Below are 55,350 nucleotides of genomic sequence, written 5' to 3' on the forward strand. Positions count from 1 at the left end.
CCGAAGGAGTTGGTGAACAACGTTCCCTGCGAGGCCAGGGAGTTGAGGTAGGGGGCTGAGGAGCCGCCCTTGATGGTCGAGTAGTTCTTGTTCTCGAACATGACGATGACCACATGGTCGAACTGCGGGACGGCCGCTGCTGTGGCCGCGGTGGCGGGCAGGGTGGCGGGCACGGTGGCGGGCAGGGTGGTGGGCACGGCGGCGTCCGCCGCCGACGGTGCGGTGAGCGCGAGCGCGGCCAGCAGCGCCAGGGCGGGCACGCGGGCTGGGACGGCGATGCGGGAGTGCATGACACCTCCGGGAGGGGAGCGGGGTGCGTGTCGTGTCCGGTGTACTCCCGTCCGGCGCCGGGTGGTGGCGACCCCTCGCCAGTGGCCGGAATGGGCACGGCCGTCCCTCGGGGGACCGGCCGCCCGCGCGCGCGGAGGTGGGTCCTGCGTGATCGAACCCCCGCATGACAGGATTTGCCCGGCCACGTCAAACCGGACGTGAAGGGATCCTCATGAGCGACGACGACCTGCTCGCGCACCTGCGCCGTCTCGGGATGGCATCGCGGGAGGCCGAGGTCTACCTGGCCATGCTGCACACCGGCCGGACCAGCGCCGCGGACCTGGCCGAGCACCTGGGCTGGAAGCCCGGCGCGGCCGAGTGCGCCCTCGGCCGCCTGGTGGACCTGGGCCTGGCCGCCGCCGACGGCCCCGGACGGTCGGAGGCCACGCCGGTGGAGCCCACCGTCGCGCTGGACCACTTGTCCCACGCCAGGTCGGCGGAACTCCAGCAGGCCCACACCGCGGCGGTCAACGCCTACCGGCACTACCGGCGTTCGGTGCGCCCGCAGGCCACCGACGACCTGGTCGAGGTGGTGACCGGGCCGCGCATCGTCGAGCGGATCCACCACATCGAGGGCACGGTGGAGTCGCAGGTGCTGCGGTTCGACTCGCCGCCGTACCACGTGCGCGTGGGGGCCAACCCCACCGAGGTGCGCAACCTGGAGCGCGGCGTGGAGTACCGGGTCGTCTACTCCAAGTCCGCGGTGGAGAACGGCCTCTACTACGCCGTCAACATCCGGCCGTGCATCGCGGCGGGCGAGCATGCCCGGGTGCTGCCGACCGTCCCGGTCAAGCTCACCGTCTTCGACCGGCGGCTGGCGATCGTCTCGATGTCATTCGTCGAGGCGGAGGTCAACGACTCGTTGCTGGTGGTGCGTCCCTCCAGTCTGCTGTCCGCGCTGGCCGGGCTCTTCGAGACCTCGTGGCGCGCGGCGTTCCCGATGCATCTGAGCGACCGGGTCCCGGCCGCGTTACGGCCGATGCACGTACGGATCCTGGAGCTGCTCGGGACCGGGATCACCGACGACACCATCGCGCAGCTGCTGGGCATCAGCCGCCGCACCCTGTCCCGCAACCTGGAGCAGCTCAACCAGCGCGCCGGCACCGTCACCCGCTTCCAGCTCGCCCTCTACGCGGCCCGCAAGGGCTGGATCTGACCCGCAGGACGGTGGGCGCGGTCTGGACGAGCTGGAAGCGGGTGATCGAAGAGCAGCCCCGGGCGGTACGTCGTTCTGCTCAGCCCTCTCCAAGGCCGGCGAGCAGGTGACCGGCCTCGGTGCGTCGATAGACCACACGCCGACCGGCCCGCGTGCCGACGACGAGGTCCGCGTCGCGCATGACGGCCAGGTGGCCGCCCACGGTGCCAAGTGACAGGCCGAGGTGCGCGGCGAGTTCGCTGCTCGTCGCGGGGTGTTCGAGTTCGTGGAGGATGGCCGCCCGACCGGCGCCGATGAGCCGCTCCAGCGACCGGGCGCGCGGGGAACGCGCCGCACCGTCGGCGGATCCGCGGGCCGGATAGACCAGCGCGTACGACGTCGGCGGCGCCTCGCACAGCCACGTGCCGCTGCTCAGCACACTGACCGGGACGAACAGCATGCCCTCGTCGCCGACGACCCGGTCAGGGGAGTCCTGGTCGCTGAAGCGGATGGCGTCATCGCCGACCCAGGCGCTGCGGCGGCTCATGTGCCGCAACGCGCGCGGCCACCCGTAGGCGGCCAGCAGCCCTGCCCGGTAGGTGACGTCGCGTTCCAGCAGCGCCCGCCGGCGCGGCCAGTCGGGGGCGACATGAGCCTCCCACACGTACGTGAGCAGGTCGGCGGTACGGGCCGCCCAGCCGCGTCCGGTCAGCCAGGTCAGATCGTGCCGCTTCCAGCTGTGCGCCACCGACTCCTCCAGCTCGGCTCGCACCTCTTCGTCGGACATCCGCGCGACCGACGCGAGCTCGCTCTCCAGAGTGGTGCGCATGCCGCCTGCGGGCGGGATCACCACGTGGCTCGGCAGCCACTTGGTCGAGCTCAGCAATCCGACCAGGCCCTTGGCGAAGGGATCCGCCTCCAGGTGGGCGCGGAACGCGCCGCGGTGGAGGCCGTACCAGGAGGCCAGCCACGGATCGGTGCAGGGCTTGTCGAGCACCATCAGCGATCCCAGCGTCTCGGCGAGCGGGGACAGCGCGAACCGAGACCGCGACAGAGCCAGGGTGCTCAACCGCAGCAGTGTCATCTTTCGCCTCCTGCCGAAACGATAGTGTCCGGTCCGGTACGTCTGCAGACTCCTGCCCATGCTCTCAGCCCTTCTGCGACAGACCGATTTCCGCTGGTTCCTCTCCGCGCAGGCGGTGTCGCTGCTGGGCAGTTCGATGGCGCCGGTCGCGCTGGCGTTCGGGGTTCTGGACGCCTCGGGCAACACCGGCGACCTCGGTGTCGTCCTGACCGCCTACATGGTGCCGCTGCTCGCCTTTCTCCTGGTGGGCGGGGCCGTGGCCGATCGCCTCCCGCGCCGGACGGTTCTGGTGGCCGCCCACCTGGGCTCCGCTCTCACCCAGGGCGGCGTCGCCGCTCTGCTGCTCACCGGGAGGTACACGCTGCTGCCGCTGGCCGCGCTGGGGTTCCTCAACGGCGCCCTCGCCGCGTTCACCACGCCGGCCCTGCGCGGCATCGTGCCCCAGCTTGTCTCCAGGGACCGGATACGGCAGGCGAACGCCCTGCTGGGATCGGTGCGAAACGCCACGAAGATCCTCGGGCCGAGCCTGTCCGGGATCGCGGTCGCCGTCGTCGGCGGCGGCCACGCCATCGCCTTCGACGCAGTGACCTACCTCCTCGCCGCGGGATGCCTTGCCCGCCTGTCCCTCACCGCGGCGCCGGCCTCGCCCGCCTCCGGGATCCTGGCCGACATCCGCGACGGCTGGACCGAGTTCCGCCGCATCCGCTGGGTGTGGACGGTGTCCGTGTGCTTCTGCGTGGTCAACCTGGTTCAGGTCGGCACCTGGCAGATCCTGGGGCCTGTCCTGACCAGGCGGCTCAGCGGCGAGGAGACGTGGGGGTTCGTGCTCAGCGCCCGCGGCGTCGGCATGCTGGTCATGAGCGCGCTGGTCTACCGGCTGGTGGTCAGGCACCTGCTGCGGCTGGGCCAGCTGATGAGCGCGCTCGGCGCAGTCCCCCTGCTCGCACTCGGCGCGCACCTGGACGCCCTCTGGCTGATCGCGATCGCCTTCGTCGCCGGACTGGGCTCCTCGGTCGCGGCCGTCAGCTGGGAGACCTCATTGCAGGAGCACGTTCCCGCACACATGCTCTCGCGCGTCTCGTCCTACGACGACCTGCTGTCCTACATCGCGATCCCCATCGGCCAGCTGGGCGTGGGACTGCTCGCCGACAGGTTCGACGGCTATCAGGTGGCCGCGACCGCCGGCATCGTCTACGCCGCGGCGGCCGTGCTCCCGCTGGCCTCCGCCGCCGTACGCCGGCTCCCGCACGCCGAGGACGACCATGCCCTCAGCAGCCGCTAGAACACGGCTCGGTGTGCCGGCAGAACAAACCGACTCGGCCCGGGTTCGGTGGAGACCACACGCGAGCCCCGGCTCTCGCGGTGGTCCAGCGCATCGACGATGAGCGCCCGGGTCTGGGCGGGGCTCGGCGCGGAGGTGAGCCCGATGACGTCGATGGAGCGTGCCCGGAGCTCGTCTTCGTCGAGTACGGTGTCGGCGCCGCTGGCCATTCCGTAGATGCTCACACGCCCGCCATCACGCAGGGCCCCGACCGCCTCGGTGCCGATCCGGCCGCCAAACGGGTGTTCCTCCGGATGACCCTCCGCAGGGCAGGGCGGTCGACTGCTGGTCGGTCGAGCTCCGCTTGTAGACCAGGTTCGCCACCTGTGGGCACCTTCCGTACGGAGGCTTGGAGCCGGAGTCGCGGAATGTCCGGGTTCATTGGACGCGTGGGACAGGCCCGTCATCGTGGAGCGTGACCCGCCGGCGCTTTGCGGGCCGTCGGGACGGATCGGGGCACCGCGGGGTCACGCCAGACCGTCGGATCAGCCGGGGACGAGGCCCGCGTAGCGAGGGTCTCGGGCGCCCGCATAGACAACGACCATCGTCAAGTGGGCCGGTTCCGGGCCTTGGCTGCTGTAGGCGTGCGGGCGGTCGCCCCGCATCCGGAGCGCGTCTCCCGCGGCGAGTTGAAAGAGTGCCCCGCCGACGGTGACCGCGACGCTGCCCGAGTGGAGCTGCAACAGTTCCCGGGTGCCGGGCGGATGCGCGGGCGTGGAGATCTTGTCGCCGGCAGGCAGCCGGAACTCCCAGAGCTCGGTGAAAGGCGGCTGGCTGTCGTTGATCAAAAGCCTGGTGCGGCCTTCGGAGCGAACCACGGCGTCGGCGGCACGGGAGACGCGGCCGAGCTCCTCCGGGGGCTCCACCAACTCGCCGATCGAAACACCGAGCGTGGCGCTGATCCGAGCGAGCGTCGCGATGCTGGGGTTGGTGCGCATGGTCTCGATCTGCTGGAGCATGCCGCGGCTGACGCCGGACCGTGTGGCCAGCTCTTCCAGCCGCCAGCCTCGGTCTTGACGTGCGGCGCGCAGGTTTGCGGCGAGGGTGTGGCCTACGGCCTCGGCGGGATCGGTCATGGCGCAATGCTCCCCTAGAGTGCAAAATAGTGCGACTATGACACAAGATACTGGTCGCACCGAGCGTCGAGCGGTGCGGCGGCTGCTCGGCGCCAGCTTCGTGGACTTCCTTGGCTCAGGGCTCTTCCTGGCCTTCTCGGCCGTCTACTTCACCGGCGTGGTCGGGCTCGCCGCGGGCCAGGTCGGGCTGGGCATGAGCATCGCGGGGGCCGCGGCCATAGCCGCCGCGATACCGCTGGGCCGGGCGGCCGACCGCTACGGTGTCCGGCGGGCACTGGTGCTGGTGCATGCCCTGCGCGCTGCCGGAACCGCCGCTTACGCCTTCGTCGGAGACTGGTGGGGGTACCTCGTGGTCGTCACGATCATCACGGTCGCCGACCAGATCGCGACTGCGCTGACCCAGGCGTACGTGGCGGAGATCGTCGAAGGAGACAGCCGGGTAAAGGTGCTGGCCTCGTATCGGACGGTGATCAATCTGGCGATCAGTGTCGGCGGTCCACTCGGGGGGCTGCTGGCCGGCACCGGTCTCTTCCGGACCATCATCCTGGCCAACGCGGCAGCCTATCTGCTGGTCACCGCGGCCTTCGCCACCCTGCCCCAACCGGTTCGAACCGAAGAGCCCGCCCCGGTCCGGCGAGGCTTGGGCGTGCTACGTGACCTGCGGCTACTCTCGCTGGCTGGTGTGGATGGCGTACTGCAGCTCTGGCAACCGATCCTCAACCTCGCCTTTCCGCTGTGGCTCGCCCAAGCGACCACATTGCCGGACGGTTTACTCGGGGTGCTGTACGCCATCAACACAGTCCTCGCGCTCGCCTTTCAAGCTCTCATTGCACGCCACATCACGAGCCTCAGAGCTGCGCGGCGATGTCAGCCCGTCGCTGCGGCATTCGCCGCGGCTGCCTGTCTGTTGTTCTGGTACGCGGCCCAGTCGATACCTCTTGCACTCTTCTGTGCTGCGCTGGTGATGCTCACCGCGGCGGAATTGATCGCTGTCCCCGCGTCCTGGACATTGTCGTACGCCTTCGCTCCGGATGATCAGAGAGGCGAGTACCTGGCGGCGTTCGGCATGGGTCGCTCGGTCAGCCGCTACGTTCTCGGCCCCGTCCTGATCACCGGCATGCTCCAACTGGTGGGCGGTTGGACCTGGGGCGTCCTGGCGCTGCTCTTCGTCGCCGCAGGCATCATCGCACCCCTGGCCATCAGGTACGCAGATGCAATGCGGCCGGCCGCAAGCTGACCGATCTCTGCCCGGCCGCACGGCCGGCAGGCCGGCCATGCCTTTCACGGAGACGTCGACATGTGATCCGTTCTGCCCCCTGAACGGTTGCGACGATCGCTCGCCCATAGACAGATGACCGGCATATATTGATCACATGAGGCAGATGCAGGAGCCGACCTTCCTGATCCTGACCGCGCTGGCCGCCGGTCCACAACACGGGTACGGCGTCATCACCGACGTGGAGCGCATCTCCGAGGGCCAGGTTCGCCTGCGCGCCGGCACCTTGTACGCCGCTTTCGACCGGCTCCAGGAAGAGGGCCTGATCACCGAGGACCGAGAGGAGATCGTCGACGGCCGGGTACGCCGCTACTACCGGCTGACCGGCGACGGCGCGGCGAGACTGGCGGCGGAGGCCGAGCGGATGCGCAGGCACGCCAAGGCTGCCACCGCACGCCTGCGCGCGATCGGCTCGGGAGGCGCGGCATGAGCCCGCTCGAATCCCGCTACCGGCGGCTGCTGGCCTGTTATCCCCGCGACCACCGGGCGCGGCACGAAGCGGAGATGTTGGGCGTGCTGCAGGCAGGGGCACGGCCCGGACAGACCCGCCCGGACCTGGCTGACGTGGCCGACCTGCTGCGGGGCGCGGCGCTGGTGCACGCCCGGCGGGCCTTCGGGCCGGTCTCGGCGGGCGCCTGGCGCGACGGGCTGGCCGTCGCCGTGGCGCTGTGGCCGTTCCTGATGCTGGTCTCCGAGGTGGCGACCGTGTCGCTGCGGGCGGCCGAGTCCCTGCGTCATGGCGCGGCCTTTCTGGAGCAACCAAGCTCGATCCGTTTCCTGACCGAGCCGGCCCTGGTCGCGGCCCTGCCCGCGCTGGCCGTGCTGTTCGGCCGCCGGTGGATCGCCGTGCTCGCCGTGCTCGCCGTGGTCGCGTTCGCGCTGCGTCAGGCCGGCCATCCGGGCCCTGAACTGAATCTGGACCTGCTGTTCCTCCCGAACCACGGTCCCCTTCTGATGGCCGAGGTGATGGCGCTGGTCATCGCCTTCATGCCGGTGGCCTACCGTGCGGTCGGGCTGATCCCCCGGGGCGCCTTCCTGTTGTGGGGGCCGCTCGCCCTGGTGGGGCTCATCGCCAGCAAGGCCGTCGTGCGCGCGCGCTGGGTGGACGCGATCGCCGGCCACCTCAGCACGAGCTGGAAGCCGGTGCCGTGGCTGATCGTGGTCGCGCTGGCGGCCGGGTACGCGTGCCGGTCGACCGTGGGTCGGCGGGCGGCGCTGCTGCTGTTCCTGCCCGCAGCGGCCCTGGGCGACCTCGGGGACCTGCCGTCGGTGCCCACCTCCACGGCCCTTGCCCAGCTCGGGTGTGCGGTCCTGGCCTTCGCCGCCGCGGCTGCCCTGACCCGGCGGCGGAGCGGTCAGAGACGAGCCCCGGCCACTTGAGGAAGAACGTCCAGCGCATCAACGACCAGGCAGCCTGGAACGGCCCTCACCTTGTACGGCCCGCCGGCCACCCCGCTGCCCTCGGTCGTCACGATCAGCCCTTCAACGCGCAGGGCCTGCCGTACGGCCATCGGCCCGCCTGGTCTGCTCCCATTCCGGGGCAAGAATCGAATGCACGACGGAGTCCCGCCAACCGGATGCGAGTTTCAGGTGCCCGCGGATGACGCCCTCCTCGACCATCCCCAGCTTGCTCATGACCCGCCCGGACGCCTCGTTGACCGGGCTTCGCGCGCCCCAGATGCGGTGGACGTCGAGCTGCTCGAACCCGAGCCGCAGGAGCAGGCGTACGACTTCGGCGCCCAGCCCCTGCCGCCACCGGTCCGAGCGCAGCGCGAACCCGATCTGGGCGCTGTTCTGGAGCGGATGGCCGAGGTCGATCGAGAGGCGCGCGTACGCGACCAGCTCGCCGCCGTCCGGCAGCACCGCGGCGAGGGAGTAGTCCGTCCGCGGTTCGTTCCGGGCCGACTCGACCACGCCGGCGATGGCGCCTTCGACCTGCTCACGGTTCCGGGGCTCGAAGCTCATGTGCTCGGTGACCCGCGGGTCGCCGTAGATGGCCAGAAGCCCGTCAACGTCTGTCGGGACGAATTCCCGGAGGGTGAGCCTCAGGGAGGAGAACGTTACCGGGTACATGGACGCCGACCCTACTGGCCGGCCTGCGCCGCGCAGGACCGCGCCGGGCAGGGCCAGGGGGATGCCCGCGGGCGCTCGAACGTAGCAAGGCAGGCTGCCGAGCAGGAAGGCGGTTGGGAGCGCACCGCCCGCGAGGATCCGGCCGCCCAGCTTCGTGCCGCCCAATCCAAGCCGCAGGAGGAGACCGAAGGGGAATCCAACATCCCGCCGCTGCAGGCTCGCCTGGTCGCGGTCACCTTGGCCGATCAAGCCGGTTCAGCGCTGGACGCGTTTCCCCGAAACGTTCCGTCTTGGACGTACCAGCTGGCTGCTGCGGGGCGCCGGCACGCGAGGGCAGCAGCACGGCGATGAGTACGGCGCCGAGCGCCACGCAGACCGCGCCCGCCATGAGCCCGCCTGAGTAGCCCATGACGGCCAACGCGGCCACCCCGATGGCACCGCCGATCTGCTGGACGGAGGTGAACAGGGCCGAGCCGAGACCGGCGTCCTCCTCGGTGGTGCCGTCGACCGCGGCCACCGCCATGACGGGCAGGCTCAGCCCGTTGCCCACGCTCAGTATGAGCATGCCGGGCAGGACGTGGGCGATGTAGGAGTCGCCCGCCGCCACGCCGGACAGCAGCAGCAGGCCGGCGATGTTGACCAGGAACGCCAGCAGGAGCGCCCAGCGTGTCCCGATCCTGAGTGAGACGCGGGAGGACAGCCACATGCCCGCCAGGATGCCGGCGCCGTAGGGCAGGTAGGCGAGGCCGGCCAGGAGCGGGCTGTAGCCCAGAACGGTCTGCACCTGGATCATCAGCAGGAACGACATCGCGTACATCGCCATCGAGAACAGCAGGGTCGCGCCGCCCGCGACCGCCCGCGTCCGCGAGGCCAGGAACGATGCGGGCACCAGCGGTGCCGCCGCCCGCGACTCGGCCACCAGGAACGCCGCCCCCAAGGCAGCGGACAGCACGACGGCGCCGATGGCGATCGGGTCGCTCCATCCGGTCTCTCCGGCCCGCAGCAGCCCGTACACCAGCGACACCGCGGCGCCGGTGACCAGGACCGCGCCGGGAACGTCGAGGCGGCGCCGGCCGGGCGCGCGGGACTCGGGGACCAGCCGGGGGAGCAGCGCCAGGGCCACGGCGACGACGGGCAGGTTGATCAGGAAGATCCCGCGCCAGGACACCAGATCGGTCAGCGCCCCGGACAGCACCAGGCCCGAGGTCCCGCCCAGGGCCGCGATACCGCCCCAGATGCCCAGAGCCTTGGTTCGCTCCGCCGGCCCCGGATACAGCAACGTGATCATCGACATCGCCGCCGGGCCGGCCATCGCAGCACCGCCGCCCTGCACGAACCGTCCGATCACGAGCTGCCCCGGTTCCTGCGCGAGCCCGCAGGCCAGGCTGGCCACCCCGAACAGCGCCACCCCGATGAGGAAGACGCGGCGACGGCCGAGCAGATCAGCCAGCCGGCCGCACAGCAGCAGCAGCCCGCCGAAGGCCAGGAAGTAGGCATTGACGACCCAGGGCAAGCCGGACGCGCTGAAGCCCAGCTCATCGCGGATGCTGGGCAGGGCCACGTTCACGACGGTGTCATCGAGCACGAGCATGAACTGAACAAGACACAACACAATCATCGGCACCCGACGACGCTATGACCCGCCACATTTGGCCACAATCCGCGATGAGGCCAGACTATGTCGCATGGAGGACATGAGCGCGATCATCGTCGGCCACTTCCCGCTCGCCTCGGGGGAATGGATCCCCCCGCACAGCCACACCCACCACCAGCTCGCCTGGACCCGGCGCGGCGTCCTGAGCGTCGGCGTGGGCGAGGTGTACTGGGTCCTGCCTCCCACCAGGGCGCTGTGGCTGCCCGCGGGTGTCACCCATGCCACCGGTGCGACCCGCGACGCGGTGTTGTGCAGCCTGTACCTGGCGCCGGAGCGCTGCCCGCTGGACTGGCCCGAGCCGACGGCGGTCGGCGTCGACGGCTTGCTCGCCGAACTGATCGGGTACCTGGCCCGCACCGATCTCCCCGACGACGCGCGGCTGCGCGCCGAGGCGGTGCTGCCCGACCTGCTGCGCCCGCTGCCCACCCGGCCCATCGACGTGCCGCAGCCCACCGACGAGCGCGTCCAGGTGGTGGCGGCCGCCCTGCTGGCGCACCCGGCCGACCCGCGCAGCCTGGAGGCTCACGCCCGTGCGGCCGGCGTCAGCAGGCGGACGTTGACGCGGCTGTTTGCGCGCGACACGGGCATGAGCTTCGACCAATGGCGCACGCAGGTACGGCTACGCGCCGCCCTGCCGCTGCTGGCCGAGGGGCAGCCGGTGTCCCGGGTGGCGCACGACGTCGGATACGCCACGGCGAGCGCGTTCCTGGCGGCCTTCCGCCGTACGGTCGGCACCACGCCCCGGCGCTACCTGCTCAGTCGTTGACCTTGATCTCCCTCCTCGCCGGCCCGGTCTGGCGAACTTGGGCGGATCGCTGCATGCCTGTCTGCCAAGTGCTGCGGATTCGCGCTGCCCGGGAGGCCTGGACCCGGTGCTCAGCGCAAGTCGGAGAGAATGGCCTTCGTGCTGTCTCCCCGCGCGTCCCTGCTTCGCCGAACGAGGACTCTGGCAGTTCTGGAGTTCGTCAACATTCCGCTGATCGCCGGGGTGCTGACCGGTTTGCTGGGCATGCCCCTGACCGTAGCCAACTCGGCAGGGCTTGTGCTGGTCCTGGTCGTCCTGGCTGAGGGCGGTGTGTACTGGTGGTTGAAGTTCACCCAGCTCTCTTCGCGAGCACCCGTTCCGGCAGGGATGGCGATGTATCGCATGATTTCTCGGATCAATGTCTGCCTGCTGGTGGCGGGGGCCGTCGTGGTGGGTGCCGGCCTGGTCATGGGCGGTTCCGGCGCGCAGGTCTGGCCGGGGGCGGCGCTGGTGGTGTTCGCGCTGCTTGAGCACGTGAACTACTTCCATCTGCAGCTCATGCATGACACTCGCGCTGACCTGGGCCACTTGGTGAGGACCGGCCGCCTGCGCCGCTCGCATCTGGCTCTCGACATGGCCCGCGCTTCCAGGGAGCCAGGGGTTGGGAGCCTCCGACAATGAGGGTCATCCCAGCCGGCCGTTCCCCGGACATCGCCGGGCCGGATCCGGGTCAGACGAAGTGATGGTAGCCGGCGGCTTCGGCCTCCTTCTCCTTGCAGTAGAACCTGTGGTCGAACGGTGTCACCGAGTAGTACTCATCGCCGGGGACGTTGTAGCTCATGCCGAAGCCGTCGCCGATGACAGGCAGGCCGCCGCATCTGACCACGTGGTACGGGTAATGGGTCATCGTGTCGGTCAACGGCGTGACCGAGGCGATCGCATACACGACCACAGCCGCCACCAGCGCGCGCAGCCAGTCCGGCCGGAAGTGCAGCAGGGCGAGCAGGATCAGGCCTATGAGGTAGGCCAGCATGAACAGCCCCAGGTAGGGCACTGCGACATACCACCACGACCGCCCCCGTAACGCGAGGATCAGCGCGACCAAGCCCAGCGCGGGCAGGCCCATGACGTACGCGGCAAGCCACGCGCTCGCGCGTTGAAATGACCTCATGCGTGGTGTGATGATCAGGTTCGTGGGTTGGTTCTCAGGCAGGACCAGAGGATTCCCAGCCTGGACATGGCCGGCGTGCTTCCCAGGAAGGGGCCGACTCCCTCGGAAAGACGTCCTTCAAGAGAGAGCCGGCAAGCCGGTGCTCCGCAAATAGGTATTTTGGGCGGAACTTCGTCCGTGATGAGCGCATCAAACCCAGCGTGTTGATCGAAGGAGACCCTCAGCGGCTCGGTCGTTACTGGCTGGCCGGGCGGCTCGGCGCCGGCGGCCAGGGCGTGGTGTACGAGGCCTACGCCGAGGACGGCCGCCGGGTGGCGATCAAGGTGCTGCACGGTGATCAGGTGGCCCAGCTCGGCCGGGAGGCGGCGGCCGCCCAGCGGGTGGCCTCGTTCTGCACCGCGCCGATCATCGAGGCCAAGCTGGAGGGCCCGCGCCCCTACATCGTCAGCGAGTACGTGGAAGGCCCGAGCCTGCGCACGGCGGGCAGGACCTTCGCGGGCGACGACCTGCACCGCCTGGCCACCGCCATCGCGACGGCGCTGACCGCCATCCACGACGCCGGGGTGATCCACCGCGACCTCAAGCCCGACAACGTGCTGCTGGGCCCGGACGGTCCCCGCGTGATCGACTTCGGTATCGCCAGGACCGCCGAGATGTCGCTCACCGCGACCGGCGTGGTGAGCGGCACGCCCACCTACATGGCCCCCGAGGTGTTCATCGGCCAGCGGGCGGACGCCTCGGCGGACGTGTTCGCCTGGGGAGCCGTCATCGTCTTCGCCGCCACCGGCCGTGATCCGTTCCACGCCGAGAACCTGGGAAGCGTCATGCACCAGGTGTTGTCCGCCACCCCCGACCTGTCCGCGCTGCCCGGGACGCTGCGCCGGCTGGTCTCCTCGGCACTGTCCAAAGAGCCGGCCCAGCGGCCGACCGCCCGCGAGCTGCTGCTGGCGCTGGTCAGCGGCGACGGCGACCTCGACACCGCCCGCCTGCTCGCCCAGGGCGGCCACCGGGCCGCCGGGATCGGCGCGCAGGGGCACGATCCCGCGCTCGGCACGCTGGCCGAGCAGGCGTACACGATGCTCGATCCGGCCGAGCGCGAGCTGGTCCCCGAGGTGTTCCTGCGGCTGGTGACCGTGGACGAGGCGGGCGAGCTGTCGGCCCGGCACGCCGAGCTGGCCGAGCTCGTCGAGGGGCGGGGGCCGCACGAGGTGGCCGCCGTGCGGAGGATCCTCGCCGTGTTCGGCTACCTCCTGGCCAGGCAGGACGGCGGCGTACGGCTGGCCAGGCCGGCGCTGCCCCAGGCTTGGCCGCGTTACCGCCGGTGGATCGAGACCAACCGCGACGGCCTGGCCGTACACCGGCAGATCCTCGCCGCGGCGCGACGCTGGGAGACGGCGGGACGCCGGGACGGCGACCTGTTCCAGGGCAGCAGCCTGGAGAACGCGTTGGAGTGGGCGGCCACCGCCCGCCGCGACATCACCCTGTCGCCCGTCGAACGCGATTTCCTGTCCGCGGCGGCCGTCCTGACCAGGCGCAGGGCCAGGCGGGCCCGGCTGACGTCGCTGAGCCTGGGCGGGCTGCTGGTGATCGCGCTGGTGGCCGGCGGGCTGGCCGTCCAGCAGAGCGCGGTGGCCGACGACCGGGCCGAGCAGATCGCCGGGCAGCTGACCAGGTCGGAGGCGGCCAGGCTGGCGGGGGTGGCGACCGCGACGCGCGGGAGCGACCCGCACCTGGCGATGCTGGCGAGCCTGGTGGCCTGGCGGCTGGACCGGACGCCGGCCACCAGGGCGGCCCTGGTGGCCTCGCTGGCACAGCGCGAGACGGCGATGTTCCGCGACCCGTCGACCGCGGGCGACACGGTACGCACGCTCGGCGCCGACGGCCGCACGCTGATCAGCGCCGATTCCACCGCCACGCGCGTGTGGGACGTGCGCAACGGCCGGCGCCTGCGGACGCTCGGCATCCGGCCGGCCGAGCCGCTGGACAGCGTGACGCTGAGCCCGTCGGGCAAGGTGCTGGTGACCGTGACGGCCAGGCGCGCCACCGCGGTGGACCTCGTCAGCGGCAGGCCGATCAGCGACCACGCCTTCCCCACTGCCAAGGACTTCACGAACGAGTGGGTCGACGTGACGTTCGAGCGGGACGATTCCGTCCTGCTCCAGGAGGCTGACCGGCGTACCCGCTGGGACCTGCGAACCGGCGCGGCCAAGGCGCTCGGGCCCGCCCCCGCGGGCACGTTCAGCCGGGACGGGGTCTGGCGGGCCGCACGGCGCGGTCGGCTGCTGGAGCTGACCAACCTGCGGACCGGGGCGAAGGACTTCATCGGCGACACGGACGGCGCCGGCACCCAGGGCAGGTGGAACGGCGGCGCGGCCGTGTTCGGCCCCGGCCTCGTCGCGACGGTGGCCTCGCGATCCATCCAGTTCTGGCGCAGGTCGGACACGCATCTGCTCACCACGGTCCAGGTACGGGGGGACCAGGAGACAGCGCAGGGCGCCTTCGACGGAAGCACGTTCCGCTACCTGGTGGGCGACCAGGTCTTCTCGGTGGACGTGGCCGACCTGGCCACCAAGGACGACGATCACGTTGTGGGCACGGCGGCGCTGAGCGGCGACGGGCGGCTCGTGGTCCGCGACGGCGAGCTGTCGGCCGTCGGCGGGAGGAGCATCGGCGCGTTGCCGGAGGCGGAGTACGCGGTGTTCAGCCCGGACTCCCGTTTCGTCGCCACGTTCGGGCCCGGGGTGCGGATCGTGGACACCGCCTCGGCCGCCGTCCAGGGCACGTTGCGCACGTCGGCCGTCCAGGCGGCCTTCTCTCCCGACGGCACCAGGCTGGCCGTGGTCACCGAGAAGGGCGGGGTCGAGCTGTGGGACCGGCAGACCAGGCGGCGCGTGTGGTCGGCTGAGGCGGGCGCGGCGAAGTACGCGGCCTTCTCCTCCGACGGGCGGACGCTGGTGGTGGCGGGCGACCGCCTGCACCTGCTGGAGACGGCCGGCGGCAAGGCTACGGGGCCGGCGTTCGGCGGCGGCGGCAGGGACGCCGAGGGGGTGCGCGCATATTTCACCCGCTCCGGCAAGGCGGTCGTGGTGCTCGACGAGCGGCGCCGGATGACGGTCTGGGACGTGGCCACGCGCCGCAGGCTCGCCACCGCGCGCGGGTTCGGCGACCCCGCCGCCTACTCGCCGCGCGAGGACCTGCTCGCCACCCTCCAGGTGGGGGGCAGGGTGCGGCTCGTGGACGTGATGTCGGGCACGGACCTGGGCGCGCTGCTCGACGAGGGCGGCGGGCAGGACCCGGAGATCGGGCAGCCGCTCGACGTGGCGTTCACCGCCGACGGGTCGGCGGTGCTGACCGTGGACGGCAACGGCGTCGTCAGGCGGCACGCCGTGGGCGGGGAGGCGTCGGCGGCTGCGGTGTGCGCGAAGGCGGGCGGGCTGAGCGCGGCCCAGTGGCGGGTGATCGTACCCACGCTGCCGTACAGAAAGGCGTGTCCCTAGCGTCGGGGTCCGGCTGGCAGGCCCGGCACAGCGGACGTGCTGACCTGCCGATGTCACAGCGGTAGACGCTCGGCCCCGAAGACGGGCCTCGCCCGGTCCGCGTGAGGACCAGGTGAGGACTCCGCGTGGTACCCGTCATCCGGCGGCGGCCAGCTCCACCAGCGCCTCCAAGGACGCCAGCTCGAAGGGCATCCCCACCGGGACCCGGCCCGCACGCGCGTCCTCGGCCTCGCCGGCCCAGTGACGCAGCGCCCGCAGCGGGGTCATGCCGTTGGCCTTGGCCCAGCGCAGGCGCTGCGTCCAGGCGACGGCGGCGTCGAAGGCGGCGTCACCGGCCTGCCCGCGCGGCACGTACCGGGCCGCGTCGTCCGTGGTCGCGGCCCACAGGTAGCCGATGACGACCCCGTCCTTGAGGATCGGGACGTAGCGGACCGCGGCGGACGTCGTGCGCGGATAGGAGTCCGGCGCCCGGACGGTCCGGAAGACGGGCTGGTCCTTCAGTGACAAGAGGTCGTCTCCTCCATCAGCGGCCGGTCTCCTCCGGCGTCAGCACCCGGGCGTAGATGTGCCATTCGCCGCGACGCAGCCGTACGTCCTCCCCGAACCACGGCAGGCCGGGGCCCAGCAGCAGTTCCTCCTCGTCCGGGAGCTTGCTGACCAGCTTCAGGAAGAAGGCCGGGGTGCCCTCGGGAACCCGCAGGTGCAGGTGCACGTCCCCCAGGTACCTCGCCTCGTCGCCGAGGCTGGTCGAGAGGAATCCCGGCTCGCGTTGCACGGTTCCGACGAGTTCCTCGATGGGCACGCTGAACAGGTCCGGATGGAAGGTCAGCATCCGGTTCACGTCGATCGTCTCGGGGACCGGCTGACGTTGCACGAGCGAGGTCAGCATCTCGATCTGCTCGATGGTCCGCGCCCGCTCCGCCGGGATCTCGTGTTCGGCGAAGTGCTGGAAGGCGTCGTCGCCCATGCGCAGGAACCGGTTGATCAAGCTGTGCCTGCCCGAGGCGAAGCGCCGGGCCGCGTCCAGCTCGGCCGGCGACATGCCGTCGCGGACTCCCGTCCAGACCACGTCCCCGAACGTGGGGCTGACGAATCGGCTGCCGAAGGGCGCGTCCAGCGGGACGTGCGGGGCGGGCGCGGTGTAGTACAGGTCCGACCCGGATCGGCGGATGGTCTGCCCCAGGCCCGGATGCCCCGACCCCGGCCCGGTGTGCGCGGCGGGGGGCGCGCCCCCGTCGTCGTGGAAGCGGGCCAGCAGGTCGGGGAGGGCTCTGGCCAGGGCCGGGTGCAGGTCGCCCTGGTTCGCCATCGCGGCGAGCTCCTTGAGCGTGAACCACTTGGCGCCACTGGCCTCGAACGAGTCGAGCCTCGGGGTGAACATCGGGCCGTCGGCGGCCAGGTTGGTGTACCTCCAGCCGGTGCCGCCGACCTCCGTCGCGTGCCCGCCCCTGAGCTTCAGCCGGTCGAGGTAGCGCTGGCCGACGCCCAGTTCCTCACTGAGCTCGCGGGCGGCGGCGTGCACGGGACGTTCGAGGCTGTCGAGGGCTCCGCCGGGCAGTTGCCACTTGCCGGGGTTGGAGACGTGCCGGCTCTGCTGCATGAGCAGGTACCGCGGCTGCCCCTGCTCGTCCATGCCCCTGATCAGGACGCCTGCCGCGCCGTACCTGCCCCACAGGTTCCCGTTCACGTAACCGTCGCCGGGCCGGCCGGAGTACTCCAGGAGCTGGAACGGGCTGTGGCCGGACAGCGTGGTGTCGCCCGCGTGGGAGGAACCGGGCCGCTCCATGCTCCGGGAGCCGTTGATCAGGGCGTCGACGCCGGCTTCGCTCCTGAACGACACGTCCTGCCTGGGCCCGGCGTCGGCGAGCGTGGTGCCGTCACCGTCCCCTCTTCCGTGGACCCGCGGGCCGGAGTTCTCCGGGAGCGGATGCCCGACCGGCCCCGGGCCCGGCTTGCCCTGCGCGAACGGGCTCCAGCTCGCCCAGTGGGCGTCCGCGCCGCCCAGCACGCCCGAGGTGAAGCTCTTCAACAGCCTGTCCAGGTCGAGCGGCTGCCCGCTGCTGAGCTGCGTGGTCAGGTCGGCGGCGCTGCTCGCCAGGCCGGACCGGCCCATCAGCCCCCACATGGACCGGGCGGGCACGATCCCGGTGAAGCCCGTCAGAAAGGCGCCCAGGAGTGCGCCCGTGCCGGCCGACGCCATGATCTGTTCCCAGTCGAGATGGTCGCGCCGGGACTGGGACGCCTGCACCGCGAGGTCCATGCCGCCCATCAGGCCGCCGAACAGGGCGATGTTGATCAGCAGCCGCTTGGCGAGCTGGGCGATGGCCAGCCGGGTCAGCTGCACCCGGGCGCCGACCATGGCCGCGGCCGCCGGTCCCCAGGGGCCTGCGGTGGCGGCCAGCAACCACATGATCTGGAAGATCAGGAACCAGACCGAGACCTCGATCATCCGCTTGGTGTACTGGACCTGGACGCCGAGATCGTTGTACCGGAGCGCGGCCGAGACGAGCTGCTCGATCAGCTTGACCAGCGCCGGGTCCGACACCGACCGGACCCGCGTGACGAACTCCTTCAGCGCGTCGCCGTCCCAGTCGTCGCCGAGCCGGGTGAAGTCCGCCAGGCCCCAGCCGTCCAGGACGTCCTGCGCGGTGGCCGCGCACGCGTCGGCGAGCCGGAAACAGCCGTCCTCGTCACCCTCGGGCCAGTCCATGCCGACGGCGTAGCCGACGAACGGTTTGGCCCAGTCGGGCACGAGGAAACCGTCGAATCCCACGGCGGCTCACCCGCCCCGCGGGTAGGCCGGGCCGTCACCGGTGGCGTACCCGGGATCCCCGTAGCCCTCGGCGGCCTGGTAGTTGGTCGCGCTGGCCCGTAATCCGTCGCGCAGGTCCTCCAGTTCGGCGATGTACTCGTCGAAGGCCACGAGGATGCCGTTCTCGATGATCCACTGGTTCTTCTCCAGCTCCGCGCCGTACTGGTCGTCGCCGAGCGGGTTGCCCTCGCGGGCGAAGACGGCGGACAGCCGGTCCTTCAGCTCCCACGCGTGCTCGACGCTGTCGTCCAACTGCGCGGAACGTGACCGCAGGCCGCTGAAGACGGCCAGGTAGCCGCCGGCGCGGGTGTCACCCACGCACGTCCCCGTCCTCGGCCGGCAGCTCCACCGGCCGGGGCAGGAACGCGTCGATGCTCGCCCCCTCGCCCAGGACCTCCTCCAGAGGCAGCCCCTCCGGCATGAACGGCGCCATGAGCTCCTTCGTCCGCTCGGCGACCTGTTCCGTGGCGGCGCCGATCTGCTGCATGATCTCGCGGGAGAGTTGCGACGGCGCGAGCTTGCGGTACACCCGGGGGTCGAGTTCGATCTCCTGCACCTGACCGCGCGGGCCCACCGTCACGCGGACCAGGCGGTCTGCGGACTCGGCGGTCCCCGTCAGCTCGGAGAGCCTGCCGTAGGCCGCGCGCAGCTCTCCGGCCTGCCGGTTGTACTCCTTGGCCAACCCTTCGATGGTCAGCCGGAACTCGTCGTTCAAGCAGCGCGCCTCTCGTCACTGAGCATCATGCGTTGCATTTTTTCACTTCCGTTACGCAGACGACATACCGTACTAAATCTGCGTAACGGGCAGCGGCCGGTGACCGGAAGACGCCACGGCGCCTGCCGACCGGTCAGCCGGCGAACACCGGATACGGCGGCAGGGCGGGGCAGTCCCACTTCTCCGTCGCGGCGAGCAGGCCGCGCATGGCCTCCGCGACGGCGGAGCCGGGCGGGAGGTCGGCCAGGAGGGCCTGCCAGCGGTGGCGCAACAGCTGACGCATGCTCGGAGCCCGCCGCGTGGGATGCAGCGGCCGGTCCCCGGTCAGCACGCGCGGCACCAGCGTCGTCATCTGCACCGTGAGCGCGATCGTGCCCAGCCGCATGCCCGCCCGCCACACCTCGTCGTCGAGCAGGTCGGGGTGGCCCTTCGCCACCTCGGACCGGTACGCGGACTCGATCTCCTCCTGGATCGCCGGGGGCAGCCGGAAGACGCACCAGCAGGTGGAGAACGGCATGCGGGTGTAGACGGCGTCGAGGAACACGGAGTGGAAGCCGGCGCCCTCGAAGTCCAGCAGACGCATGCCGTCCGGGAAGATGAGGTTGTTGTCCGGGCAGATGTCGCCGGGGGAGTAGACCGGGTAGGGGCCCTTGTCCAGATCGGCGATCGGTGCCAACTCCGCGGCCAGACCGGGCGGGGTGGTCACGCCGAGCGCGTCGAGCACGCCGGGCAGCGCCTCGGCCGCCGCGCGGAGCTCGGGGTCCTCGCCCCACTGCTGCTCTCCCCGGTCGTAGCGGGCGCGCAGCGCGGCGAGCTCGTCCTCGCGCCCGGTGGTCTCGGCGGCGAGCCGGCCGTAGGCGATCGCCCAGGCGAGCAGGGCCGCGCGGGCGGTTTCGGGGCTCTCCCCGAGCAGCGCGTCGGCCAGGCTCGGCGCCTCGCCGAGGTCCTCCATGACGAGCAGCGGGTACTCGGTGTCCACCGCGAGCAACCTCGGGCCCGAGCCCGCGCCGAGCGCCAGCCCGGCGGCCTCCGCGGTGAAAGACCGAAAGGCGTCCGGTTTGTACGCCTTGATCACCACGTTCCGCCCGTCACCCGTACGGCACCGGATCACCGTGGACCGCGAAGAACCCCCCAGATCGACCGCCTCCGAGAGCGGCACGCCCAATGACTCCGACGCCTTACGAAGAATCACATCCATGGCTGTCATCTCACCACGAACCAGAAAAACGGCGTGTCCGGCCTACCAGGGCAGCGCGGAGAAGTCGATCGGCCGGGGCGCGAGTGCCGCCGTACGGACGGCCAGGTCACGCATCCGGCGGGCGAACTCCCCGGCGGGCAGCCGCCTGCGGTCGCCGTGGCCGGGCAGCAGCCACTCGAAGCGGATCCGCGGCGCCGTACGGGCCAGCGACGCGGCCAGTTCGGTGATGGAGTACCAGGTGACCGACTCGGCGACGGCGAGGTCGCCGAGGGTCCGGGACCAGTAGAAACTGTCGCCGCTGAAGCAGTACGTCTCGTCGGCGACGTACAGCGCGCTGCCCTCGGTGTGTCCGGGCAGCGGGTGGGCCGTCACGCCGTCGGCGATCTCGACCGGCTCGTCGCCCCGGAGAACGCGGTCGGCGTCCGGGGCGGCGGACAGGTCTCCCTCATGGATCCACAGACGGGCGCCGAAACGGTCGGCGTACTGGCGGCCGTGCGCGGCGTGGTCGCGATGGGTGAGCAGCACGTCGCTGATCGGGCCGAGCGCGGCGTATTTGGCGGCCAGGGTGCTGCTCCAGCGCGGCGTGTCGATCATCATCAGGTTCCCGGCCGGACGGCGCAGCAAATAGGCGTTCGCGCCGGCGGTGTGCGGCGAATTGTGCCCGCACAGGTGCACGTGCTCGGCGAGCGGCAGCGGAAAAGGATCGAGCGCGGGGTCCGGCCCGCGGGTGCCGCGCCGGATCGATCGGGTGTGGCAGGCGAACGCCGCGGCGTACATCGCCTTTTCCTCCGCCTCTGTGCGCGGCTGGCGGACGACCGAGGAACGTCCGCCGACCTCGGCGAGGAGTTCCGGGGCCAGCTGCCGGGCGGTGTCGCAGTTGGTGCAGCGGCGATCGACCTGCCAGGCGGCGTGGGGCGACGGCTCGTTCATGGCGTGGTCCTTCCGGGAATGGCAGGGATTGACGCCAATTTTGATATCACGCATTACGGGGAGAGGCCAAACGAAAAGTGTTGTTGACTTTTATGGGGATCGCTGCTCTGAAATTCAGAGCAAATGTGTGAGTTTTGTAGATGGCCATTTCGGAACATTGTCAAGCCGAACCCGAAAAGTAGCCGTCCGCCCTCAACAGAGGTGGAAGTGCGGAAGGATGGGGGATATGACCACCAACAAGGTGCTGGACGGCGCGGTGCTCGCCGTTCGGCGCGACATGGAGGCGACCGGTGTCCCCGGGCGGCTCGGTTTCGACTCCCCGGAGTGGGACGACCTGGGCCACCTGCGCGTCGAGTACAAGGGGCAGTACTCCAGCGACGGGCTGCGTGAGGACGAAGCGTACGAGCCGGTCGCCACCCTCGTGCTGATCGCCGATCTCGCGCAGGGGGTGATCGCCGAGCAGGAGGGCGAGATCTGGCCGACCTGCCCGGCGCACTCCTTCGGGTTGCATCCGGAGCGGGCGGGTGGGGCGGCGCTGTGGACGTGCAAGGCCGCGGGCGGCCACACCGTGGCCGCGATCGGAGCACTGGCGGACGCCTCCTGATCACGAGAGACGCGCCTCGGGCGTCCTGAGCGAACAGGGCACGCCCCGAGGCCGCCCTTCTTCGGGAACGCCCGAGTCGGACGTCGGACGTGCGCTACGACGACAGCCGGGCAAGCATCGTGGTGACCTCATCGGCGAGTGACTCGTCGACAGGCGCGTGGCGGTTCATCAACCGGTACCACATCGCGCCGAACACCATGTCGACCGCCAGCTCCAGATCCACGTCCGCCGACAGCGTCCTGACGAGCACGGCACGCAGCGCCTGCCGGCGGGAGTCTATGAACCCGCGCATGTGCACGGCGAACGCCTCGTCGCTCTGCGCGTCGGCCATCAGGCCCACGACCACGCCGCCCACCGCGCCACCGCTCAGCCGGAAGGTCTCCAGGAGGAACGTGCGCAGGTCCTCGCTGCCTGTGGGCGCCTCGACGAACGCGGTCAGCGCTTCGAGCATCACCTCCGCCTTGGTCGGCCACCAGCGGTAGACGGTCTGTCTGCCGGTGCCCGCGGCCTGCGCGATGCCCTTCAGCGTGACGTTCTGATAGCCGTCGCGCTCACACAGATCCAGGGCCGCGCGCAGGATCGCGCGCCTGGACGCCTCGCTTCTCGGTCTGCCTGCCATGGCCCCCACTTTACAAGACACAATGTCTCGATTTATGATTTCGAGGCAAGGTGACTCGAAAGAAGGTCTGAACAATGCGTACTGTGATCATTGGCGGAACCACCGGCGTGGGCCTGGCCACCGCGAAGCTGCTGAGCGAGCAGGGCCATGAAGTGATCGTCACCGGGCGCACTCCCGAGCGGGTGGAGCAGGCGGCCAAGGAGACCGATGGCACGGGTTACGTCGTGGATGCCAGGGACGAGCAGGCCACCCGCGACTTCTTCGACCGGATCGGCCCGGTTGACAACGTGGTGATCAATGTCAGCGGGCGCGGCCAGGCCGCCGGGCCGCTCTCCGCGATCACCGCGGACGCGCTGCGCCAGGCCGTTGAAGACAAGCTGATCCCGCACTTCCTGACCGCGAAGGCGGCGGCGACGGCATTGTCGGAGCGCGGCTCGATCACCTTCATCGCCGCCGCCTCGGCGGGCGCGGCCTTCCCCGGGTCCAGCGGGCTGGCCGCGATCAACGGTGCGATCGAGGCCATCGTCCCCGGCCTGGCCGTGGAACTGGCGCCGGTCAGGGTGAACGCGGTCTCGCCGGGGGTGGTGGACACCGAGTGGTGGAGCTGGCTGGACGAGGCGGTCAGGGCCGAGGCCATGAAGGGCTTCGCCGCCGCCTCACCCCTCAACCGCGTGGCCGAGCCGGCCGACATCGCCTCCGCGATCGCGTTCGTGGTCGGCAACGCCTTCACCACGGGGACAGTCCTCACCGTCGACGGCGGAGGGAAGCTGAAGGCATGAGGACGATCCTGGCCACCGGTGCGACGTCCGGTCTCGGGCCGGAGCCGGCCCACCGGCCTCAGCTTGCGCCGTGCAGAGAATCTCGGAGCGCCGGCGCGTCGCCCTGACCGTCCAGTCGCCTGGTCACTGTGTCGAGTGTCGGCCACGGAGGACCCTCGCGCAGCAGGCGCAGCAACTCCTCCCCGAATCGCCTCCCGTTCGGAAACTGGTCGCCGAGTTCCCAACGCCACGCGGCGACCATCGCGATGACCAGCTGCCGGCACTCGTCCAGAAGCCCTTGGTCAAGGCTCGGGTAGTGCTCGCAGACCGCCTCGGGAACATGGGCGAGATCGAACTCGACGGGTCCGCGGCAGCACGTCTCAAGGTCGATGAACAAAGGGCCGTTCTTCGTGCTGAGCACATTGCCCGGATGTGGCTCGCCGTGGAGCAGCTGCTCCACGGCGCCGCGGTCGTCGATCGCCCGGCGCAGGCCTGCCAGCCTGCCGCTGAGGAACCCGCGGTCCGCGTCGGCGAGCTCCGGCGAGCGATCCGGGTCGGCGACGATCTCCTCCGCCTCCGTGATCCGGTCCGTGAACCTCGGGCCCGGCACATCGACCTTGCGCATGCCGGCGTGCAGCTGCTCCAGCGCCGTGGCGTAGTCGACCGGTGAGGTGTGAGGTGTCACGGGCTCGTAGTAGGTCCACAGTGTCACGGCGAAGCCATCGCGCGTGTACACACGCGGGTCCGCCCGAGGCTCCATGGGGCACACCGGGCATCCGGCCTCGGCGAGCCGCTGAGCGAGCTGGACCTCGAACTGTGCGACCTCCTGGCCCACCGGGGCGACCCGGGCGAAGACGTCGCATGGCGTCAGCCGAAGTGCCAGCTTGTTCGAGTTGTGGACAACGATCGCGTCGTCGGCCGGCAGGTCGAGCGAGTCGGCGACCGCGATCGCAGCCGAGATCGCGCGCGTGACATCGGTCATCTCCACTCTCGCAATCCTGGCATGGATGAGGTGCTTGATCCACTTGGGCGGGGATCAGTAGGGTTGGGCGCTTTCCTCCTCACCCCCGTCCCGGAGTGCCTCATGCGCCGCCATCGTTTCGGCCGGCTCGCCGCCGGATTCGCGGCCCTCTACCTGGCCGTCGTGATCGTCCTCGCCGTCGTCGGACTGGTCACCGGCGACCTCGTCCCTCTGTGGAGAGTCGTCGCGGACCCGGGCGGACACTCGGCGGACGAGATCCGGGCGTGGCCGTGGCTGCCCGCCCTGCTGGTGCCGATCGCGGTGGTGCAGGCGTGGGCGTACCGGGAGGTGCTGCGCGGGCGGTTGCGCGGGGAACCGGCGCGGCACGGCCGGGAGGCGCGACTGCTGCGGGTCGCTCTCTACGCCATGGTCGTGTACGTCCTGACCTGGCGGCTGCCGATCCCCTACCTGTGGTGGATGTCGCTGGTCGCCGATGTGATCGAGCTTGTGGTGATATGGCTGTTCTTCCGCGTGCTGCGGGGGAGCGATCGCCGATGGCCGCAGGTGCTCATGCTCGTGACCGGCACGCTCAGCGTGATGCATGACGCCGTCACCACCATCGCGTACCAGACGGGCGACTACCGCTTCTTCATGCAGGACTGGACGTGGGCGCTGGACGTCCTGTGGTCGGTGTGGCTGGCGTCGCTGCTGGTGGCGCAGGCGCGGGATCCGCGCTGGAGCGGCGCGACGGTACGGGTCGGCGTGATCGCGGTCCTCTTCTCCCTCCTCTCGTCCGGCTCGGTCACGATCGTGGCGTTCGGTGGCGCGGACGAGGTGGCGTGGAAGCTGCTGATGCCCTCGCTCCTGGGCGCGGTTTCGGTCTTCTCGCTGGTCTGGTGGGCGAGGTCCGCACACGACCTGGGCACGCTCCAGCCTCCCGCGCCCCAGACGCAGCCCGTGCGGGTGCGCGCCAGGTGGTGGCCGCTGCCGACCCTGGCGATCGTGCTCCCGCTGGTCCCCGCGGCCGTCAACCTCGCGCGGGGGGTGCCGTTCTGGCTCGGACCGAAGAACGTGCTGGGCGACGCGGTACGCGAGTACACCGGCTCGGAGGCCACCGCGTACTGGTTCGCGCTCGACCTCCTCGTCGGCGTCGGCGCGCCGGCGGTGCTGATCCTGGTGGCCGTGCGGCGGCGGACGCTCACGTCATTGCGCGCCACGACGCTGAGCCTGTTCCTGATGGGCGGGATCGGCGCCGTGAGCGCGCTCACTTCGGAGCACTCCACCTTCTTCGGGGAGCTGTGGCTCTACCCGGAAAGCCTCTTCGTCGAGCGGGGCGCCGTCATCCCCTACGACGGCACCAAGCTCCTGTCTCCCGGCATCTCCCCGCTCTGGTACGCCCTCGCGCTCACCGCCTCCGGCCTCATCCTGCTCCTTCTGTACGCCGCCCCGCCCGATCACCGCGTCCGCCACCACGTCCTCCTGGCGGGGCTCGCCTCGGCCGTGGTCCTGTGCCTGCTGCCCGCGGCGGACATGGCCCGCGGCCCCGTCACGGACTGCGAACTGCCCGAGCCGTGGGAGATCGACACGGGCGAGGCCGAGCCGCGCGAGCTGACGGCCGAGCAGAAGTTCGTGTGCTCCCTGCGCGGCGACCGCGGCGCACGGAGCCTGCACGCGTTCCCCGACACCACGCCCGACCAGGTCGTGCTCGCCTATGGGCGCCACCTGTGCGGCGTCCACACCCGCGACGACCCACGGGAGCTGGCCCGGTTGAAGGTCGACCGCGATTCCCTCACCTATCCTCTGGCCGGCATCTGTCCCAGCGCCACCACCATCGTCCAGGCCGCGAAGGCCGAACAGGACCAGGAGATCGCGGCGATGCGGGCCGACTCCCAAGCCATGTGCGACGCCACGCCGCGCCACCGCCCGCGCACCAGGCCGGCCCGGGCCATCCGGATGAAGGAGCCGCAGTGGACCGACTACGGGGTGCTGCAGACGTACGAGGGGGAAGGCGAGGAGGAGACCGAGCCGGACTTGGACCCCGGCAACGGGCTGGTCTCCTCCGCGCGCGGCATCCTGGCCGTCATGACCCACTCCGACTTCGACCTCTGCGTCACCCTGGAGACCTACACCCGCCGGCCGCCCGTCGAGACCAAGGGCTGGGACAAGGTGGTCGAGGTCGGCTACTACAGCCCGGGCGGCCAGATCGTGCTCTACGACAACCTCAGCGGCACCGAGCTGCCCAACCTCGCTCTCGACGGGCGCAAGGGGCACTACCGCATCCGCGTGCACTACGCCTGGTTCCCCTGGAGGGGCGAGGCACAGGGCGGGCAGCGGCTGCTGATCATGGCGTATCCGGGCAAGGGCGACAGGGAGATCGTCCACCGGAACCGGAAGTGACCTGTTTCTCCAGCCGCCGAAAGGTCTCCGCCGCAGTGCTCAGGTTCTGACGCCTGTGGCCAGGACGCGCCCGACGAGGAGGTCGGTGAACCTGTCCGGCTGCTCGAACAGCGACCGGTGCCCGGCGCCGGGCAGGACGGCGCGTTCCTTGTGGGGCGCCAGGAGGGTGGCGTACCAGTCGTCCAGCAGCCGGCTGCGTGCCGGGACCTCGTCGGCGCCGTCGATGAAGTAGGCGGGGACGGCGAGCCGCGGGACACGGGCCCGCAGGTCGAGGTCGCGGGCCCGCGGGTAGTAGCGATCGTAGGCGTCGAGGAAGCCGGTGACGAGGTGCACTTTGTCCAGCAAGGAGTATTCGGGCGCCGCCAGGCTCTCGTCGAGGCCGCCCTGGCCGTTCCCGGTCGCGTAGACCTTGCTCTCGGCGAGCAGCATCGGCTCGTAGCCGTACATGCCGGCATAGGGCGGGGGGCCGACGGCTTCCAGCGCGGCGGCGAGGTCGCGGTCACGGTGGCCGCGCGCCCAGGCGAGGGTGTCGGCGTACTGGACGCGGTCGGCGGCGCCGGTGTTCACTGCTTGACCGACGCCGACGTAGGCGTGGAACAGCTCGGGCCGCCGTTGCACGGCGAGCACCGCGGGCAGGGTGCCCCCGGAGTGTGCCAGGAGGTAGATGCGGTCCTTGCCGAATCGGGTTCTGAGGTAGTTCGCGGCGGCGAGGATGTCGCCGGTCTCGCTCGCCGGGGTCAGCGTGGCGGTGGGTTCGAGCGTCGGGTAGGAGCTGCCGCCGCCGCGTCGGTCGAGGGTGGCGACGACGACGTGGTCCTCCAGCGCGGGCAGGTGCCTGCGCACCGCTCCGCGTTCGGCCGCGCCGGGCGCGCCGGGGACGAACAACAGGACCGGCTTGGCCGTGTCCCGGCCGCGGATCATCAGCCCGAGCCGGTGGGAGCCGCTCGGGATGGCCGTCAGCTCGGCGACGGCCCGCTCACCGGTGATCGGGGCGGTGCTCGCGGGCAGCGCGACGCCGATCGCCAGCAGGGCGACGATCATCGCGAGCACGCCGATCAGCGTCCGGCCGAGCAGGCGCCGGACGCGTCCCGCTACCGAGCCTGATCGGGCAAGGCCGGCTCCCTGTCCTGATCGGGCAAGGCCGGTTTCCTGTCCTGATCGGGCAAGGCCGGCTCCGCAGGCGGCGCCGACGAGCATCGGAAGCAACGCGAGCAGCCCGTGCACGCCCCGCCCGGCGAGGAACGCGAGCACTCCGAACAGCCCGCCCTGCGGCGCGTCGACGCTCGGCCCTTCCGCGCCGGTCCGGACGATCTCGAAGACCATGGCGAACACCGCCGGCGCCGCGATCATCGCCCATCGCGACCTGGCGAGGTATCCGGCGACCCCGCCCACGACCAGGCTGAGCCCGATGCTGGTCAGCGCCGCTGCCGGGGTCAGCGGCCCGCGCGGCGTACTCACCCCCGCGACCGCACCCCACATCAGCGGTGCGAGCACGAGCGCCATCCTGTTCCCCATCATCGCCGCCCCCTTCGCATGTAGCAGTCGCTACATGCTTAGGAATGTAGCATGCGCTACATGTGCGGGGGAGGCTGCTACGGTCGAGCCATGGATCGTCGTGCCGAGCTGGCCGAGCAAGTGCTGGACTACGTGCTCGAACACGGTCTCATCGGGTTGTCGCTGCGTCCGCTGGCCGCCGCCCTGAACACCAGCGACCGCATGCTGATCTACCACTTCGGCAGCAAGGAACGGCTCGTCGGCGCCGCCCTCGCGCTCGCGCAGCAGCGGCTGGCCGCGGCGGCCGAACCTCCTGGCGAGGCGGTGCGCAGCGTCGCCGACCTCGTCAGGCATCTGTGGTCCAGCCTCGCGCACCCGAGCGGCACGCAGACCACCCGGCTCTATCTCGACCTTTCCGTCCTCGCCACCAAGGAACCCGAACGCTGGCGGGCCGCCGTCGAACAACTGCGCGGGCCGTGGCGCGAGCCGTTGCGGGGCGGCCTCCTCGCCCTGGGGGTCGCGGCGGGCGAGGCGGAGCCGCTCGCCGACCTCATCCTCGCCACACTCGACGGCCTGGCGCTCGACCGCATGGTCGCCGCGGACCCGGCGCGCGCCGACAACGCGGCGGCGGCCTTCGCCGACCTGCTCGACCGCCACCCCGGCTGACCGCCGCCCTCGCACTCGCGAGGGCGGGCACAGGCGCCTGACCCGGTCAACAGCTCTGACCAGCACGCGAATCGAGGCTAGCCGTTCATGAGCAGGGTCAGGCGGTCCCAAGCGGGGGATGAGGCTCCAGGCTGGGATCGCGCGGCCAGCCGGGCGATGGCGGGGTTGGCGATGCGGCGGGTCTCGGAGCAGCCGTGGTGGTTGGTGAACCAGTTCCGGGTCCGGTCCGCGAGGGCGGGAAGGCGGGGATCGTCCGCGGTCCAGTCGTAGGCGGCGTCGTGTTCGAGGTAGAGGGCGCGGAACTCGGGATCAGCCATGAGCTCGCGCTTCTCGGCGACCCACAAGGAGGCGTCCTCGGGGGAGGCGGTCTGCATGAGGATCCAGCCGCCGCGCTCCAGGTGTATCTGGCGCTCGCTCACACCGAGTTGACGCAGACCGTCCAGGTAGTCGGCGACTTCCTGGGAGACGAAGAGCCGGTCGCCGCCGCGCAGCTGGGCCAGTTGATCGCGGGTTCGCAGCAGCTGCGCGATGCGGTCTTCGAGGTTGTGGTCGATCTCGGCGATGGCTGCCGCGAGCGCCTCCGGGTCGGCGTCGAGAAGGTCCTTGACGCGGGCCAGCGGCACGCCCGCACGGGCCAGGGTCCTGATCTTGACGAGGTCGACGGCGTCGTCGGCGGTGTAGCGCCGGTAACCGGAGGAGTCGCGGTCGGGCTCGGCGAGCAAACCGCGTTCGTGGTAGTGACGGATGGCTTTTGTGGTCACCCCGGCGTAGTCCGCGAGCTGGCCGATCGTGAGCATGCTGGACATCCTTCCACCCAGGCGGGGAGGGGTCAGGCCCGGCGGGTCAGGCGGCCGCCGCCGTTGCGGAAGCGCGCCTGGCCGTCGCGGACGTCGTGGTAGGAGACGAGCAGCAGTCGCAGGTACCCGTCGAACGTCTCCCACGGGTAGCCGGCGGGCGCGAAGAGGCCCGGCCGGATGGGCACATAGCGCTGCGGCGGGGCGGAGGTCGTGCCGCCGGCGAACTCGGTGAAGATCCGCTCCTGCGTTTCGTCCGCCGGTTCGTAAGTCGTCCGTTCCTCAAGCTGGCCGTCGACGATGCTGACCTCGATGCGGAGCTGGTCGGAGCGGTAGGTGCCCACGTACGGGGTGAGGTCGACGTCCTCCGATCCGGTGACCAGAGCCGGGATCTGGACGCCGAGATGCGCGCTCAGCAGCCACTGCAGGATCCGGTCCTGCAGCATGATCGCCCCCGGGCTGTTGCCGAAGGCCGTGAAGACCAGGTCGTGCTCGGGCAGGACACACAAGATGGACACGCCGCCGGGCGACGCGCCGGACATGGCCAGGACGGTGGTGTCGCCGAACGGGTACAGCACCCAGCCCAGGCCCATCGGCGGAGTGTTCGGGGACGCCATGTCGTACGAGACCTGCCGCATGAGGGCGGTCGACTCGGCCGACAGCACACGTGTGCCGGAAGGCGACACCCCGCCCGCGAGGTGGGTGCGTCCGAAGGCGAGCAGGTCGGCGACGGTGCCGATCGGCGTGCCGCCGGCCGGTCCCCAGGTGTCGGGCAGCGTGAACATGGTCGTGGGCTCGGCCGTCATGGTCTCGGGGTCCAGGAAGTGGCCGACCGCCGTGCTGCGCAGGATGGCCTGCTCGGCGGAGGTGCTGGAGTCCTTCATGCCGACCGGGGCGTAGATCTCGCGTGCGAGCAGGTCGGGGAAGGGCGTGCCGGTCACCACTTCCAGCAGGCGGCCTGCGACGATCATGCCCCCGTTGGAGTAGCTGAGCTGCTCGCCGGGCTCGAACAGAGTGCCGCAGTCGCTCGCGAGGCCGGTGAGGTAGGTCTTCAAGGCGTCGCGGCCCCGGGCGTCGGGGAAGAACAGGTCCGCGTCGATGCCGTTGGTGTGGGAGAGCAGGTGCCGGACCAGGATCCTGTCCGCGGCGCCCGGCGCGGACAGGGCGAATTCGGGAAGGTACTGCACCACCGGGGTGTCAAGGTCCAGCAGTCCGCGGTCGACCTGCCGCATGACCAGCGTGGTGGTCAGGACCTTGGTGACGGAGCCGAAGAGGAAACCGGTGTCTTCGCGCATGGGTGCGCCGGTGGCACGGTTCGCGGTGCCGTGGGCGACGACGATCTGCTCGCCGGCGTGGTGGACGCCGGCGACGAATCCGGGGATGCCGCCGGACTCACAGGAGGTGGCGGCCTGCTCGCGGATCCGGGCTTCGACGGTGCGCAGTGCGTTGTTCATGCGGAACATCGTGGAGCCTTGCCCTAGGGGCAGGGTCAAGCCGGAACGGGAAATCGGTTCGTCACCGGCCGGCGCGGCTCGGAGGAGCGGGAACGCCTACATGATCGCGGTGCGATCGGTGCCACCGCCGGGGACTTGCGCCGATGCTTCCCGTGCGGTGGCCGCGTCCCTCAAAGGCCCAGGCGGGCGGCGATGCCGTCGAGGACGCAGTCGAGGCCGGATTCGAACTGCCATTGGGTGTCGTCCTTGCGGGCGGCCGTGTGCAGGTACCGCTGAAAAGTGGGATAACGGCCGGTTCGCATGTGCCACATCATCAACGGGGCGAGGGTGTCGCGCAGTTCGTCCCCGTCGGACAGGTTCTGTTCGGCGATCAGGGTGCTGACGGCACTCTCGTAGTTCATGGAGCCGTGCACATAGGCGTCCACGGTACGGAAGGCGCTCATCATCGCGTCGGCGTCGAGCCCCAGGCCGTCGAGGGCCGCCAGGGCCTTCTCGGCCACGGCCATCCGGCGAGGGGTGAGGGAGAGCTTGGCCTGCGGGGGCAACTGGGCGAGCCATCGGTGGTCGAGCATCAGCCGGCGCGTGCGCACGGCAAGCGTTCGCAGGTTCTCGCGCCAGCCGAGGCCGTCGGGCAGGCTCAGGTCGGCGTAGACGTGATCGACCATCAGTTCCAGCAAGTCGTCCTTGCCGGACACGTGGCGGTAAGGCGCCATGGGGGCGACGCTCAGCTCGGCCGCGAGACGGCGCATGGTGACCGCCTCCAAGCCCTCGGCGTCGGCGATCGCGACGGCGGCCGTGGCGATGCGCTGCGGCGACAGCACCTGGCGGGGCGTGGGGGCGGGCCGCGCCAGCCGTTCCCACAGCGACACGTTCTCATCCGTGGCCACAGTCAGGGCCTCCCTTCCCGTCGCGACAGATACAACGTATCAGAAGTGGACAGCGTACACAGTGATGCGTACATTGTCTCTCGCGAATACGTTGTACACATTGGGGAACGACATGCTCAACATCGCCGTCCTTCTCGGCAGCACCCGTGACGGCCGCTTCGGCCCCGCCGTAGCCGGCTGGATCATGGACCACCTGGCCCAGCGGGAGGACATGAACGCCGACCTGATCGACCTGGTCGAGACCCCCCTGCCGACCGTCTACCCCGTACTCGGGCAGCCGCCCGCCACGCAGGAGGCCAAGGACCTGCTGGCGGCCGTGTCACCGCGGATGGCGGCGGCCGACGCCTTCGTCATCGTGACGCCCGAGTACAACCACAGCTTCCCGGCGTCGCTGAAGAACGCCATCGACTGGCACAACACCGAGTGGCACGCCAAGCCCGTCGCGTTCGTCTCCTACGGCGCCTTCTCCGCCGGGCTTCGTGCCGTGGAGCAATTGCGGCTCGTCCTGGCCGAACTGCATGCCGTCACCATCCGCGACAGCGTCGGCCTGCAGCACCCCTGGGCGCAGTTCGACGGCGACGGCAAGGCCGTCGACCCGGCCGCCGACGCCGCGGCCAAGGTCATGCTGGACCGTCTTGCCTGGTGGGCGCACTCGCTGCGCGAGGCCAGGACCGCCCGCCCTTACGCCGCCTGAACCGCCATGACCCGTCCCGGTATCTTCGGGCCGATCCCTGCGACATGGGCGCCGCCAACGGCACACTCACCCTGGCGCGCACGGTCGGCGGATCGCTCGGCATCGCCCTGCTGGGCAGCCTGTACGCCGCCCGGATGGGGACGGTCTGGCCGCCCGCCTGGGCCCGGCCGCAGCCGAGACCCCGCTGCGTTCCGGAGTTCCCGACGCTCCACCCCAGCCGGGCGCGGCGGAGCCGTCGGGCCGATCCGCCGGGCAGCGCCCGACGCGCCCGACGCGCCTGGCGCAGGGCGCTCCTCAGCCGACCTGCCGGGCGATCAATCGGCCGGTGGCGTCAGGCAAGGCGTACGGGTCCGGTGGAGTCACGCTCGATCAACGCCGGCTGTGACACCCACTCCCGTGCCTCCGTGCGCACCTTGATCCGCTCCAGTGCCAGGCCGGCCGCGACGCGGCCCATGGCGGTGCCGTACTGGGCGACGGTGGTGAGCGAGAAGCGGGGGTGAGAGGCGAACTGGGTGTCGTCGTAGCCCACGACGGAGACGTCATCGGGCACGCGCAGCCCACGCTCCGACAGCGCCCGCAGGCTCCCGAAGGCCCCCTGGTCGGACCCGACGAACAGCGCGGTCGGCGGATCCCCCCGGTCGAGCAGCGCCGCCGTGGCCCGGTAGGTCTCGGCCTCGCTGCCGCCGCACGTCACCACCGACAGGGACGCGTCGAGCCCCAGCCGTTGCATCGCTTCGCGGTAGCCGGCCTCGCGTACGGCATGCGGGCTCAGCGTGCCGGGCCCGGAGACGTTGTGCGAGAGGTGAGTGATCCGCCGGTGACCCAGCGCCGCCAGGTGCTCGACGGCCAGGGCCGCGCCCGCGCGGTCGTCGTTGACGACGCGGTCGTAATGGTCGCTCGCGTCGTGCCTGGCCACCACCACCGTCGGCAGCCGCTGGGCGAAGGAGTCGAGCCAGGAGGCGCGCACCTTCGGCGAGACGACGATGACCGCTTCCACCTCGCGGTCCCACAGCGACTCCATGCCGGGGTTGCGCTCGCTGGTCTCGTGGTCGAAGGGCGAGACGAGCATCCGGTAGGGGCCGGTGTCCAGCTCGTCGTAGACGCCGTCGAGGATGTCGGCGAAGAACTGGCCACGCAGCAAGGGGACGGCCACCCCGATGGTGCGGGTGGCGGTGCGCATGGCGCGGGCGGCCTCCCGGGGGCGGTAACCGAGCTCGGCGATGGCCCGCTCGACGCGTTCGCGCATGCGCGGGCTCACGCCGTAGGCGTCGCGCAGGACTTTCGACACGGCAGCCCGTGACACTCCTGCCGCGGCGGCGACGTCGGAGATCGTGGGGCGCGAGGAACTCATGGCAGCAACATAGCGGTCCGGAACTTCCCTCTTGAAAAATGTAGATCGATCCACAATAGTCGCTTCACACAACGCGGACCGGCGGCGTGCGGGCCGTGGAACCCCCTACACGAGGTATCGACGCAGATGACACAGACGACGGCCAGGCGTGCCTGGAGGACGGCCGCGCTCGGCGGCATGGCCTCCTACATGGACGCGGCCACCATCGTGGGGACCGGCACCGCGCTGGTTCTGTACAAGCAGCAGCTCGGGCTGAGCCCGTGGATGATCGGCACGGCGTCGTCCGTCCTGACGCTGGGCCTGGCCCTTGGAGCCGTGTTCGGCGGACGGCTCGGGGACCTGCTGGGCAGGCGCAGGGTGTTCACGTACGACCTGGTCGTCTTCGTCGCCGGTCTCCTGCTGCTCGCCTTCGCCGTCCAGCCGTGGATGATCTTCGTCGGTGTGGCCGTCACCGGTCTGGCGATGGGCGCCGACATTCCGACCTCCTTGGCGCTGGTGGCCGAGGAGGCGCCGGAAGGCCGGCGTGCCAGGCTTGTCGCCTTTTCGCAGGTGCTCTGGAGTTGTGGCGGATTCGCTGCCTACCTCATCGCGTTCCTGGTCTCGGGGAGCGGAACGATCGGCGCGCGGATCATCTACCTGCACGTGATCGTCGTGGCCTTGGTGGTGCTCGTGCTGCGCCGGAGGCTGGGGGAGTCGGAGGAGTGGGTACGCGAGCGCGACCGGCAGCAGGCCGGCCCGGCCGAGGGCGTGCGCGGCGACTCCTGGCGCGTGCTGACGTCCAGGCCGCTCCTCGGTGCCGTCATCGGGCTCGGCCTCTTCTACGCCGTCGGTAACCTGGTCGCCAACACGTTCGGCCAGTTCCAGACGTTCCTGTTCACCGAAGTGGCCGGGGCGCAGGTGTCGACGGCCACCCTCGTGGGGATGCTGGCCTATCCGCTCGGATTCCTCACCATCCTGCTCTTCATGAAGTACGTGGACGGGCCCGCCCGGATGCTGCTCTACACGATCGGTGTCGCGATCATGGCGATCGGAGCGGCGATCCCGCTGGTCGTGGGGCTGAACACGGTGACGCTGATCATCCTGAAGTTCGCCATCACGATCGGCGCGAGTTTCGCCGGCGAGGTCATCTTCAAGGTGTGGTCGCAGGAGTTCTTCCCCACCCTGATCAGAGGCACCGCGCAGGGCGTCGCCATAGCCTTCACCCGCTTCGTGGCGGCGGGCTTCGCGCTGGTCACCCCCGCGATCGCCGACGCCAGCCCCCAGGCGCTGATGGTGGTGCTGCTCGCCGCCGTGCTCATCGCCGCTTTGATCGCCTGGACGTGGATCTTCCCGTTGCGTCGCCGCATGCAGGCCACCGCCGACCCCGTGGCGGTCCGGTGAGCGTCGACCTGCGGCTGCACGGCATGCCGGCGCCGCGACCGCGTCTGTCCTGGCGGACCACGGAGCCGTTCGACGCCTATCGCATCGAGCTCACCCTCGCCGGCGGGCAGCCCGTCGTCCACACGGCGGAGGGCGCCGAACAGCTCGGCGTGCGATGGCCGTTCGCCCCACTGGACTCCCGCGCCACCGGAACGCTGCGCGTCAGCGTCGGCAGCCGAGGCCGCTGGGGCGCCTGGAGCCGGCCGCTGGCCTTTGAGACGCCGCTCTTCGGCGCCGGGGACTGGAGCGCGCGCTTCGTCTCGCCGCGGACCCTCGGCGGGGTGCTCACCGCCGCACCGCTGCTGAGCCGTACCGTGCGGCTGCCCGCGGCGGTGACCCGTGCCCGCCTGCACGTCACCGCGCTCGGGCTGCACGTGACGCGGATCAACGGCGAGCGCGTCACCGACGAGGAACTGGCGCCCGGCTGGACCAGTTACGGCCGGCGGCTGCGTTACCGCACCCACGACGTGACCGCCCTGCTCAGGCCGGGCGAGAACGAGGTCACCGCGCTGCTCGGCAACGGCTGGTACCGCGGCAGGCTCTACTCGCGCGGCGAGCGAGCCCTGTACGGCGACCGGCTCGCGCTGCTGGCGCAACTGGAGATCGAGTGCGCCGACGGAAGCACGCACCTGGTGGTGACCGACGAGAGCTGGCAGGCGCACACCACGGGCGTCCTCGCCGACGACCTCTACGACGGACAGACCACCGACCTGCGGATCGGGCGCGGCGCGGGCGAACCGGTGGAGGTGCTCGACGAGCCGCTCGACCGGCTCTTTCCCGGCGACTCTCCACCCGTCCGGCCGGTCGCCGCAGTGCCGGGCGACATGCGGTACGCGGCCCCGTCGGGGGAGCTGCTGGTGGACTTCGGGGAGAACCTGGTGGGCTGGGTACGGCTGCGCGTGCGCGGGCGTGCCGGGCAGGAGGTCGTCGTCCGGCACGCCGAAGTGCTGGAGGACGGTGAACTGGGCATCCGCCCTCTGCGCAGTGCCCAAGCCACCGACCGCTATGTGCTGGCCGGTGGGCGGACCGAGGTGCTGGAGCCGTCGCTGACCTTCCACGGCTTCAGGTACGCGGGGCTGCGTGGCGTGGCTCCTGAGGAGATCGAGTCGGTCGAAGCGGTCGTTCTCAGCTCCGACCTGCGCCCCACAGGGCATTTCCGCTGCTCGGACCCCGATGTGCAACAGCTCCACGACAACGTGGTGCGCAGCATGCGCGGCAACTTCCTCGACGTGCCGACCGACTGCCCCCAGCGGGACGAGCGGCTCGGCTGGACGGGCGACATCCAGGTCTTCGCCCCCGCGGCCGCCTTCCTGGCCGACTGCTCGTCCTTCCTGTCCTCGTGGTTGCGGGATCTGGCGGCGGAGCAGTTCGAGGACGGCTGCGTGCCGTTCGTGGTGCCGAACATCCACCACAACATCCTTCCCGCCGCCGCCGCATGGGGAGATGCGGCCACGATCGTGCCGTGGACTCTCTACGAGCGTTACGGCGACGCCGAGGTGCTGCGCGAGCAGTATCCGAGCATGCGGGCGTGGGTGGAACGGCTGCACGCCTTCGCGGGGGAGGACGGCCTGTGGGCCGGCCGGTTCCAGTTCGGCGACTGGCTGGACCCGGCCGCCCCGCCGGACGCGCCCGGTGACTCCCGTACGGACAAGGACCTGGTCGCCACCGCGCACTACATCCGCAGCACCGACCTGCTGGCCAGGACCGCCGCCGTGCTCGGCCTGAGCGAGGACGCGCGACGCTACCGGGACCTGGCGGCGGAGGTGAGGCGGGCGTTCGCCTTCGCCTACGTCACAGAGCGCGGGCTGATGGTCAGCGACACTCCCACGGCCTATGCGATGGCCCTTCAGTGGGACCTGCTGCCGACGCCGGAGCAGCGGGAAGCGGCCGGATCGAGGCTGGCCGACCTGGTGCGGGCCAACGGCTTCCGGGTGGCGACCGGATTCGTCGGCACGCCGCTGATCACGGACGCGCTCACCGAGGCGGGATACCCGCACCTGGCGTTCCGGCTGCTCCTGGAGCGCTCCTGCCCGTCGTGGCTCTACCCGGTGACGATGGGGGCGACGACGATCTGGGAACGCTGGGACAGCATGCTGCCCGACGGCTCGATCAACCCCGGCCAGATGACCTCGTTCAACCACTATGCGCTGGGCGCGGTCGCCGACTGGCTGCACCGGCGGGTGGCCGGCCTCGCGCCCGCCGCCCCCGGCTACCGGCGGATCGAGGTCCGCCCGCTGCCGGGACATGGGCTGACCTGGGCAGAGGCCGACCTGGAGACTCCGTACGGCGAGGCGGGGGTGGCGTGGCGGATCAGCGACGGCACCCTCGTCCTCGAAGCGCGGGTCCCGCCGGGGACCGAGGCGATCGTGCACCTGCCGGGGCGGGAACCGTTCCTGACCGGACCTGGCGATCATCAGTGGAAGGCCGAGCTGCCGCCGCCGGCGTCGCCGGAAGTGATCGCGGACGCCGTCGACGACGCTCGGTTGTGGGAGCGCCTGACACCGGTGATGACCGCCCATGGCGTGATCGGCGATCCGGCGGCCCTGGCCGCTCGCGGGTTGCGCCTGCCGCTGTCCGAGCTGGCCTCCGTGGTCGCCCCACGTGCCACACCGGAACAGGTCGCGCGGCTGCGGTCGGCCCTGGACGAGCAACTGCGGGGTTGAGCGCGGAAACGGGCGACGAGTAGCCGTCCTCGCCGCCCGCGGCCCCTGTGAAAGGTCTCGGACCTGAGGTACGGTCACGGGGATCTGGTGAGTTTGCACCAGCTCGGGCCTGGAACGGGGGCGAGCGACTGTCTTCCCCTCTGCTGCGGGCCGGCCCCCGCGACGGCCCGCAGCACCGCGCCGGCCGCCTTCACACCGGCCCGGCGCTTTCCGCGCACCACCTTCCTGAGGAAGGACCTGCCATGACTCTTCCGCCTGTCTCACCCGATGGGGGCTACTACGGCGGCTACGGCACGCGGGAACCGGACGGTCCTGCCGAGGCGCAGCGGCCCTGGCGGTGGCTGGGCCGGCTGGGCCGTCGGCTGAGACCGGAACGCCGCACCGGGGGAGCGGACGAGGCAAACGAGGTGCCGACTCCTCTTCTCAACCCTTCTGATCCGGCCGGACGGGATACGCTCCCGCCTTCGCGGCGGCGATAGCGGCCGCGGCGGCCTGTTCGGCGACGGTCTCGTCGATGGGTTCATGGCTGACGAGCATCCGGTAGTAGAACGGCGCGCCGACCGATCGGATCACCTGGACCGGGTCGGTGTCGGGCGGGAGGTCGCCGCGTTCGATCGCGTGCCGCACCGACTCGGCGGCCATGTCGTTGCGGGTCCGGAAAAAGTCGTGCAACGCCTGCGCCGCCCTCGGGTCCAGCGCTGCCGCCGTGATCAGTCCAAGCATCGCCGGGCGCCAGACCGGGTCGCTGTAGAAGCGGTGGATGCCCACCGCGAGCCCGCGCAGGTCCACCTCGATCGACCCGGTGTCCAGGAGCGGCACCTCGGAGCTGGTCAGGTCGGTGATGAGCTCGACCAGCAGGCCCACCGGGTCGCGCCATCGCCGGTACACCGTGCTCTTGGCGACGCCCGCGAGCTCGGCCACGCGTTCCATGCTCAGCTCCGCGTACCCGTGGGCCTCCAGCTCGGCACGGGTGGCGGCCAGGACGGCGGCGCGCACCCGTTCGGTACGCCCGCGCGGTCGCATCGTCCCCGGTGCCGGGCGGTCCTCGGACAAGACATGGCTCCTCTGCTCGCCTGATTGCCATCCTGCCTGGACGCCAGTTTAACGCAACCTCAGTCCCCTTTAAACGCCGAAATGGGCAACTAAGAAAACCAGGGTTGTATTAGCGAGGCGGCACGGCTACGTTGAGGAGCAATTAACGAGATCCCAGTTTTATTTGTCGCGACTCTCGTAAGGAGGGCACCCATCGTGTCCGAGACCGCCATCCGCAGGTACGCCGGCCTGTCCGGCCTGGCCGCCAGCCTCCTGATCATCATCCAGGTCCCGCTGTACTTCATCTACGAGACCCCGCCGGACTGGGACGTCCTGACCCGCAGCCTGCTCGGCGTCACCGGCTGCACCGTCTACATCGTCTACTTCGTCGGGCTCCGCCAGCTCATCCGCCACGTCGACCCGGCCTACGACTGGGTCGCCGGCATCGTCCAGAACGCCGGCCTGCTGTGGGTGGCCATGGTGTTCGTCCCGCAGTCCATGGAGGTGGGCGCGGCGATCACAGTGGACCACGACATCGACACCACCATGGAAGGGCCCTTCGCCGGCGCCCAATACCTCATGCAGGGCGCCGTCTCCAGGCTCCTCATGGGCCTCTTCCTGATCGCCCTGGGGATCGCGGTATCCCGGCTCGGTCTGCTCCCGCGCTGGGTGGCACGCTCCGCCTACGTCCTCGCTGCGGTCAACCTCGCCTTCCTGCCCGCCGTGTACTTCGGCGACGACGCCGCCGACTTCTACAGCGCGCAAGGCTGGGGCACCACCGCCAGCATGGGCGCCCTCTGGAGTCTGTGGACCCTCGCCGTCAGCGTCAGCCTGCTCCGCGGCGCTCGCCGTACCGCCCCCGCGGCCCCCGGCACCGGAACGGCCGCGGTCGTGGCACCTGCGCAATAGGCCGGAAACTCATGCGCCGAGCAAGGGCGCGCAAGGCTGCGCCGCCGCTCCAAGAAACCGGAGACCTTTCAGGTCGTACGCCATGCGGCGCTACCCCGTCGAAGTGATCGGGTCTCCGGTCTCCTGAGCCAGGACTGTCCCGTCTCACCCACCTTGAGGAATCCCATGAGAAACGTCCTCCGGACGCCCATGACCGTGCTCGCCTGCCTGGTCACCGCGCTCGCCGCAGCCCCACCGGCGACGGCCGCGAGCCGCCGGGCCGGTGATGATCCGGGGGTGGTCCGCACCGAGACGGGCCTCGTCCGCGGCGCGTTACGCGACGAATACCGGCTCTTCCAGGGCATCCCGTACGCGGCGCCGCCCGTGGGGCCGCTGAGATGGGGATCGCCGCGACCCGCCGCCGGGTGGAGGGGGGTGCGTGCCGCGACCCGTCCCGGCCCCGCGTGCGCCCAGGTCATGGACTTCATCGGCGACAAGCCGAGCACCGCCGAGGACTGCCTGTACCTCAACGTCACCACGCCGAGGCGCACCACCGGGAAGCTGCCCGTCATGGTGTGGATCCACGGCGGCGGCTTCCTGGGCGGCTCCGGAGCGATCTACGGCGCCGAACGGCTGGCCGCCAAGGGCGACGTCATGGTGGTGACCTTCAACTACCGTCTCAACGCGCTCGGATTCCTGGCGCACCCCGCGCTGAACGGCGGCCCGGCCCGGCACGGGTCCGGCAACTTCGGGATCGAGGACCAGCAGGCGGTGCTGCGCTGGGTGCGGGCGAACGCGGCGGCGTTCGGCGGCGATCCGCACAACGTCACGCTCTTCGGAGAGTCCGCCGGCGGGATGTCGAGCTGCGTCCACCTGACCGCCCCGGGGTCGCGGGGGCTGTTCCAGCGCGTCATCATGCAGAGCGGGCCGTGCACCCTGCGCTGGCCGTGGGCCCCGAGCACGGCCGGACCGGACGCGGAGACCTGGCGTCCCAAGCCGCGGGCGCAGGCGGAGAGACAGGCCATCGAGATCGCCACCGCGGCCGGCTGCGCCGACCTTCGCACGGCGGCTGCCTGCCTGCGTTCCAAGCCCGTGTCCGTCCTGCTGAAGGCCGTCGGTCCGCGCGGGCTCGCGCCGGCCTACGGCGCCGGAGTGCTTCCCCGGGATCCGGTACGCCAGCTCAGGTCCGGCGAGTTCGCGAAGGTGCCGGTCATGCACGGCATCACCCGGGATGAGCACGTCACCTTCCAGGTCGGCTTCGACGCCGAGGCGGGCGGCCCGATCGCCCCCAAGGACTACCCCGCGGTGCTCGGCACGTTCCTGGGCCTGGACGGCAAGCAGACCGCGAAGGTGATCCGCCGCTACCCACTGAGCGACTACAAGGGCTCGACGAGCTGGGCGATGGCCGGCACGCTCACCGACTGGGCCTGGGCCTGCCCCGCGGTCGAGATGAACGACCTGCTGGGCCGGTACGTGCCCACCTTCGCCTACGAATTCTCCGACCGGACGGCGCCGTGGTTCAAGGACGCCGCCCCACAGAGCTATCCGACAGGCGCCTACCACGCCGGGGAACTCCAGTACCTGTTCTCGCGCGCGTACGCCGGCCATGACCTGTCACCGGAGCAGCGGCGGCTCTCCGACGAGATGATCGGCTACTGGACCCGCTTCGCCCGCGCCGGCGACCCCAACGGCGACGGGGCGACCGGCTGGCCGCCCTACGACGCGCCCGGAGGCCAGGTGCTGTCGCTCGCCACCGGCCAGAACGGGATCGGCGAGGTGAACCTCGCCCGCGAGCACCGCTGCGACTTCTGGAAACCCCTGACCTGATCCGAGATATCGGGTCGGCCGAGCGGGCGGCAGGCTGACCGGAACGGCGGAGACGAGCGCCCCCGGCGAGCGCTCCACCGCCACGGCACGGAGCGCACAACCGACTGGTGCCGGCCGTGTATCCATGCGCGCCGAGGCCGGACGCGAGCCGCACGACCGCGCCCTGCGCGACCTCGTCGGTGAGCTGGCCACGCTCAGCACCGAGTTCCGCCGCCAGTGGCCGGCGTGCCGGCGGGTTTGCTCGGCCCTGCGTTCGCTGATCATTCATCGGGCGAGGCCGTCGACGTGGTGTCGGGGCCGAACGGGCGTGTCGGCTCGATGAGGTGCTGAATCCAGTCGGCCCCGCGCAGAGGCCAGGGCTTTCAAGGGCATCAGCATGCCTGATCCTTCGCGTCGGGCGCGCGGCCGAGCAGTCGCAGGATGTCGTCGGACAGAAGTTCGTCCGGGCCCTTGAGAGCGTTCGCGAGTTTCGTGTCGGTGCAGAAGATCATCTCTGCGGCGATGTTGTCCTGCACGATCCGGGCGACGTTGTCCAGGGCGACGGGGATCGGCTTGGAGGGGATCTCGGCCGTGGACAGGTCGATCAGGTGGGTGTCGGCCTGTGCCGGGTCCATGAACTTCTTGATGATGACGGAGTTCTGGTTCCGGGAGGATGTGGTCCAGATCGTGAAGACGACGACGTAGAGGCCTTTCCAGGCGTCATCGCCGAGCTGTCGGCGCCAGCGGGTCATGATGTCCGCGACGCCTTCGATCTGCACTTTGCACGCCCAGTGCATGTTGGTGCGGATGTTCGGGTACACGCTGCCCGAGTAGTCCTCGAAGGACTTCATGTCGAAGGAGCGGCTTCGTGCGGTGTCCGCGATGAATTCGCGTGATCTGTCGAGGATGTTTGCGCACGACTGCTGAAGGTCGAGTGGGAGTCTCGCCTCGTCGAGTTGCCGCCGGGCCGTGGTTATCGTGGCGGAGGCGTCGTTGAGTGGCTCGACCCAGCCGTCCCCCGGCCCCTTGAACGCGACCATGCCCAGGTCGTGCGGATCGATTCTGGAGTTCTGGAAAGCCGGGACCTGCTTGGGCAGGTATGGGGCGATGACTGTGAAGATGCCCAGCGGGAGGTGGGCGATCGACTTCGCCAGCTCGAAGATCTCGTCGACCGGGTGCAGCGACTCCAGTGCCTGCCCGTTCGAGACGAGGCTGTACAGACCACCCCGATGGTCGTTCTGGACGACGATGACCGGGCTCAGCTGGTTGACGAGGTCGGCTTTCAGCGCGGCGTAGTTCCGCCGCGTGTCGGCGTTGACCGCACGGATCGCGTCGCGTGCCGGTCGTTGTCCGGCCGCGTGCGACGGGGATGTGCCGGTACGTGCGGCGGGGAGTACGTTGCCGCCGAGCAGCGTCGTGGCGCCGGCTGCGGTGGCGGTGCCGAGGAATGTTCTGCGTGTGACCACTGTCTGACCTGCCTCTCGAAAGCCGCAGCGCCGACGAGATCGTCCGCCGACCCCAGGCCCTTCGCCGCACCGTCACTCCCACTCCGGCCCAAGCTGTGCTGGGCCGGAAGGTTGACTTGATGTTTGTGTATGGTAACGGTAAGTAGTGGGCCTGCGGATTCTCAGGTTCGGGGCAAGCGACCGCGTCGTAGGCAGGAGAGGGCATGTCAATCCTCAAGGGCGTTCCGCCGTTCGTGTCCACCTCACGCGGGCCTCGGTTCGCCGGGATGGCGATCGGCGGCCTTGCGCTGCTCGTCGCCATGCTCGTCCCGGTCGCGACCGGCGCACGCGCCGCGATCGGGTTGACCAAGTGCGCCGGTTCCCAGACGGTGACCTACACCCCCGGCCTCACCGATCAGCCCCGGGAGGTCACGGTCAGCGGGACGGCCCCCCTGATCGAGTGCGTCTCCAGCAGTGATCCCACCATTTCCCGGGCCACGTCCACCTTCTCCGCCACAGGGACGTTCTCCTGCACCTCCGGCACGAGGGCGGGCAGCCGGAGGATCACGTGGAACAACGGCAACACCAGCACGCTGTCCTCCACTTCCGCCGTCTCACTCAACGGCGCGGAAAGCCTCGTTCTGATCAAGGGTGTGGTGGTCGACGGCGAGTTCAAGGGAACGCGGTGGACCGGCACGTTCCCCATGTTCAGCACGAAGCCTCAGGCCTGTCTCACCGAGCAAGGGCTTGCCGGCGTCTCCGGCCTGCTCACCCTGAGCATCGGTTCACTGTGAACCGGCCCGACTTCGATGGACGCCTCGCTGTTGGCCGCTGTTCCGGCGTTCCTCTGCCCTGCCCTCCACTATGGCGCGGTGTCTCGGAGGTCGCGCTCGACGTTGTGACGCAGGCCCTGTCGTCCCGACGGCTGCGAAAGGCCGATCGACGGGATGTCAGTCCAGATCGATCGGCCTTGTCTGTTCGCAACCGAGCCGCGTGACGACACCGTCCTAATGCGTCGCGTCGCGGAGGACGCCGAGAACCGGGCCCTTCCGGACTACGGGTGTCCCGGCATGTCGGTCAGCTGCCAGACCGGGGTGCCCGAGCACGGCACCAGTTCGAGGACGGCTCCCGTGGCGGTGCTCCGGTCCTTGACGGCGACGCATCTGGAGTTGCTGACGGACACGATCTGCTGCCCGTCCCCCGACGGACGCAGCTCGAACTGGTAGTCGGTGAGCAAGGGCGCGCACGAGCCGCGGGTCAGGGTGTCCTGGATCCCCGCCCTCGGGATCCCCACCTTGAGGCACTTGTCTCCGGACGGGTCGGAGATCTGGTAGGTCTTCGTCGCCACGCGGCGGAACAGCAGCCGCTGGTCGGTCCCGCACGCCGCCTGGACGACCTGCGTGCCGGAGAAGGACAGGCACTTCTCGGAGTGGCTGGCGACGGCGGTCGAGGTGAAGTCCCGTTCCGTCAGCCCGGAGCGTAGCTGGAGATAGGCGGGCTTCTTGGCCAGCTTCTCGTCCAGAGGGTGGGCCGCACCCCAGCCGGGAACCCCGGACGGCACCCACGAGTACTTGTCGGTGAGGCTCCACATGGTCAGGGACACGCAGCGGGCGACGGCGAGGCACGCCTCGGCGGCCCGGCGGTAGACCTCGCCCTGGGCGGCCAGCTTGTCCGCGTCCACCGGCAGCTTGAGCCGGACGTCCAGCTCGGTGACGGCCACGTCGACGCCCAGCTCGGCGAACAACTTCAGAGTGCTCTTGAGCTGCGTCAGCGGCAGCGTGGCGGGCATCGGGTCGGCGATCATGGCGTGGGTCTGGAAGCCGACGCCGTCGATCGGCACGCCCTGGGCCCGCAGGTCGTGTACGAGGTTGTAGAGGCCGTCCCGCTTGCGGTTGCTCCACTCGGCGTTGAAGTCGTTGATGTAGAGCTTGGCCGCGGGGTCGGCGGCGTGGGCCCAGCGGAAGGCGTCGGCGATGTAGCCGGGGCCCAGGCGCTTGAGCCAGATGGATTGCCTGAGGGTGCCGTCCTCGGCGAGGACCTCGTTGACGACGTCCCACACGGCGACCCGGCCGGCGTAACGCTTGACGGTGGTCTCGATGTGCTGTTGGAGCGCGGCGCGCAGTTGCTGGTCACTGAGTGAGCCGTCGCTGACCCACGTGGGGAGACCGCCGTGCCAGACGAGGGTGTGACCGCGGACCATCTGCTTGTTCTCCTGGGCGAAGGAGACGACGGCGTCCGCCTTGGCCCAGGTGTGCACGCCGGGTTCGGGCTCCACGTTCACCCATTTCATGGCGTTCTCGGGGGTCACGCTGTTGAACTCGTACTTGAGCTTGTCGCGGTAGCCGTTGTCGGTCTCCAGGGCGCGGTCGTTGACGGCCGTCCCGATGCGCAGGTTTCGGGCCGCCGCCACGGTACGCAGGGTCTCCTCGGCGGCGGCGGCCGAGGAGGCGGGGATGACGGCCGTCGCCGCGACGCCGAGCAGAACGGCGCCCATACCGGCGAGGGACAAAAGGGAAAGTTTCATCTCTTCTTTCGTAATCGGATCACGAGCCGGGAGCTCGTTGTGTGTGGCAGGAGGCCGGGCGCCGGAACAGGAAGAACACGCCGGCCCGGAAAGCGGGTCCGAAGACGGCCCCGGCGCCGCCCGCCGCCAGAAGAACGGGGCAGAACGAAGGATGGGTGACCGGGGCGTCCACCGGCTTGTGCCCGCCCGTGTTCGAGGCGCTGTAGATGTCGACGCCCGGAGCGGCGATCGTGATGTACGAGCGCACCTGGGAGAAGTCCGCCCGCCTCCCCGTCCGGCCCCGTGGCGGCGGCGGTGGCCAGGGAGCCCGTCGATTCTCCGTTGCCCGAGCCGGCGAGCAGGAGCACGCGCTTACCTACGGCATGGTCCACCGCGGCGGCTTCCTCCTCGTACGGCGCGAAGTCGGCCCATGCGTCGGTGCCGAGCGACATCGAGATCATCTTAGCGCCCCTGCCGGCCGCGGACCGGATGCCCTTGGCCACCGCCTGCTGCGACCTCTTGATCTCGGGATCGATCTTTCCGTTCTCGGCCGGCGACCTTGGCCGCCGGCGGCCGGGGGAGCGACGTCCGCGACGTGTCTCTCAGCGGCTCGTCGGGTTCTCGGCGAGCAGTGGTTCGAGGGCGCCAAGGGCCGCGCCGACGCAGATGTCGCGTAGCTGATCGCGCGTGCAGGTCTCGCGGGTGAGCCAGTCGACGCACAGGACCTGGACGAAGACCAGCCAGCTCTTCAGAACCCCGGAGACGGCCTCGCGAACGTCGTCGCCCGCGAGCGGAAGGACCGCCAGCAGCCTCGCCCGGAGTGCGTCCAGCTCGTTCGACATGATCGTCTGGATCACCGGATCGCCCGCGAGGACCCGGTTCGCGGCGAGGACGGCGTTGCGGTTGGCCACGAAGTAGTCGAGATGGACGTCCATGCCCTGCGCGAGCTGCTCACGCAGTGAGTGGGCGGGGTCGAGCCGCGTCTCGGCGAGCAACTGGTCTGCGGCCTGCTGGTACACGGCGGCGAAGAGGGCCTGCTTGCTCGGGAAGTGCCGGTAGAGCAGAGCTCGTGACACGCCGGCCTGCTCGGCGACCTCTTCCATCAGCACGTCGGCGTAGGGGTGAGCGGCGAAGAGCCGGGCGCCGACGGCGAGGAGCTGGGCGTGGCGCCCGTCAGGGGTGAGTCGCTGGCGTGGAGGCATGGACCAAGCCTAGTTGACACACGTCTACTAGCGCGGGCACCGTAGTAGACACATGTCAACTAAGGCGGGAGAAATCATGGTCAAGGCGCTCCGTACGCTCGCTCAGCTGATGGGGTGGGCCTGCGTGCTGATCGGCCTGCTCCACGTGGCGCTCGGCAACGCGGCGATCCCCGGCGCCGCTTCCGCGGGGCCGACGATCGACAGCTGGGGCCGGTTCATGGGGGCCGCCTTCGTCGGCTACGGGCTGGCATGGGTGTGGGCGGCGCGGCAGCGCCCGATCCCGGCGACGGTGGTGCGGTGGCTGGCCGCCGTCTTCCTGCTGGGCGGCGTGGGCCGGCTGCTCTCGCTCGCCGTGTCCGGCCGGCCGCACGGGTTCCAGCTCGTGCTGGCGGTCATCGAACTCGTTCTGCCGCCGGTCTTCTTTTGGCTTGCCGACAAGGAGGAGCGCGCCTACTCGGCCTGAGCGGCACGGCGCAGGCGCTCGCGGGCGCCACTTCACCGTGCCGGGCGCCACCCGCGGGAAGTCCGGTACTCCTTCCAGGTCGTGGAGTGCCGGGATCGCGCGGCGCTGATCACCACTGCCGCCACGGCCGTTCTCGTACCTGCTCTGTCCCGCCTTGGTCGCGAGCGCCGCGACCGGCGGGCTCAGCTCCAGGTCGCCCGCTTGAGAATCGTGCCGAGCCGGCTGTCGCTCCACTGGTCGAAGATGAGGATCTTCGACTTGGGCAGGTGCCAGATCCGCTCCTCAAAGGAGACGCCGGTCCGCTTGGCCGACTGCGTCGTGCAGCCGACGCGCCAGACGCGGTAGGTGGCCTGGTGTCCCGCGCCGACCGGGCGGAGACCGCGGGCGACGAGCTTGCCGGGGAAGTCCTCCACGTAGCGCCTGTCGGGGGCGCAGGCCGCGAGGCCGTTGCCCGGGTGGTACGGCTCCTCGGCGTCGTAGGGGTTGCCGTGGCGGGCCAGGGAGATGCCCTCCGGCCCGACGAGGTAGAACCCACGGCACTCGACGGCGAGCCGGTCGCAGCCGCCGGTCATGACGTGGACGCCCCACCTGTCTGCTTTCCCGACTTTCCAGGTACTGGGGATCTGGAGCGTCATGCCGCGGAAGGTCAGCGGCTTGGTCGCCGCGCTCTGCGCGGGTGCGCCGGTGAGCAGGAGGGAGGCGGTCACAACCAGGGTCGTCAACATGATCCCGAGGCTAGGGAAGCCCACTTGTGGCTCGGCTGCAACGCTCTTGTAGCGCGCTCGAACGGGCTGCCGGGCGAGCTCTCGGTGGACGACCAGCCCGACGACGCTCCGCCGGAACGCCCATGCGGCCCGCCAGCTAATTTGACTTCCATCTAAGCAGTGACGGATGATGACTCCTGATTAGATGAACTTCTATCCAAAGAGTTGCGTCATGCGTGGCTTCACGCGTCGACAAGGCCACCTCGCGGGTGTGCGACCTCGACTGGCGCGCCGATGCCCGCCTCTGCGTCACGTCTCCGTCCTTCCGCTGAGCCCTCTCGCCACCTGGAGAAACAGTCATGAGTGACAGTTGCTGCGGCCCCACCACGATCGCGATCGAGCAGGTCACGACCCCTCGGCAGGCCACCTCAGGGCGGCGGGACGACCTGCCCGTGGTCGTGATCGGCGCGGGCCCCGTCGGCCTGGCCGCCGCCGCGCACCTGGCCGAACGCGGCATCGACTTCCTGGTCCTGGAGGCCGGCGAGCGGATCGCCGCGTCGATCGCGCAGTGGGGACACGTGCGGGTGTTCAGCCCGTGGAAGTACGACATCGACGCCGCCGCCCGCCGCCTGCTGGAGGCCGACGGCTGGAGCGCCCCCGACCCCGAATGGCTGCCGACCGGCGCCGAGATCATCGATGACTATCTCGTTCCGCTGGCCGAGCTGTTCGGCGACCGGGTGCGTACCGACGCCCGAGTGACCGCCGTCAGCCGCCTCGGCTACGACCGGGTGCGCACGGCAGGACGCGAACAGGCCCCCTTCCTGATCCGCCTGGCCGACGGCGGCGAGTTGCAGGCAGGCGCGATCATCGACGCCTCCGGCACCTGGACCACCCCGAACGCCCTGGGCGCCTCCGGCCTGCCCGCCCATGGCGAGAACGAGGTGTCCATCGACCACGCCCTGCCTGACGTCCTCGGCACCGACCGCCACCGCTACGAGGGCCGGCACGTTCTGGTCGTCGGCGCCGGCCACTCGGCCGCCACCACACTGCTCGCCCTGGCCCAACTGGACGACACCCCGATCACCTGGGCCATCCGCGCAGGCAACGCCGGCCGCGCCTACGGGGGCGGCGACGCCGACGCCCTCCCGGCCCGCGGCGCGCTCGGCACCCGCCTGCACGCCCTCGTCACCTCCGGTCGCATCCAGCTCCTGACCGGCTTCTTCACCCACCAGGTACGTGCCACCGGCGACGGCGTCGAAGTGACCAGCCGCACCCCCTCCGGCGCCGAGCGGACGATCACCGTGGACCGGATCGTCAGCGCGACCGGCTACCGCCCCGACCACTCCATCGCCGCCGAACTACGCCTCGACCTCGACCCCGTCCTCGGCTCCACCCGCGCCCTGGCCCCGCTCATCGACCCCAACCGGCACTCCTGCGGCACCGTCCCCCCGCACGGCGTGGACGAGCTGGCCCACCCCGAGCCCGGCTACTACGCCATCGGCGTCAAGAGCTACGGCCGCGCCCCGACCTTCCTGCTCGCCACCGGATACGAGCAGGCCCGATCGGTCGTCGCCGCGCTGGCCGGCGACTGGGAGGCCGCCCGCGACGTGCAGCTCGACCTGCCCGAGACCGGGGTGTGCTCCTCCGGCCTGGCCGAGGACCAGGAGCAGCGGGTCGGCCTGGCCGGCGGCATCAGCGGCGGTCTGCTCTCCGCCCCGCTGTCCCTGGCCACCGTCTCCACCGGGTCCTGCTGCGGCTGACACGTCCGAAGCCCCTGGAAAGGACGGTCCGAGGTAGACCCCACGGCGGCCCATCGAGAGGCGCGCCGCCTCATCTGCGATCACGGCCCGCTGGACCCGCCCCGACCCGGCGAGCGCCTGCTCGCCGGGTCGGGCGGACCACCCAGGACGGGCGGGCGACGATCGGCTTCGGGGTGGGCGCCATCACGCTGGCTCACCTGCCGGCCGAGCGCTACGGCACCACCGCCTACGTCGGCCTGTCGGTACGGGTGGGTACGAGCGCGGTGGTCGTGGCGTTCGCCTACCACCGCCTATAATTTAGACCGGCATCGAATTAAGGAGTCGCGTCATGGCAGCCCCCGCCTCCACCCAATGCTGTGCGCCGATTGCCCGCGAGCCGCTCGGCGAGGCCGACGCCGCCGAGCTGGCCACCCTGCTCAAGGCCGTGGCCGACCCGGTGCGGCTGCGCCTGCTGTCGATGATCGGCTCCCACCCCGGCGGCGAGGCGTGCGTGTGCGACCTGACCGGCGTCTTCGACCTGACCGCTCCCACCATCTCCCACCACCTGAAGGTGCTGCGCACCGCCGGGCTGATCGACGGTGAACGCCGCGGCACCTGGGTCTACTACCGGATCATCCCCGAGGTGGTGAACAAGCTGGGCGCGCTGTTCGCACCGCTCGCCGCCCCCGCCAAGGCGCACAACGGCCCGGTGGACGTGGAACTCCTCACCGTATGACCGACGCGGCACGCCTGGCCGAGGTCGTGGTCATCGGCGCCGGGCAGGCCGGGCTGGCGGCCGGCTACTACCTGCGGCGGGCAGGCGCCGACTTCGTCATCCTGGACGCCGGGCAGGCCCCGGGTGGTGCCTGGCAGCACGCCTGGCCGTCCCTGCGGCTGTTCTCGCCCGCGCAGTACAGCTCCCTGCCCGGCCGCATGATGCCGATCCCGGCCGACGGCGGCTACCCGGACGCCGCCCACGTCGTCGCCTACCTCACCGACTACGAGCGGCGTTACGGGCTGCCGATCGTCCGCCCCGCCGCCGTGCGGGCCGTGCGGCGCGCCGGCCCGAACCTGGCCGTGGACAGCAGCGCCGGCACCTGGCACGCCCGGATCGTGGTCAGCGCCACGGGCACCTGGTGGCGTCCCTACGTGCCGCACTACCCCGGCATCCGCGACTTCCGCGGCGAGCAACTGCACACCGCCGGCTACCGCGGCCCCGAGCCCTTCCACGACCGTCGGGTGCTGGTCGTGGGCGGCGGCAACTCCGCCGCGCAGATCCTCGCCGAGCTCTCCCGGGTCGCCCCGACCACCTGGGCGACACTGCGCCCGCCCCGGCTGCTGCCCGACGAGATCGACGGCCGCGCCCTGTTCGACCTGGCCACCCGCCGCCACCGGGCCGCCCTGACCGGACAGAACGCCGAGAGCATCGCCGACCTGGGCGACATCGTCGCCGTCGCGCCCGTACGCGAGGCCCGAGACCGGGGCGCCCTCAAGGCCGAGCCCATGTTCTCCCGCATCACCCCCGACGGGGTGGCATGGGCCGACGGCAGTACGGCGGCGTACGACGTGATCGTGTGGTGCACCGGCTTCCGTCCCACCCTGGCTCACCTGTCCCCGCTACGGCTGCGCGGCCCCGGCGGCGCGATCCCCGCCGACGGCACCCGCGCCCTGGCCGAACCGCGCCTGCACCTGCTGGGCTACGGCGACTGGACCGGCCCCGCCTCGGCCACCCTCATCGGCGCCGGCCGCACCGCCCGGCAACTGGCCGCGGAGATCACCGCCCAGCTCTAGTGCCGTGGCCCGGCTTCGCCGTCCTGGCTCTTCACCTGGTGCCCTGCTTCCTCAAGGACGGTGATGGCCTGCTGTTTCCTCGGCTCGGGAACCAGAACCAGGTCGGCATGGAAAGTCGAGGCCACGAATACCGGGATCGCCGCGTCCGCCAGCGGCTTGACGATCGCGGACAGCATTCCGGGAATGTCCAGGCCGTGTGCTGTGGCACCTCCGTAGAAGCCGATCCACTGCTCCGCCGCGTCCGCACCTCTGGCCTCACGGACCACGGTCAGCCCTTCCGGAGCGCGGACGAGCACCAGCCAATCGTCCTCGGGCACCCCGTCGTGCGGCAGCTGCTCGACGGCGAATGTGGGAGACATGATGCTGAGATGCTGAGCGGTGGATGCGTCCATGGGCATGTGTCTACCGTAGGACCGCCGTTCGCGCGGACCTCGGCCTGATCAGGCCCATGGCCTAACCGGTGACGTCGAGTTCGGCGTACATGCCGGCCGCGTAGTGGCCCGGGAAGTTGCACAGCAGCTCGTATCGGCCCGGCCGCAGTGTCAACGTGGTCCAGCTCGTGGATCCGGGAGCTATGCCGTTCCCGGCGCCCGCCCCACACGTACGAGACGCCTCGCCGAGGCTGCCCGCCTCGCTGACGCGCCCGTCCGAACCGGTCGCCCGCTGCCCCGGCGCGTGCCCCGCCGGGAGCGGCAGCACAACGACCTCGTGGGCGAGGGTCCCCTCGTTGTACGCACGCAGCGAAACCTTGCCGGCGGGGACGCTTGAAGGCGTGGCCGTCAGTCTCATCCGCGTGCCGTGCGGCCCTGAGCCGTACGGGCCTTGAGTGCCGGGCATCATGCCACCCGGACCGGGAGTTCCGTACGGTCCGGAATCATGGGGGCCAGGGCTCATCATGCCTGACACAGTGTCGGCGAGGGCCACATCCACCACACGCCCTTGAAGCGGTGGCGCAGTGCACGCAGGTTGCTGATGCGGCTTGACCACCGCTCCTCCCAAGCCGATGGCCGCGTACATGACGGCGCTCATCGCTGCGTAACTCATCCTGGGCAGCCACATGCTCGGCACCTCCGTCGCTCCGCCTCCGTTCGAGGCCGGCCGTCCTGAGGTTCTGGGTGAGGACGCCTCACCCAGGCCCCCTGCCCGAACGGAGCCAGGGCATGCCACGCCCACCTCCACCTCGCGACCCACCGGATGCGAGAGGTGGGATCGGATCGATGGCGGCGGACTACCTCGTCGCCGCTGACGGGCACCGCAGTGGGGTGCGTACGGCGCCAGGCGTCGATCGGCACGGTCCTGGCAGCGTCGGGCACAACGTCAGCCTCAGGCGGTCAGGTGCCGCCGGACGCGTTGGCCCGCGAGGCGGTGCATATGACGGACAGTTCCGGAGCGTGCACCTAACGCATGTCAAGGTGCTGAGGGTATTGCCGAAGCGTCCTGTTATAGCCCCCTTGGGCGCTCTTGTTGTGCCCTCGCCCTTGACGTTTGGATCACCTAGGAGTGCTCTTCCGTGCCGCCGCCTGTTCTGCCAGGAGAAGGAGTCGCGACCTTGACCATGCTGACCTACACCCTCATCACGGACCCGGCACCCTTGGCGGCGTCCGAGGCCGGGCGGCAGTCCAAGTCCACGGGGACGGTGTACCTGCTCGTCACGAACACCGGGCAGACGGCGTACGCAACGATCAAGGTGACGGTTCCCGTCGGCACCGGCGCCGGCCACCTCACCGACGACTTCACCACGATCACGCCCAAAGGCGAGCACACCGACGTCAAGACCGGCCGCACCCGTGCGGTGACCGTCCAGGGGCAGAGCTTCGCCTTCCAGGTCAGCGATCAGGGCAGCGCGATCACCTTCGGTCCCGGTGACCACATGGTGGTGACGCTGGAGAACGTCGCTGTCGCTCCCCAAGCCGGGCTGGCTGTGCTGCGGGTGACCGAGGCCGCCGGCAGAAGCAAGAGCGGGGGACTGCGCAACAGTGACACGGCGGTGGCGGTGGTGAAGACCGCGCCGAAGGAGATACCGGCGCCGCACGGCTTCCGCGCGGACAACGTCGTGGTGGACGCCGGAACAACGGTCACGCTGAACTGGGAGGGATCCGACGACTTCACGTACGAGATCTTGTTCCCGGGGGGCCGGAAGCCCGTTCCCAAGGTCGAGCACACCGGGTCGCACGGCCCGTACTCCTTGGTGCTGGACGCCGCCGACGCCCCGAAGCGCGACACCACCTACACCCTCGTCGCCGGCTTCGGCACCCGGCGGCACACCGTCACCACGACCGTTCAGGTGCGCGATCCCATCCTGGGAACCCTCACCGCCGTCGATGGCGTCACCACCCCGCGGTTGGAGGGATCGACCAAGGGCGACGGAAGCATCACCCTCCTCCCAGGCGGGGTGAAAGTCTGGAGCACAGGCAGCTCCAACGCCCCGGGCACCGTGTTCGCCGACAAGGCCGACCTCAACGGCGTCAACACCACCTGGGTGCAGGGCCGAAGCACTGACGACGGATGGATCGCCTTCTCCAGGTTCGGTCTGCAGGTGTACACGGGCGGGGCGGGCACCGCCACCCCTGGCTCCGTGTTCGCCGACTCCATACGCGCGAAGGACGCCCCCTATGGGCAGGGCGGCGGCTGGATCAACCTCCACGACGAAGGGATGACCGTCTACCTGTCGAAGGACGGGAGCAACGGGCTGGGGAGCGTGACGGCCCGCGACTTCAACCGCTGACCTCGACTCCTTGGACTCCTTGCGATCGCCTCCCAGGCCACCGCCCGCCTGCCGGTCGATGGCCTGTCTCGTTCGCGGTGGATCGACAGGGGCGGGGTTCAGTCGTGGAAGCGGCCCTCACGCGTGTACGTGCAGGACAGGCAGTTGGGGTCGGAGCCCCAGGTGTCGTCCTGGATGATCCTGCGGTAGCGGTTGATGATGCCCTTTTCGACGTGCTGCTCCTGCCCCGGGTACACCAAGGTGTCACTTTGCTCCGCCCACTTGCTGAGGGCGTTGTTGAAGTAGAAGAGCCGATGGTGGGCGGCGATCTGGGGCGGGTTGCCGGCCGAAAGACAGTTGATGAGCCAGCTGTCGGCGTTCACGTACTTGCCGCCGTAGCTGGAGGAGTAGGAGTCCCTGGGCAGCATGCCGGGGTGGCCCACGTCACGCCAGTGGTACCAGGGGTAGTAGGTCTTGTTGCAGTTGACCGCGCCGGACATGGTCGGGACCGCGGGGGTGGCGAGGCCGTCGACCTCCACCAGTTCCTTGGTGACCGTCCGGCGCTGCAGCTCAGCCGGCAGGGGCTTGGTGCCATGGGCCTCCACCAGCCGCTGCGGGACCGCGACCGAGGCCGGGGTGATCTTCAGGTACGTCTCGAGGAAGCTGTCGCCACTGTCGCGGGCGAACAGACGGGCGCGGCCGATGAAGGCGGTCTGGACGATGCCCACGTCGCCGGACGGCCGGCTGTCGTTGAACTCCACGGTGAGCCCGTTGCCGTAGCGGAGCAGCGCGAGCTTGACCTCGGCGTCCGCCTCTTCGGCGATCGGCGCCGCCCTCAGTTCTTCCGCTGTGGGCTCGCTCATGGCCTTCGTCGAGGCGGTGGCCGGAGCGTTGAGCAGGAGAATGCCGGCGCTCGCCGCGAGCAGGGCTGGAATGACTCTCACGATCTTCTCCTCGTCGTTCGGGACTGAGCACGACGGTAGGAACGGAGCTTTCAGTTGCCTTAAAGTCCAGCCCGGCAGATACTTCTCGCTGTGACGGCGACCGAGCCTCTGCTGCCACGAGGGCAACTCACCGCCCTTTTCGATCAGATCCCGCGACACCGGCTCACCGTGGTGACCGCGGGCCCGGGCGGCGGTAAGACCTCGGCCGTACGCGGCTGGACGCGGGCCCGGCCTGATCATCCGGTGGCATGGCTGACCTGGGCTGACGACGCCACCCTGATCGAAGAGAGCTGCCAGGCCCTGGGCGCGCCGGCCGGGTGGATCCGCTCCGCCGGACTCGCCACCGAGCTG

55 protein-coding genes (2 of these 55 running past the window's edge) are annotated in these 55,350 nt (G+C 70.6%); 26 read left to right on the forward strand and 29 right to left on the reverse strand.

Features of this window, described 5'->3' with window-relative positions:
* Nucleotides 1–290, reverse strand: the 5' portion of a protein-coding gene (locus tag ACWCSU_RS35170) for an alkaline phosphatase family protein (RefSeq protein WP_449940813.1). 1,174 nt of this gene lie to the left of the window's left edge; 290 of the gene's 1,464 nt are visible here — the first part of the coding sequence; its start codon is at nt 288–290; its stop codon lies beyond the left edge, outside the window.
* Nucleotides 291–502: 212 nt separating this feature from the next.
* On the opposite strand from ACWCSU_RS35170, the gene ACWCSU_RS35175 reads away from it, so the two are divergent.
* Nucleotides 503–1,486, forward strand: a complete 984-nt coding sequence (locus ACWCSU_RS35175) for a helix-turn-helix domain-containing protein (RefSeq protein WP_449940815.1) — start codon at nt 503–505, stop codon at nt 1,484–1,486.
* 79 nt (nt 1,487–1,565) lie between these two features.
* On the opposite strand, the gene ACWCSU_RS35180 is transcribed toward ACWCSU_RS35175, so the two are convergent.
* Nucleotides 1,566–2,549, reverse strand: coding sequence for a helix-turn-helix domain-containing protein (locus tag ACWCSU_RS35180; protein ID WP_449940816.1), 984 nt, complete (start codon nt 2,547–2,549; stop codon nt 1,566–1,568).
* 58 nt (nt 2,550–2,607) lie between these two features.
* Here ACWCSU_RS35180 and ACWCSU_RS35185 point away from each other — a divergent pair, with 58 nt between their 5' ends.
* Complete coding sequence (locus tag ACWCSU_RS35185) at nt 2,608–3,831, forward strand: MFS transporter (RefSeq protein WP_449940819.1); 1,224 nt, start codon at nt 2,608–2,610, stop codon at nt 3,829–3,831.
* On the opposite strand, the gene ACWCSU_RS35190 is transcribed toward ACWCSU_RS35185, so the two are convergent.
* Nucleotides 3,828–4,055 (reverse strand): hypothetical protein, encoded by a 228-nt coding sequence (locus tag ACWCSU_RS35190; protein WP_449940820.1) that lies wholly within the window; start codon nt 4,053–4,055, stop codon nt 3,828–3,830. The genes ACWCSU_RS35185 and ACWCSU_RS35190 overlap by 4 nt on opposite strands.
* Nucleotides 4,056–4,355: 300 nt before the next feature.
* A complete protein-coding gene (locus tag ACWCSU_RS35195) occupies nt 4,356–4,946 on the reverse strand; it encodes a helix-turn-helix domain-containing protein (protein ID WP_397043125.1) in 591 nt (196 codons plus the stop codon).
* Nucleotides 4,947–5,019: 73 nt separating this feature from the next.
* Here ACWCSU_RS35195 and ACWCSU_RS35200 point away from each other — a divergent pair, with 73 nt between their 5' ends.
* From ACWCSU_RS35200 to ACWCSU_RS35210, 3 genes are all read left to right on the forward strand, one after another.
* The gene (locus tag ACWCSU_RS35200) at nt 5,020–6,183 is read left to right on the forward strand and encodes an MFS transporter (protein ID WP_449940822.1); all 1,164 of its coding nucleotides are present in this window, start codon (nt 5,020–5,022) and stop codon (nt 6,181–6,183) included.
* 136 nt (nt 6,184–6,319) lie between these two features.
* A complete protein-coding gene (locus tag ACWCSU_RS35205; protein WP_357701430.1) occupies nt 6,320–6,652 on the forward strand; it encodes a PadR family transcriptional regulator in 333 nt (110 codons plus the stop codon).
* Nucleotides 6,649–7,602: a hypothetical protein gene (locus ACWCSU_RS35210; RefSeq protein WP_449940823.1), complete on the forward strand. Its 954-nt coding sequence runs from the start codon at nt 6,649–6,651 to the stop codon at nt 7,600–7,602. The genes ACWCSU_RS35205 and ACWCSU_RS35210 overlap by 4 nt, the downstream gene beginning before the upstream one ends.
* Nucleotides 7,603–7,704: 102 nt before the next feature.
* Here the strand turns inward: ACWCSU_RS35210 and ACWCSU_RS35215 are convergent, their stop codons facing one another.
* Both ACWCSU_RS35215 and ACWCSU_RS35220 read right to left on the reverse strand, forming a co-directional pair.
* Complete coding sequence (locus ACWCSU_RS35215) at nt 7,705–8,295, reverse strand: GNAT family N-acetyltransferase (protein WP_449940826.1); 591 nt, start codon at nt 8,293–8,295, stop codon at nt 7,705–7,707.
* Nucleotides 8,296–8,527: 232 nt separating this feature from the next.
* A complete protein-coding gene (locus ACWCSU_RS35220; protein WP_449941039.1) occupies nt 8,528–9,913 on the reverse strand; it encodes an MFS transporter in 1,386 nt (461 codons plus the stop codon).
* 67 nt (nt 9,914–9,980) lie between these two features.
* On the opposite strand from ACWCSU_RS35220, the gene ACWCSU_RS35225 reads away from it, so the two are divergent.
* Together ACWCSU_RS35225 and ACWCSU_RS35230 are read left to right on the forward strand one after the other, a co-directional pair.
* A complete protein-coding gene (locus ACWCSU_RS35225) occupies nt 9,981–10,715 on the forward strand; it encodes a helix-turn-helix transcriptional regulator (RefSeq protein WP_364095001.1) in 735 nt (244 codons plus the stop codon).
* 129 nt (nt 10,716–10,844) lie between these two features.
* The gene (locus ACWCSU_RS35230; protein ID WP_449940827.1) at nt 10,845–11,375 is read left to right on the forward strand and encodes a hypothetical protein; all 531 of its coding nucleotides are present in this window, start codon (nt 10,845–10,847) and stop codon (nt 11,373–11,375) included.
* A 49-nt stretch (nt 11,376–11,424) separates the two neighbouring features.
* On the opposite strand, the gene ACWCSU_RS35235 is transcribed toward ACWCSU_RS35230, so the two are convergent.
* Nucleotides 11,425–11,865 (reverse strand): hypothetical protein, encoded by a 441-nt coding sequence (locus ACWCSU_RS35235; protein ID WP_449940829.1) that lies wholly within the window; start codon nt 11,863–11,865, stop codon nt 11,425–11,427.
* A 200-nt stretch (nt 11,866–12,065) separates the two neighbouring features.
* Here ACWCSU_RS35235 and ACWCSU_RS35240 point away from each other — a divergent pair, with 200 nt between their 5' ends.
* Nucleotides 12,066–15,362, forward strand: a complete 3,297-nt coding sequence (locus tag ACWCSU_RS35240) for a WD40 repeat domain-containing serine/threonine protein kinase (protein ID WP_449940831.1) — start codon at nt 12,066–12,068, stop codon at nt 15,360–15,362.
* Between the two features lie 135 nt (nt 15,363–15,497).
* Here ACWCSU_RS35240 and ACWCSU_RS35245 read toward each other — a convergent pair whose 3' ends face one another.
* The 6 genes from ACWCSU_RS35245 to ACWCSU_RS35270 form a co-directional block, all read right to left on the reverse strand.
* The gene (locus ACWCSU_RS35245; protein ID WP_449940832.1) at nt 15,498–15,869 is read right to left on the reverse strand and encodes a hypothetical protein; all 372 of its coding nucleotides are present in this window, start codon (nt 15,867–15,869) and stop codon (nt 15,498–15,500) included.
* A 16-nt stretch (nt 15,870–15,885) separates the two neighbouring features.
* Nucleotides 15,886–18,135 carry an NUDIX domain-containing protein gene (locus tag ACWCSU_RS35250; protein WP_449940833.1) on the reverse strand — a complete coding sequence of 750 codons (2,250 nt, stop codon included), beginning with the start codon at nt 18,133–18,135 and terminating at the stop codon, nt 15,886–15,888.
* A gap of 6 nt (nt 18,136–18,141) precedes the next feature.
* A complete protein-coding gene (locus ACWCSU_RS35255; protein WP_357701443.1) occupies nt 18,142–18,492 on the reverse strand; it encodes a hypothetical protein in 351 nt (116 codons plus the stop codon).
* Nucleotides 18,485–18,889, reverse strand: coding sequence for a YbaB/EbfC family nucleoid-associated protein (locus tag ACWCSU_RS35260; RefSeq protein ID WP_397043140.1), 405 nt, complete (start codon nt 18,887–18,889; stop codon nt 18,485–18,487). Before ACWCSU_RS35260 ends, ACWCSU_RS35255 begins: the two co-directional genes overlap by 8 nt.
* A 133-nt stretch (nt 18,890–19,022) precedes the next feature.
* Complete coding sequence (locus tag ACWCSU_RS35265; protein ID WP_449940836.1) at nt 19,023–20,087, reverse strand: hypothetical protein; 1,065 nt, start codon at nt 20,085–20,087, stop codon at nt 19,023–19,025.
* Nucleotides 20,088–20,129: 42 nt separating this feature from the next.
* The gene (locus ACWCSU_RS35270) at nt 20,130–21,017 is read right to left on the reverse strand and encodes an MBL fold metallo-hydrolase (RefSeq protein ID WP_357701448.1); all 888 of its coding nucleotides are present in this window, start codon (nt 21,015–21,017) and stop codon (nt 20,130–20,132) included.
* A gap of 226 nt (nt 21,018–21,243) precedes the next feature.
* On the opposite strand from ACWCSU_RS35270, the gene ACWCSU_RS35275 reads away from it, so the two are divergent.
* The gene (locus ACWCSU_RS35275) at nt 21,244–21,621 is read left to right on the forward strand and encodes a hypothetical protein (RefSeq protein ID WP_449940839.1); all 378 of its coding nucleotides are present in this window, start codon (nt 21,244–21,246) and stop codon (nt 21,619–21,621) included.
* A gap of 94 nt (nt 21,622–21,715) precedes the next feature.
* On the opposite strand, the gene ACWCSU_RS35280 is transcribed toward ACWCSU_RS35275, so the two are convergent.
* On the reverse strand, nt 21,716–22,240 hold the full coding sequence (locus tag ACWCSU_RS35280; protein WP_397043144.1) for a TetR/AcrR family transcriptional regulator: 525 nt from the start codon (nt 22,238–22,240) through the stop codon (nt 21,716–21,718).
* 83 nt (nt 22,241–22,323) lie between these two features.
* On the opposite strand from ACWCSU_RS35280, the gene ACWCSU_RS35285 reads away from it, so the two are divergent.
* Nucleotides 22,324–23,019: an SDR family oxidoreductase gene (locus tag ACWCSU_RS35285; protein ID WP_357701453.1), complete on the forward strand. Its 696-nt coding sequence runs from the start codon at nt 22,324–22,326 to the stop codon at nt 23,017–23,019.
* 58 nt (nt 23,020–23,077) lie between these two features.
* Here the strand turns inward: ACWCSU_RS35285 and ACWCSU_RS35290 are convergent, their stop codons facing one another.
* Nucleotides 23,078–23,980, reverse strand: coding sequence for a phosphotransferase (locus tag ACWCSU_RS35290; protein WP_449941040.1), 903 nt, complete (start codon nt 23,978–23,980; stop codon nt 23,078–23,080).
* 102 nt (nt 23,981–24,082) lie between these two features.
* Here ACWCSU_RS35290 and ACWCSU_RS35295 point away from each other — a divergent pair, with 102 nt between their 5' ends.
* Entirely contained in the window at nt 24,083–26,356 is a 2,274-nt protein-coding gene (locus ACWCSU_RS35295) for a hypothetical protein (RefSeq protein WP_449940843.1), read from the forward strand.
* 39 nt (nt 26,357–26,395) lie between these two features.
* On the opposite strand, the gene ACWCSU_RS35300 is transcribed toward ACWCSU_RS35295, so the two are convergent.
* Nucleotides 26,396–27,874, reverse strand: coding sequence for an alpha/beta fold hydrolase (locus ACWCSU_RS35300; RefSeq protein WP_449940846.1), 1,479 nt, complete (start codon nt 27,872–27,874; stop codon nt 26,396–26,398).
* An 87-nt stretch (nt 27,875–27,961) separates the two neighbouring features.
* Here ACWCSU_RS35300 and ACWCSU_RS35305 point away from each other — a divergent pair, with 87 nt between their 5' ends.
* Nucleotides 27,962–28,516: a TetR family transcriptional regulator gene (locus ACWCSU_RS35305; RefSeq protein WP_449940848.1), complete on the forward strand. Its 555-nt coding sequence runs from the start codon at nt 27,962–27,964 to the stop codon at nt 28,514–28,516.
* A gap of 77 nt (nt 28,517–28,593) precedes the next feature.
* Here the strand turns inward: ACWCSU_RS35305 and ACWCSU_RS35310 are convergent, their stop codons facing one another.
* The 3 genes from ACWCSU_RS35310 to ACWCSU_RS35320 form a co-directional block, all read right to left on the reverse strand.
* Entirely contained in the window at nt 28,594–29,313 is a 720-nt protein-coding gene (locus ACWCSU_RS35310; RefSeq protein ID WP_449940851.1) for a MerR family transcriptional regulator, read from the reverse strand.
* Between the two features lie 32 nt (nt 29,314–29,345).
* Nucleotides 29,346–30,764, reverse strand: a complete 1,419-nt coding sequence (locus tag ACWCSU_RS35315) for a serine hydrolase domain-containing protein (RefSeq protein ID WP_449940853.1) — start codon at nt 30,762–30,764, stop codon at nt 29,346–29,348.
* A gap of 170 nt (nt 30,765–30,934) precedes the next feature.
* On the reverse strand, nt 30,935–31,651 hold the full coding sequence (locus ACWCSU_RS35320) for a TetR/AcrR family transcriptional regulator C-terminal domain-containing protein (RefSeq protein ID WP_357701464.1): 717 nt from the start codon (nt 31,649–31,651) through the stop codon (nt 30,935–30,937).
* A 100-nt stretch (nt 31,652–31,751) separates the two neighbouring features.
* On the opposite strand from ACWCSU_RS35320, the gene ACWCSU_RS35325 reads away from it, so the two are divergent.
* Nucleotides 31,752–32,345, forward strand: coding sequence for an NADPH-dependent FMN reductase (locus tag ACWCSU_RS35325; protein WP_449940856.1), 594 nt, complete (start codon nt 31,752–31,754; stop codon nt 32,343–32,345).
* Between the two features lie 331 nt (nt 32,346–32,676).
* On the opposite strand, the gene ACWCSU_RS35330 is transcribed toward ACWCSU_RS35325, so the two are convergent.
* On the reverse strand, nt 32,677–33,696 hold the full coding sequence (locus ACWCSU_RS35330) for a LacI family DNA-binding transcriptional regulator (RefSeq protein ID WP_449940858.1): 1,020 nt from the start codon (nt 33,694–33,696) through the stop codon (nt 32,677–32,679).
* Between the two features lie 126 nt (nt 33,697–33,822).
* Between ACWCSU_RS35330 and ACWCSU_RS35335 the strand changes: the two genes are divergently transcribed.
* Together ACWCSU_RS35335 and ACWCSU_RS35340 are read left to right on the forward strand one after the other, a co-directional pair.
* Nucleotides 33,823–35,076, forward strand: a complete 1,254-nt coding sequence (locus ACWCSU_RS35335) for an MFS transporter (RefSeq protein WP_449940860.1) — start codon at nt 33,823–33,825, stop codon at nt 35,074–35,076.
* Complete coding sequence (locus ACWCSU_RS35340) at nt 35,073–37,778, forward strand: family 78 glycoside hydrolase catalytic domain (RefSeq protein ID WP_449940863.1); 2,706 nt, start codon at nt 35,073–35,075, stop codon at nt 37,776–37,778. The genes ACWCSU_RS35335 and ACWCSU_RS35340 overlap by 4 nt, the downstream gene beginning before the upstream one ends.
* A 423-nt stretch (nt 37,779–38,201) precedes the next feature.
* Here ACWCSU_RS35340 and ACWCSU_RS35345 read toward each other — a convergent pair whose 3' ends face one another.
* On the reverse strand, nt 38,202–38,831 hold the full coding sequence (locus ACWCSU_RS35345; protein WP_357701476.1) for a TetR/AcrR family transcriptional regulator: 630 nt from the start codon (nt 38,829–38,831) through the stop codon (nt 38,202–38,204).
* A 195-nt stretch (nt 38,832–39,026) separates the two neighbouring features.
* Here ACWCSU_RS35345 and ACWCSU_RS35350 point away from each other — a divergent pair, with 195 nt between their 5' ends.
* The 3 genes from ACWCSU_RS35350 (at nt 39,027) to ACWCSU_RS35360 (ending at nt 41,847) form a co-directional block, all read left to right on the forward strand.
* Nucleotides 39,027–39,719, forward strand: coding sequence for a hypothetical protein (locus ACWCSU_RS35350; RefSeq protein ID WP_449940865.1), 693 nt, complete (start codon nt 39,027–39,029; stop codon nt 39,717–39,719).
* 165 nt (nt 39,720–39,884) lie between these two features.
* Nucleotides 39,885–41,525 (forward strand): carboxylesterase/lipase family protein, encoded by a 1,641-nt coding sequence (locus ACWCSU_RS35355; protein ID WP_449940868.1) that lies wholly within the window; start codon nt 39,885–39,887, stop codon nt 41,523–41,525.
* A gap of 124 nt (nt 41,526–41,649) precedes the next feature.
* Complete coding sequence (locus ACWCSU_RS35360) at nt 41,650–41,847, forward strand: MmyB family transcriptional regulator (protein ID WP_449940870.1); 198 nt, start codon at nt 41,650–41,652, stop codon at nt 41,845–41,847.
* Nucleotides 41,848–41,896: 49 nt separating this feature from the next.
* On the opposite strand, the gene ACWCSU_RS35365 is transcribed toward ACWCSU_RS35360, so the two are convergent.
* Nucleotides 41,897–42,970, reverse strand: a complete 1,074-nt coding sequence (locus tag ACWCSU_RS35365; protein ID WP_449940871.1) for a twin-arginine translocation signal domain-containing protein — start codon at nt 42,968–42,970, stop codon at nt 41,897–41,899.
* A gap of 266 nt (nt 42,971–43,236) precedes the next feature.
* Between ACWCSU_RS35365 and ACWCSU_RS35370 the strand changes: the two genes are divergently transcribed.
* On the forward strand, nt 43,237–43,743 hold the full coding sequence (locus ACWCSU_RS35370) for a hypothetical protein (RefSeq protein ID WP_449940872.1): 507 nt from the start codon (nt 43,237–43,239) through the stop codon (nt 43,741–43,743).
* Between the two features lie 260 nt (nt 43,744–44,003).
* On the opposite strand, the gene ACWCSU_RS35375 is transcribed toward ACWCSU_RS35370, so the two are convergent.
* The 3 genes from ACWCSU_RS35375 to ACWCSU_RS35385 all read right to left on the reverse strand — a co-directional run bounded on the left by ACWCSU_RS35375 (nt 44,004) and on the right by ACWCSU_RS35385 (nt 46,654).
* Entirely contained in the window at nt 44,004–45,473 is a 1,470-nt protein-coding gene (locus ACWCSU_RS35375) for an endo-1,4-beta-xylanase (protein ID WP_449940874.1), read from the reverse strand.
* A 19-nt stretch (nt 45,474–45,492) separates the two neighbouring features.
* Nucleotides 45,493–45,720 carry a hypothetical protein gene (locus tag ACWCSU_RS35380; RefSeq protein WP_449940875.1) on the reverse strand — a complete coding sequence of 76 codons (228 nt, stop codon included), beginning with the start codon at nt 45,718–45,720 and terminating at the stop codon, nt 45,493–45,495.
* Nucleotides 45,721–46,054: 334 nt separating this feature from the next.
* A complete protein-coding gene (locus tag ACWCSU_RS35385; protein WP_357701494.1) occupies nt 46,055–46,654 on the reverse strand; it encodes a TetR/AcrR family transcriptional regulator in 600 nt (199 codons plus the stop codon).
* A gap of 76 nt (nt 46,655–46,730) precedes the next feature.
* On the opposite strand from ACWCSU_RS35385, the gene ACWCSU_RS35390 reads away from it, so the two are divergent.
* The gene (locus ACWCSU_RS35390) at nt 46,731–47,117 is read left to right on the forward strand and encodes a DUF4345 domain-containing protein (protein WP_397043168.1); all 387 of its coding nucleotides are present in this window, start codon (nt 46,731–46,733) and stop codon (nt 47,115–47,117) included.
* Between the two features lie 182 nt (nt 47,118–47,299).
* Here ACWCSU_RS35390 and ACWCSU_RS35395 read toward each other — a convergent pair whose 3' ends face one another.
* Nucleotides 47,300–47,842 carry a hypothetical protein gene (locus tag ACWCSU_RS35395; protein WP_449940877.1) on the reverse strand — a complete coding sequence of 181 codons (543 nt, stop codon included), beginning with the start codon at nt 47,840–47,842 and terminating at the stop codon, nt 47,300–47,302.
* Between the two features lie 338 nt (nt 47,843–48,180).
* On the opposite strand from ACWCSU_RS35395, the gene ACWCSU_RS35400 reads away from it, so the two are divergent.
* The 4 genes from ACWCSU_RS35400 to ACWCSU_RS35415 all read left to right on the forward strand — a co-directional run bounded on the left by ACWCSU_RS35400 (nt 48,181) and on the right by ACWCSU_RS35415 (nt 51,351).
* Nucleotides 48,181–49,581: an FAD-dependent oxidoreductase gene (locus tag ACWCSU_RS35400; protein ID WP_449940879.1), complete on the forward strand. Its 1,401-nt coding sequence runs from the start codon at nt 48,181–48,183 to the stop codon at nt 49,579–49,581.
* 173 nt (nt 49,582–49,754) lie between these two features.
* Entirely contained in the window at nt 49,755–49,877 is a 123-nt protein-coding gene (locus ACWCSU_RS35405) for a hypothetical protein (RefSeq protein ID WP_449940881.1), read from the forward strand.
* Nucleotides 49,878–49,909: 32 nt separating this feature from the next.
* On the forward strand, nt 49,910–50,296 hold the full coding sequence (locus ACWCSU_RS35410) for a metalloregulator ArsR/SmtB family transcription factor (RefSeq protein ID WP_449940884.1): 387 nt from the start codon (nt 49,910–49,912) through the stop codon (nt 50,294–50,296).
* Complete coding sequence (locus tag ACWCSU_RS35415) at nt 50,293–51,351, forward strand: ArsO family NAD(P)H-dependent flavin-containing monooxygenase (protein WP_449940887.1); 1,059 nt, start codon at nt 50,293–50,295, stop codon at nt 51,349–51,351. The genes ACWCSU_RS35410 and ACWCSU_RS35415 overlap by 4 nt, the downstream gene beginning before the upstream one ends.
* On the opposite strand, the gene ACWCSU_RS35420 is transcribed toward ACWCSU_RS35415, so the two are convergent.
* Both ACWCSU_RS35420 and ACWCSU_RS35425 read right to left on the reverse strand, forming a co-directional pair.
* Nucleotides 51,348–51,743, reverse strand: a complete 396-nt coding sequence (locus ACWCSU_RS35420; protein ID WP_449940889.1) for an ACT domain-containing protein — start codon at nt 51,741–51,743, stop codon at nt 51,348–51,350. The two genes, ACWCSU_RS35415 and ACWCSU_RS35420, sit on opposite strands and share 4 nt — an antisense overlap.
* A gap of 61 nt (nt 51,744–51,804) precedes the next feature.
* Entirely contained in the window at nt 51,805–52,140 is a 336-nt protein-coding gene (locus tag ACWCSU_RS35425) for a sulfocyanin-like copper-binding protein (RefSeq protein WP_357701506.1), read from the reverse strand.
* A gap of 760 nt (nt 52,141–52,900) precedes the next feature.
* On the opposite strand from ACWCSU_RS35425, the gene ACWCSU_RS35430 reads away from it, so the two are divergent.
* Nucleotides 52,901–54,076 carry a hypothetical protein gene (locus tag ACWCSU_RS35430; RefSeq protein ID WP_449940891.1) on the forward strand — a complete coding sequence of 392 codons (1,176 nt, stop codon included), beginning with the start codon at nt 52,901–52,903 and terminating at the stop codon, nt 54,074–54,076.
* Nucleotides 54,077–54,174: 98 nt separating this feature from the next.
* Here the strand turns inward: ACWCSU_RS35430 and ACWCSU_RS35435 are convergent, their stop codons facing one another.
* Nucleotides 54,175–54,999, reverse strand: a complete 825-nt coding sequence (locus tag ACWCSU_RS35435) for a hypothetical protein (protein ID WP_449940893.1) — start codon at nt 54,997–54,999, stop codon at nt 54,175–54,177.
* 90 nt (nt 55,000–55,089) lie between these two features.
* Between ACWCSU_RS35435 and ACWCSU_RS35440 the strand changes: the two genes are divergently transcribed.
* On the forward strand, nt 55,090–55,350 hold the beginning of the coding sequence (locus ACWCSU_RS35440) for a tetratricopeptide repeat protein (protein WP_449940896.1). 2,793 nt of this gene lie beyond the right edge of the window; only the first 261 of its 3,054 coding nucleotides appear in the window; it begins with the start codon at nt 55,090–55,092; its stop codon lies off the right edge, out of view.

The organism is Nonomuraea sp. NPDC001699 (assembly GCF_053596455.1).

Bases quoted from the DNA above. Each gene is read 5' to 3' on its own strand.
- ACWCSU_RS35235 (WP_449940829.1), bottom strand. From the start codon at position 11,865: ATGAGGTCATTTCAACGCGCGAGCGCGTGGCTTGCCGCGTACGTCATG.
- ACWCSU_RS35225 (WP_364095001.1), top strand. From the start codon at position 9,981: ATGGAGGACATGAGCGCGATCATCGTCGGCCACTTCCCGCTCGCCTCG.
- ACWCSU_RS35335 (WP_449940860.1), top strand. From the start codon at position 33,823: ATGACACAGACGACGGCCAGGCGTGCCTGGAGGACGGCCGCGCTCGGC.
- ACWCSU_RS35305 (WP_449940848.1), top strand. From the start codon at position 27,962: ATGGATCGTCGTGCCGAGCTGGCCGAGCAAGTGCTGGACTACGTGCTC.
- ACWCSU_RS35410 (WP_449940884.1), top strand. From the start codon at position 49,910: ATGGCAGCCCCCGCCTCCACCCAATGCTGTGCGCCGATTGCCCGCGAG.
- ACWCSU_RS35275 (WP_449940839.1), top strand. From the start codon at position 21,244: ATGACCACCAACAAGGTGCTGGACGGCGCGGTGCTCGCCGTTCGGCGC.
- ACWCSU_RS35415 (WP_449940887.1), top strand. From the start codon at position 50,293: ATGACCGACGCGGCACGCCTGGCCGAGGTCGTGGTCATCGGCGCCGGG.
- ACWCSU_RS35370 (WP_449940872.1), top strand. From the start codon at position 43,237: ATGGCGATCGGCGGCCTTGCGCTGCTCGTCGCCATGCTCGTCCCGGTC.
- ACWCSU_RS35300 (WP_449940846.1), bottom strand. From the start codon at position 27,874: ATGATGGGGAACAGGATGGCGCTCGTGCTCGCACCGCTGATGTGGGGT.
- ACWCSU_RS35210 (WP_449940823.1), top strand. From the start codon at position 6,649: ATGAGCCCGCTCGAATCCCGCTACCGGCGGCTGCTGGCCTGTTATCCC.
- ACWCSU_RS35265 (WP_449940836.1), bottom strand. From the start codon at position 20,087: ATGGATGTGATTCTTCGTAAGGCGTCGGAGTCATTGGGCGTGCCGCTC.
- ACWCSU_RS35270 (WP_357701448.1), bottom strand. From the start codon at position 21,017: ATGAACGAGCCGTCGCCCCACGCCGCCTGGCAGGTCGATCGCCGCTGC.
- ACWCSU_RS35310 (WP_449940851.1), bottom strand. From the start codon at position 29,313: ATGCTCACGATCGGCCAGCTCGCGGACTACGCCGGGGTGACCACAAAA.
- ACWCSU_RS35230 (WP_449940827.1), top strand. From the start codon at position 10,845: ATGGCCTTCGTGCTGTCTCCCCGCGCGTCCCTGCTTCGCCGAACGAGG.
- ACWCSU_RS35220 (WP_449941039.1), bottom strand. From the start codon at position 9,913: ATGATTGTGTTGTGTCTTGTTCAGTTCATGCTCGTGCTCGATGACACC.
- ACWCSU_RS35195 (WP_397043125.1), bottom strand. From the start codon at position 4,946: ATGACCGATCCCGCCGAGGCCGTAGGCCACACCCTCGCCGCAAACCTG.
- ACWCSU_RS35425 (WP_357701506.1), bottom strand. From the start codon at position 52,140: ATGAGACTGACGGCCACGCCTTCAAGCGTCCCCGCCGGCAAGGTTTCG.
- ACWCSU_RS35175 (WP_449940815.1), top strand. From the start codon at position 503: ATGAGCGACGACGACCTGCTCGCGCACCTGCGCCGTCTCGGGATGGCA.
- ACWCSU_RS35390 (WP_397043168.1), top strand. From the start codon at position 46,731: ATGGTCAAGGCGCTCCGTACGCTCGCTCAGCTGATGGGGTGGGCCTGC.
- ACWCSU_RS35360 (WP_449940870.1), top strand. From the start codon at position 41,650: ATGCGCGCCGAGGCCGGACGCGAGCCGCACGACCGCGCCCTGCGCGAC.
- ACWCSU_RS35395 (WP_449940877.1), bottom strand. From the start codon at position 47,842: ATGTTGACGACCCTGGTTGTGACCGCCTCCCTCCTGCTCACCGGCGCA.
- ACWCSU_RS35295 (WP_449940843.1), top strand. From the start codon at position 24,083: ATGCGCCGCCATCGTTTCGGCCGGCTCGCCGCCGGATTCGCGGCCCTC.
- ACWCSU_RS35215 (WP_449940826.1), bottom strand. From the start codon at position 8,295: ATGTACCCGGTAACGTTCTCCTCCCTGAGGCTCACCCTCCGGGAATTC.
- ACWCSU_RS35400 (WP_449940879.1), top strand. From the start codon at position 48,181: ATGAGTGACAGTTGCTGCGGCCCCACCACGATCGCGATCGAGCAGGTC.
- ACWCSU_RS35355 (WP_449940868.1), top strand. From the start codon at position 39,885: ATGAGAAACGTCCTCCGGACGCCCATGACCGTGCTCGCCTGCCTGGTC.
- ACWCSU_RS35385 (WP_357701494.1), bottom strand. From the start codon at position 46,654: ATGCCTCCACGCCAGCGACTCACCCCTGACGGGCGCCACGCCCAGCTC.
- ACWCSU_RS35375 (WP_449940874.1), bottom strand. From the start codon at position 45,473: ATGAAACTTTCCCTTTTGTCCCTCGCCGGTATGGGCGCCGTTCTGCTC.
- ACWCSU_RS35185 (WP_449940819.1), top strand. From the start codon at position 2,608: ATGCTCTCAGCCCTTCTGCGACAGACCGATTTCCGCTGGTTCCTCTCC.
- ACWCSU_RS35205 (WP_357701430.1), top strand. From the start codon at position 6,320: ATGAGGCAGATGCAGGAGCCGACCTTCCTGATCCTGACCGCGCTGGCC.
- ACWCSU_RS35280 (WP_397043144.1), bottom strand. From the start codon at position 22,240: ATGGCAGGCAGACCGAGAAGCGAGGCGTCCAGGCGCGCGATCCTGCGC.
- ACWCSU_RS35420 (WP_449940889.1), bottom strand. From the start codon at position 51,743: ATGGACGCATCCACCGCTCAGCATCTCAGCATCATGTCTCCCACATTC.
- ACWCSU_RS35315 (WP_449940853.1), bottom strand. From the start codon at position 30,764: ATGAACAACGCACTGCGCACCGTCGAAGCCCGGATCCGCGAGCAGGCC.
- ACWCSU_RS35330 (WP_449940858.1), bottom strand. From the start codon at position 33,696: ATGAGTTCCTCGCGCCCCACGATCTCCGACGTCGCCGCCGCGGCAGGA.
- ACWCSU_RS35180 (WP_449940816.1), bottom strand. From the start codon at position 2,549: ATGACACTGCTGCGGTTGAGCACCCTGGCTCTGTCGCGGTCTCGGTTC.
- ACWCSU_RS35290 (WP_449941040.1), bottom strand. From the start codon at position 23,980: ATGACCGATGTCACGCGCGCGATCTCGGCTGCGATCGCGGTCGCCGAC.